This is a genomic window from Pseudomonas sp. A125 (assembly GCF_055409485.1).
On sequence record NZ_JBUZVP010000012.1, the window covers coordinates 114,611 to 172,281 of the forward strand.

Sequence of the window (57,671 nt, forward strand, 5' to 3'; positions counted from 1 at the left end):
CAACGTCCCCGGGGGGCTGTGCAGGGTTTCCCATACCATGAGTTCCAGCCCCATGGCATTGAACAACTCGGGGATGGCTTCAACGCGATTGGCAATCTCAAACAGCCGGTCACGCAACACAGGGTCCTCTTCCATCGCCTGCAACATCCGCCAGACCTTGCCTGTAAGGTCGGGTTTAACCGCCGGCGTAGCGTCAAAGTCATCGAGGTGCTCGGACATCCCGCGGATGACGTCGAAGAACGGTTCAGCATCTGCCGACACTTCCAGCGCGTCCCAGGTGGGCTGCCTGGCGACCCATTGCGCGTCAGTCAGGCCCGTTTTCCAGGCCCAGTTGTCGTTTACCCCCCGGGGCGCAAATGCACGATCGGGGTCCATGCCCACTGACTCGATATAGAGCTTAAGGCGGCGCAGGTGCTCGCTATTGAGTCGGTGACGGGTAACGCGAGTACGCGACAGGATCTGCGCCCGGTGCGAGCCCGGCGCAACCTCGGGTACCAGCAGATCGTTATCTGCCAGGTCCAGGTTGAACCACCGTGGTCGAGGCTTGGAGAAGACACCGATGGGCCAGCCCGTTTGCCCGGTGTTTACCAGCGACAACTGATACAAGTGGCTCATATCGCTGATGTTGGGCGCCATCCCCAGCGGGTTGTTGTTAAGTTCGAGGCGGCGCAACCGGGTCAACTGCTTCAACCGGTAACTTCCCGACGGGTCCAGGGCGATCTGGTTATCCGAGAGCGCCAGGTCTCTAAGCGTTGGCATCTGTTCAAGCGCGAGGGGCACGCGAGTGAGGGCATTCCTTTCCAGGTAAAGGCTGCGCAAACCACGAAAGTGTGTGAGGAACGAATCGACACCATCGGTCAGCGCCGAGTCGGTCATTGCAAGGTACGTAACGTGATCGAAGTTGGCAGCCAGGGTCGGCAGGCTTGCCAGTTGCGGCCCAACCGCCTCGCCGGTCAGGTCGATCTTCTGGCCCTGGTAGTCGCTCAGGCTATCGGTATCCAGCTCTCCGATCTTGCACCAAGCGCGCAGTAGCGTCCCCGTCAGCTCTTTGCGGATTTCCAGCTGTTGCTGGTACGCGGGGCTTTGCTCGTTGCCAAAGCCCACGATCGGCTCACTCCTCCATCGACCCAATCTGGCCTCAAGCGTGTCGAATTCCTGCTCCTGAGCCCTTAGCCAAGCCTCATGATGGGGAAAGTGAGTGGCGCGAACTGCCTCGATTTCCAGGGCGTCGGCAGTGGGATAGAGCTCACGAAAACGCAGGCTGAAACCAGGAAACCTTACCAGCATGCCGCCGCTGCTACTTAACGGATAACCCAGCCGCCCCCCGCGATGGCGACGCGGTGGCTTGAAGAAAGGGGCGCTGCGCGGGCGCATGTTCAGCACCCACCGCAGCCGCTCACGAGGCAAGGCATGCTGCCAAATCAGGGCACGCAACTGCTGGCCCTGGCCTATATGGGGCAGCCTGATGGATGCGCGATGAGCGTCCGTGAGCGCGTGTTGCAACGTGCCGTACAGGTCATCTACCCCGTGCAATTGATTGCCGCCGGAGTCAAACACCTCATACCGCCCCGCCTCCACACGCAACAGTACTTTGCGCTCGGCGGCAGCGGGCTCTCCATAGCTGGCACGCAACGGGCCCGTGAGTGACTCCTCGCGCACCTCAAGGCGCAAACCATCTTTCCAGCCCGGCAGCCTCTCCAGGCTATTGAGCACCAGGGCTTCGGTATCGGCATTGGCCAGCGCGTCCAGATACAAGCCTTCATATGCCCGCGCCAGGCGCAGTTGGCCCTGCGCCAGGCGTGCTTGCTGCGCCAACGCCTGGGGGATCTTTTGGTTGTCGACCAGCGACGCCCGCTGCTTCGCGCCAGCACCGTCCAGCAGCTCCTGGGCAATGCCCGCCGGCAGGCTTTTGAAGTCACGTTCCATGACCAACTGCTCCGCGCTTCGGGGCAACTGGCGGCCCTGATAGACGCTTTCGAATACCCGCAATTGGTTGCTTTTTGCATGGCTTGCCAAGCGAGCCTGTAACTGCTCGCTGCGCAGCACGTTGCCGTCAGGCAGGTGTTGCCCCAGCAGGCCCTTGAGCTGCTCCTCGGTAAGTGTCGCCACCACCCGCTCCGCCAGCCGCCCGTTGACCAGGTCACTGCGATTGATACTGAGCACGTGCGTGTCGGGCCTGCTCAGGTCGCCATAGTGAATGGTCGTTCTGGTTGGGCCCGTGCCTTCGAACACTTCGATCACCTGGTTGCCCGGCCAGCCAGGCAGCTCGACCATCAGCAAGGCCGAGTAACCGGCCAGTTCGGGTGGCACAGGCCCGGCGAGGATCTGCCCGCTCAAGCCCTGGGCGCTATCGTAAGCCCGGAATCGCTGCGCCGTATCGAGCACAATCGCCGGGGTCGGCTCGCTCTCCACATGCACCCTGCGCAACACACTCTCGTCCACGTCACTGACCCGCCGCACCTGCTCCAGCTGAGTATCGCTGAGGCCGTCCATGGCATGCCCAAGGCGGCGCATCAGCGGTGTACCTTCCCACGTCAGCGGCTGATCGGCTTCGTGAAGCCAGGCGCCGGAGCCATTATTGGCGATGTGCGGCTCATACGCGTCGGCCCGCAACGGATGCTGAATGCGGTAAGTGCCGGGCTCAGGCGCCGGCGCCAGGCTGTATTCACGGCCTTCGAGCGGGAGTACCTGGCGCCCGTCAACCGTGTGCAAACCCTCCGCATCGGGGAGCGAGCCGGCAGGCAACCCAATGTCCTGGGCATAAGGCGCCAGGTCAGGCTTCCACAGGCGCGTCTTGCCGGTGGGCAACTTGACGGCTTTCAAGCCTTCAATGAACGGCGACAGGGTCACGTGAAGCACAGCCCCGCCCACCGCCAACTGCGCGACGTTTTCAAGCACATCGCCAATGTGTATCCAGCCGGCTTCCCTGTCGCCTTGGCTGAGTTCCGTCACCCCCTCCAACACCTCAAACAACAATTGCCCAGCCGTGACCACCGCCATGACCGCACCTAACGGTGGGATGACCATCGAGACCATATTCAGGGCGAACAGCCCCATGTTCATCAAATGGGCCAAGCGCCGGTCGCGGCTCGCGGCGTCGGTCCGGGCGGTGGGTACGGCCATGCTCAGGGCGTCGTCGAAGGCGCGTTTGCGCATGCCGTCATAAAGCTCATCCCACAGGTGCAGGTCGAGCCACATGCCTTTGGTCCAGAAGGCGTCGATATTCAGGTTCGGGTCTTGCTGCGCGACCCGGCTAGTGTGCACCGGGTGCTTGATCACCGATGCAATAGCCTTCAGCTCCGACAATGATTTGCGCGCATAGTACGCGCGCCATTCAGGATCAGGCCCCAGCGCCACGACCCGCTCCGGTTCATCCAACCGCTTCTCGGTAAAACGCTGGTAATAGTAAGCCAGGTCTTTTTTGGCGATGAACCCTGCGAAAAACCGCTGCAGGGGCGTCACCGAAACGCCTCTGCCGTCCTGCTGGCCCCCGGGTTTGTAGGTGGTCAACGCGTCGGTCATTTCCCGACTGAAGTCATCGAAGGTTTCATAGCGCTTGATCGGGTGGTCGGGGTGGTCAGGGATATACGCGATAAACCAGGTGCCGTAGCGATGCTCCTCACTCGGATCAAAAATGACGCAGCCATGCAATGCCAGGCCCATCATCGACGGCCAGCGATACCACACCTGCTTGCTGCCCACCTTGATCCGCCGTTCATCTTGCGCCACGCGCATCAGTAACAGGTGGTCGTCTGCGCTGATATCGCCCTTGAGCAAGGCCATATAGGCTGCGGCCGTGAACGCATCTTTGTGGTGAGTGATGAAGCGCGCGCGTAGCAGGTTTTTGGAAACCGTGCCCAGCGGGCGCAGGTACGCGGCGAGGTGGTCCTGGTATTGCTGGCCCAGGTCGAGGTCGCGGCACAGCCGGGCGAAGGTCTCGATGTTCAGGGTGGTGGTGTAGCGCTCAAAATGCCCACGTGCATCGGGCGCGGTAATGAACCCCGACACGTTGTCGAAAAAACCGGCTTGCGCCTCTTCGGCTTCGAAGTTATTCAACGCTGCCTGCATCAAAGACAGTGTCTTGACCCTGTGCCCCGTTTTAACCCCGAACGACTCCTCGATGGGCACGTAGAGTCGCACCCACACCTGATGCACATCCACCTCGTACCCGGCGCTTTTCAATGCGGCTTCCAGCAGGGGCTGGCCGAACGTGTCGGCGTCCTGCACCTTGTGCATGGTCTTCTCAAATTCGGCACGGGACTTGAGACTGGCATCGACGTACGTCTGGAGCTGATCCTTCTGCGCCTGAGTCGCCGCCGCGTACCAGGCTGGAATATCCGGTTTGGTTTGCCGTAATGCCGTTCGAAAAGAGGCGGTGGCGGTGGCCAGCACAGGCGTAATTGCAGCCCTGATCAGTTCATAGTGCAAGCCTTGCTCTGCAGCTTCTGACGAGACAGGGGCGGTTTGAGACGCTGTCATAAGCGAATACCTTGATGAAAAAAAGAACCTGACGTTAATCCGTTCCGCCACGGCATAACGGTATCTATTTAGATAAATAGTTGCACAACAGACGAAGCGCCCCGGGTGTACTAAATAGGTATTAAATGCATCGTACATCCGCGTTGTTTGCACTAACTATTGCAGCCTTCCCATGCGGCTTTCGATTTATTAATAAACGCCAACTTTAGGTACTCTTTTTGCCTTGAACAGCCAAAGGAGTGACTCATGTTCGATGTACCTACTGCCACCGCCGGAACATTGATCGAAGACAACAGCGACTTTATCCAACAGGCCATACCTGAGTGGCTGAAGCAGGCAACACGCCAGCGCATCGATGGTATAAAACAGGTAAACCTTAAAAAGCATACCTGGCTTGACCGCTTGCCCGCCGATCAACGCCACACATTAAATGCATTGAACGAGGCCAGTTTCAGCGCTCAACTGGCCGTCGATAATTACCTGGCTCCCCTGGAAAAACTCGACGTATTTGCCGCACGCCTGCTCAATGCCGAGCTGAAAAAACAGTTCAACATAAGCCTGGATATCGGCGGTACTTACCTGCGCCTCTACAAACCGTTAAAACTTGGCTCCGTGGGAATAAAGGCGGGAACTTTCACTGTCATGGAAGTTTCGATAGTCCAGGCGGCCCTGCATAACTTTGAAGCCAGTGAAGCCGAGCCCGAAGCGTTTGACAGCACCTCGGGGTTTACCCAAAACCTCGACGTCAGCGGCTGCGCACCCGCTATCAGTCGCACGCTGACTGTGCCCGTCTTTATCGCCATGTGCCGCTCCATGGACATCGGCGGCGCCTATCAGAAGCACCTCAACCAGATTTTGTTGCCTGCCGAGGAGGGCACCGCGACACGCTTTCGCGAGGCCGTCATCACCAGCCAAAAAGCCGCCCTCAAGGCCGCGGCCTACATGGCCTTGCTCAAAAACGACATCCTTGCCGACGACCACGCGATGATCCTTGAAGTGATCGATGGCGAACGCAACCCGATGCTGGGGGGCAAGCCCGTATGGTTTTTCAACCTGAGCATGGTTAACCGGTCACTCCACGGGTGCCAGGTATTCCAGCCCTGCGAGAAGTATCGCTATGGCGTCGACTGTCTCGTCTATGTACCCCATGACCGTGACCATCCGCTCAAGCGCTACAACAGCAATGATGAGCTGAGAGCCGAACTCACTCGCCAACTATTGGCTCAGGACACCGACCACGCGTCCGCCGTCGAAGGCGACACCCCGGCGCCCAGCGTTAATCAACGGTTTTTCAGCCAGTTTTTTGCCGAGGCCGACAAGCCGCGCTTCCTCAGTCGCTTCACCGAGCTTGCGCCCGGCACTCACCCGATTGGCGATGCAATCGTGCGCTCACCCATCACCAACAACTTACTCGGAGCCGTTTTACCGGCGTTGGGGGCGGTCGCGATCCCGCAGGAGTTGCCCCCGCCAAAACCCGACAAGCGGGTACGCGCAGACAAACCCAAGTTGAATATCAGCGTGGTTTCCAAAGGCGGCTTGTGGGCAGCCAACGTCGACCTGTGGGCGGACGGGTTCGAAAAAAGCCGCGACAAGATGCTCAACGACGCGCGCCACCGGGCAACCCCCACCGCCGACGTGGATGCACGGGTACGTGCCGAAAAAATCGCGCAATGGCTGGAAGGTGGCCTGGCCGTTTTTGGCATGGTTTCAATGTTTGTCCCAGTGCTGGGCGAGTTGATGATGGCCGCGATGGCGGGCCAGTTACTGTACGAAACCTTTGAAGGGGTGATCGAGTGGAGTGACGGCGACAAGGAGGCGGCCAGGCAACATCTGTTGGACGTGGCCGAGAACCTGGCTCTCATGGCACTGATGGCCGGCGCGGGCAAAGGCCTGCAACGCCTGGCCACGCCGCCACTGATCCAGGAACTCAAGCCGGTGACACTGCCGAACGGCACGCAACGCCTGTGGAAGCCGGACCTGACCGTGTATGGCAGCGAAACCACCCTGCCCGACAATGCGCCCCTGGATGAACTGGGCCTGCACACCGATGACCAAACTTCCCTGCTGCCGCTGAATGGCCAAGTGTTTACCGTCAAGCCTGAGGCCGACGGCCAGTCGTACCGTATCCAACACCCCTGGCGCCAGGACGCCTACACCCCGCACGTGGAACACGACGGTGCCGGCGCCTGGATTCACGAAGGCGAAGAGCCCCTGACCTGGCAAGGCCCGCCGCTGATGCGCCGCCTGGGTTATCGCACTGAGGGGCTCACCGATGCTCAACTGGAACAGGTGCGCGTGAGCAGCGGCGTCACGCCCGAACAATTGCGCCAATTACACGTGAATCATGAGCCGCCTCCGCCTGTGTTGGCCGATAGCCTGGAACGCTTTCAAATCAGTCAACGTATCGACACGTTTATCCAGCGCATCGCCAGCGAAAACGACTACGTACGCGCAGACATCCAACTGGCGAAGCGGGTGGTCGCGCACAAAAACCTGAATTTCGAACTCGTCTATGGCACCACGGTGAAACCTATGGCCGAGCAGGCCGCCCAGTGGCGCCAGCAGATTGCCCGGGCCGCCGTGGACTCACGCACCACGTTGTTCGACGATGATTATCGCGCCCACGACGCGACCCAGGACCCGCAGGTGCAGCGCATCAAGGACCAGACGCCCGGCCTGCCGAGCACTTCGGCCAGGCAGGTACTGGAAAACGCCACTGACGAGGAAGCCAGCGCCTTGCGCGAGCACGACAGCCTGTCGCCCAGGCTGAAAGCGCTGGCACGTGATTATCGCCAGGAAACCCGCCTGAGCCGCGCCTACGAGGGCTTGTTTATCGACGCTCTGCAAAATCAGGACAGCCAGCGCCTGGCGCTGCACACCCTGGAAACGTTGCCCGGCTGGGAGCCCGGCTTGCGTGTGGAACTGCGCCTGGGCAGCGAGCAGGGGCCACTGCTTGACGCGATTGGTACGCCCGGTCCCACACCGCCCGTCATACTGGCGGCTGGCGAAGATGGCACATTCGGCGAAACCGACCTGTACGGTGCAGTGTTGCAGCGTCTTAACCAGGCACAACGACGGGCACTGGGCGACGCCGCATTGGATTCCAACGCATTGAAACAGCGGGTTCGACAAACCCCACTGGCGCGCGAGCGCCTGCGCCCGGTGCTGGTGCAATACCCTGCACTCAACCAACCCCTGGCCTCAGGCGCCATTTTGCGCGGTGGCGCACCCCTGTTGAGTCTCAACCAGCTGCGCACCACAGGTGCGCGGGTGCGCAGGCTGTACCCTGGTTTCAACGAGGAACAGGTTAGTACCTTTATTGCCAGCCATGGCGAACGGGTGCGCGACGAACTGCTGCACCTGGAATCCCAATACGCCACCCTCAAACAGGAACTCAACGAATGGGTGCTGCGAGGCGAGCAAGACGAGCGCGCGCGCAATCCGCTGGAGCGCAACCCGGGCTTCAGGGAGCGCGACACGGCCAAGAAGCTCAAAAGCTGCTGGCGACGCCAGCTCGCGGACCGTGCTGATGAACATACCGGCCGCCTGCTGAAAATCCACAGCGGGGTAAAGCTACCGAAGTTGAGCGCCGACTTTGCGCATGTCGAGGAGTTGCTGCTCGACACTGTGAGCTTCACCGAGAGCCCCCAGACTTTTCTCGGCCGGTTTCCCAACCTCAAGCGCTTGACCCTTCAACATATCGGTGGGGGCGTACAGCGCACGCTGACCGAACTGCCCGAAGTGGTCACTACCATGAAGGATCTGACCCATTTGGATGTGGGCGAGAACGCCATCGTCCTCGACCAAAGCAGCGCGAGCAGCCTGGCCGGCTTGACGAAGCTTGAAGAGTTGAGCCTGAGCGACAACCCTCTGGGCCACCTGCCCGACTTCAGCGCCATGCCAGGCTTGCGCAAGCTCAAGCTGAAGAAGACCCAGACTAGCCAATGGCCCACAGGGTTACTCGGTTTGCAAAAGCTACGCCTGGTCGACCTGTCCTCCAACCTACTCAGCGAGGTTCCCGAGGCCCTGCTTAACCCCACTCCCGAGGCGGAGCTTGCCACGCTTCGACTGAACCGCGTCACACGGCTACAGCACAACCCCTTCACACTGCAGGCCTGCCAGGATATGCGCGCAAGCCTTGATCGCCTGGCGCAAACCCGGCCCGATTGGCGCGAAGGCGGCATACCGGGCGGCTTCGAGGTGCCACCCAGCGCGGACCCGCAAGTAGCGCGGTTACGCGAGCTGTTCCCCATGTACAGCGAGGCGCAGAAGGAGCGTTTCATCATAGAAGCCGGCGCAAGGGCAGACGCCGAATTGACGCGCCTGGAAGCCGAATGGCAAACCCTGGAAGCAACCCTGGAACACTGGGTGTCGGAACCCTTCATGGTCGAAGCCGGCCCGGACCATATTCTCGCCGGTTCTTGGGACCATCGCTGGCAATTTGCTATGAAGCTGCAGGAATGCTGGCAGCGCATGACCGGCGAACTCAATGCCCGCGATGGCACACCGATTGGCCATAGCCTGGAAGTGCAAAATTTACAGGTGGGCGAGTTACCCGTTCTGGACGCTGACTTCAGCCACGTCGGCCAACTGAAGTTGAGCGCCATGACGTCACTTTACGGCCTCGACGGGTTCCTGGGACGCTTCAGCAAACTGCGCTGGCTTGAGCTGACGTATTCCAACCTGAGCTCGATACCGCCTAACCTCGCCCGCCTGCAACGGCTCACCCGCCTGAACCTTAGCGGCAACCGCATCACAATGACCCAAGCCGATGCGGCAACAATGGAAGGGCTTTCCAGCCTCAAGGAAATCAACCTGTCGTACAACCCTCTGTTGCGCACCCCCGACTTCAGCGCCATGACCGACTTGCGCGCCCTGTATCTGAACAACACCGGGATCACCGAATGGCCAACGGGCCTCGGCGCCCAACTGACGCCGGAGCATATCAATCTGAGCGACAACCAGATCGCCAGCTTGCCGCAAGCACAGGTCAACCCCACGCCCGAGCAGGCGCCGATGGCGATCAGGATCAATAACGTGACCTATATCGGGGGCAACCCGCTGACAGAAGAAGCCCAGCTGCAACTGGACGAATACCGGCTGAACGTCGCACCGAACTACGCCGAAGCGGCAGAGCGGCGCCCGAACACCATGCGCTATCGAGCGCCCAGAGCCCAACCGGCAGCCGCCGCACAACCCTTGGAGGTACCGGCACCCGCCGCGCCGGAACCGGCGTTCGAACACTGGATGAGAGACAGGCTCCCGCAAGAGGTAGCCGAGGGGCAACAGCAGTGGGAATTGATCGCCGCAAAGCCTGGCTCGCAGGCCTTCCTGGGTATCCTCAGAAACCTCAAGGACTCGGCGGAGTACTCCATGGCCTACCCCGAGCTGCAAGCTCGGGTGTGGGACATGATCGAGGCCGCCCAGGACCGGGGTTTGTGCGAGGACTTGTTCGCCACGGCAGGCGACCCCCGTTGCGGCGACCGCGCGGCGTTGGTGTTCAGTGACATGGAGGTCAGGGTACTGATTTGGCGTGCCACACGGTGGGCAAGCGATGCGGAAAAAGGGCCCGCATTGCTGGAACTGGCCAAAGGCTTGTTCCGCCTGGACGAAGTGGAAAAAATTGCCACTCAGGAAATTCAAAGGCGCGAGCGCACGATTCGTGGCTCGCGCATCAGCGAACAGCAAAAAATCGAGGCCCTCAGACGGGTGGAAGATATCGAGATACGCCTGGCCTACCGCATGGGCCTGCAAAAGCCTCTGAAGCTGCCCGGCCAGCCAAAAGAGGCCCGTTACCTGGCGACGGCGAATCTGCCACAGACCGTATTGGGGAATGCAGCGGTCACGGTCGAAAGGCTGGATAACAGCCCGCAGGCGTTGCACTCGCTGCTGGGCCGGGAATTCTGGCAAACCTTCGTTCGAAACCAATACACCGAAGCGTTCGAAACACTCAACCAGCCGTTCGAATTACGCCTGCAGATGCTGGACGACAGTCAGGCAGCCGGCACCTTGAGCGCCGCCGACTACGACGCTCAGGCGCAGGACCTGCAACTGCAGCGCGCCATCGAAGAGGCGCAGTTGATCGAACGGCTGACGCTCCAGGACTGGTTCACATGCCGCAAAGGCTGCGTTATAGCCTGACCGACCCAGGGAAGCGTCAGTTGCTCCACGCTTCCCTTGGATCAAACGCCGCCTTTTGCGCCAACTCCTGCCACAAGGCCTTGACCTCATCGTCGGTGTTTTTCGGCATCACGGCCTTGAGCTGCACAAACAGGTAACCGCGCTGCCCGGCCTTGTTCAGCAACCCATGGCCCTTGGCGCGCATGCGCTGGCCGTTCTGGCTGCCGGCCGGCACCTTGAGGTTGATCTTGCCGGTGAGGGTCGGCACTGCCACTTCGGCGCCCAGCGCCAACTCCCACGGTGCCAGGGGCAAGTTGATGATCAGGTTTTCACCGTCCACTTCAAACGTTGAGTGCGGCGCAAACTTGATGATCAGGTACAGGTCGCCGTTCGGGCCGCCACCGATGCCCGGCGCGCCCTGGCCCTTGAGACGGATGCGTTCGCCATCCGCCACACCGGCCGGGATCTTCACGTTCAGGCTTTTAGTGGTGTTGCTGACGTGACGACCCATGGCGTCGTATTGCGGCACCTGGAAGCTGATCTGCTTGGACTCGGTAGACAGCGTCTCTTCAAGCAACACCGACAGCTGCATCTCGACGTCCTGGCCTTTGCGCCCGGCAGGACGGCGCTGGCCGCCCCCAAAGGCATCGCCGCGCGAGCCGAAGATCGAGCTGAAGAAGTCCGAGAAGTCGCCCGTGTCCTGGCCGCCGCCACCAAAGCCGCCACGGCTCTGCCAGCCCGGTGGCCCCTGGAACGGCTGGCCATGCTGGCCGTATTTGCGCAGTTCGTCGTATTCCGCGCGCTTGTCGGCGCTTTTAAGCGCCTCATAGGCTTCGGACGCGTCCTTGAATTTCTCTTCGGCGTCTTTTTCCTTGCTCACATCGGGGTGATATTTGCGCGCGAGCTTGCGATAGGCGGCCTTGATTGCCTTGTCATCGGCGCTCGGCTCGACACCCAATATCTTGTAGTAATCTTTGAAATCCATCGCAGGTTCACCATCCTTAATCGAGATCGCACAGCCCGGGGCACAACGTGCGCTGCTTTGCACCTGTTGAGTCTTGTGGCCTGGGGGGCGCGTCAAAGTGTTATCGGCACTTGCCGTATGCAGCAGATGTGGGGGCAAATCCCCAGGTTTCAAGCTCGATTTAACGGATGGTTGGCCTACGCATCCGCCCTCGACTGGCATACACTGCGCGGCCGTTTTTCAACCGGAACCCGATTGACATGAAAAACCCATCCCCAGCCCGTGCCTGCGGCATCGACTTCGGCACGTCCAACTCCACCGTCGGCTGGATTCGTCCCGGCATGGAAACGCTTATCGCGCTGGAGGACGACAAGATCACGCTGCCGTCAGTGGTGTTCTTCAACTTTGAGGAGCGCCGCCCGGTGTACGGCCGCCTGGCCCTGCACGAGTACCTGGAAAACTACGAAGGCCGGCTGATGCGCTCGCTCAAGAGCCTGCTGGGTTCCAAGCTGATCAAGCATGACACCAGCGTTTTAGGCACAGCGATGCCATTCACCGACTTGCTGGCGCTGTTTATCGGCCAACTCAAGAGCCGCGCCGAGGCCACCGCCGGGCGTGAGTTCGACGAAGTGGTGCTGGGCCGCCCGGTGTTCTTCGTCGACGACGACCCGATGGCCGACCAGGAAGCCGAGAACACCCTGGTGGACGTGGCCCGCAAGATCGGGTTCAAGGACATCTCGTTCCAGTACGAACCGATTGCCGCGGCCTTCGACTACGAGTCCACCATTGAGAAAGAAGAGCTGGTGCTGATCGTCGACATCGGCGGTGGTACGTCCGACTTCTCGCTGGTGCGCCTGTCGCCCGAGCGGCGCCAGATCGACAACCGCCACGACGACATCCTCGCCACCGGCGGCGTACACATCGGCGGTACCGACTTCGACAAGCAACTGTCGCTGGCCGGCATGATGCCGCTGTTCGGCTACGGCAGCCGCATGAAGAGCGGCGCCTACATGCCCACCAGCCACCACATGAACCTGGCGACCTGGCACACGATCAACTCGGTGTACTCGCAAAAATCCAAGCTGGCGTTGGGCAGCATGCGCTACGACATCGAGGACACTGGCGGCATCGACCGCCTGTTCAACCTGATCGAACAGCGCGCCGGGCACTGGCTGGCGATGGAAGTGGAAGAAACCAAGATCCAGCTGACCCAGCAGGACAGCCGCCATGTGCTGCTGGACCGGGTTGAGCCGGGGTTGAGCGTGGAGTTGAGCCGGGCGTTGTTCGAGTCGGCCATCGACGGCTTGCTGGAGCGGGTGCGTAACAGCGTGACCCGGTTGCTCACCGATGCATCGGTGGACGTGGCCCAGGTGGACACCGTGTTCTTTACCGGGGGTTCCAGCGGGATTCCGGCGCTGCGCCACAGCATTTCGGCGATGCTGCCGAATGCGCGGCACGTGGAAGGCAACATTTTTGGCAGTATTGGCAGTGGCCTGGCGATTGAGGCCAGCAAGCGGTACGGCTATTGAGTGAAACACCCTGATCCCATCTGCTGAAGGATGGCGAGGAGGCTTGCTTTGGCTTGTAGTGAGGGGGCTTGTCCCCCGCTGGGCTGCGCAGCAGCCCCATCAAGGCAAACGCATTTTTTCAGATTAAACGCGTTGCCTGGTTTGGGGCTGCTGCGCAGCCCAGCGGGGGACAAGCCCCCTCACTACAACAGCCTTAAAGCCCCACAGCCAAAGGTTCCGCGCAGGTTAAACCATCCCCGCCAGCTTCAACTCACTCTTCAAGTACGCGTAATAAATCGGCCCCGCCACCACCCCTGGCAGGCCGAACGCGGCTTCGAACACCAGCATCGCCAACAACAGTTCCCACGACTTGGCACTGATCTGCCCGCCGACGATGCGCGCATTGAGGAAGTACTCGACCTTGTGGATCACGATCAGGTAGCCCAACGCCGCCACCGCGACCCAGATCGACAGCGACAACGCCACAATCGTAATCAGGGTGTTGGACATCAGGTTGCCGATTACCGGCAGCAGGCCCAGCAGGAACGTCAGCACGATCAGGGTCTTGGTCAGCGGCAGGTGAATCCCGCACAGCGGCAGCACCACCGCGAGGAAGATCGCGGTGAACGCGGTGTTCAGCGCGGCGATCTTGATCTGGGCGAAGACAATGTTGCGAAAGGCCTGGACCAGCAGGTGCAGGCGATCAAACAGCGCAGCCGCCAGGGGTTTGCGCTTGGTGAGGTCGGGTACGCGCTGCAGCGCGATGATCGCGCCCAGCACCATGCCGATCAGCAAGGTCACGAACATGTGCGCGGCGTCTTTGCCCACCAGTTGCAGTTCGCTGAGGTGTTTGCTCAACCATTCGCCGATGGCCACGCGGAACTCGGCAGCGCTGGCTGGCAAATAGGCGTCGAGGAACGGCGGCAACTGGCCGCGGGCACGGTCGACCACGCCCATGAATTTATCGAGGGAAGCTCCCGGGTTTTCCGCTTCATGCAGCAGGAAGCTGATGGCCCCGGCAAAAATCAGGGTCAGGATGCTGACGATCAAGGTCCCCAGCAACGCCACCGCCAACCAGCGTGCACGCCGGCCTTCGATCAACCGCTGCAATTGCGGGGTGAGCATGTTGACCAGCTCATACACCAGCAGCCCGGCCAGCAGGCTCGGCAGCAACTTCAATGGCAAAACCAGCAGCAGCCCGCCAAAAATAAGCACGCAACTGACCAACAACAACACGTGACGCTGAGAAAACGTTGGCATACAGCCTCAAAACGAACGGCGTTAAAGGATGGGCAGTCTGCCAGCCTTGGGTGAATCAAGCGAGAAGTCTAAACGCGGCCCAGTGAGGGAGCTGGCTTGCCTGCGATGGCGGTGGGTCAGTCACCACAGGCTTGCCTGCCAGATCGCTATCGCAGGCAAGCCCAGCTCCCACAGGGTCCTGCATCATTATTTCTTCAGGCAGGTGCTCATAAAGGTTTTACGCGCGTCCCCGGTCAGCGCCTGGGTTTTCGCCGTGGCGTTGCAATCTTTCATTTTTTGCTGCTGTGGGGTCAGGGTCTTGGCGTCATTGGCCGCCGGGGCTGCCTTGAGGCAGGTGCTCATGAATGCCTTGCGATCATCACCGGTTTTGCCACTGGTCTTGGCTTCGGCGTTGCACGTGGTCATTTTTTGTTGCTGGGCCGTCTGTGCAGCTGTGGCGGCAAAGCCCTGGGAACACAGCAGCAGGCCCATCATCAACAACGGAATACGCAGCATCTTCATGGAGTTTTCTCCCTGTTACCGCACCGAGGGGCACGGCCTCCCCTGCAGTGTAGTCAAACCCTGTTACACCTTCCTGCCGCGTATATTTGTCCGGCGGTACTGCTCCGGGGTGCAGCCGGCCTGGCGCTGGAACATCGCGATAAAGGCCGAGGCGGTGCTGTAGCCCAGGTCAAACGCGACCTCCTGGACACTGCGGGTGCTGTCCAACGCTTCGATGGCCGCCAGGAAACGCAGGCGCTGGCGCCATTCACCGAAGCTCATTCCCAGGTCGCGCACAAATTGCCGGGCCAGGGTGCGCTCGCTGACATGCACCTGTTGCGCCCACTGGGCCAGCGGCCGGTTATCCCCGGGCGCGGCCTGCATGCCTTCCAGCACGCTGGAAACCCCGGGGCTGCTGGCATAGGGCAGGAAACAATCGTGGACCGGCGCCTGTTTGAGCTGGTCCACCAGCACCTGGGCCAGCCGCACGTCGGCCTCGTTTTCGGGAATGTTGACGTCACGCTCGGCGAAATCGCTGAGGATCGCCTTGAGAATCTCACTGATAGCCAACGTGCACGGCTGCTTGGGCAACTGCTCGCACAGGTGCGGCGCCAGGTACACCGAGCGATACACGATGGCCTCGGCGATGTCCGCACTGTGTTCGGTGCGTGGCGGGATCCAGATAGCGTAGAGCGGCGGTGACATGAAGCGGCTGCCGGCCACCTCCATGCGCATCACGCCACGGGACGAATAGTCCAGGGAGCCCCACTCATGCTGATGCGCTGAGGCCTGGGTATGGGCTTCGAACTCCGAATAACGGAAGTACACCGGGGACGGCAAGTTGTCGAAGTCGGGAAGTTTGATGTCTTTCTTGAGCATGTTGTCTGGATACACACGCGGGATGGCTGGATCGAAGTATAAGCTTCGATCCAGACAAGGGATAATCGTCCCTCATAGACGCAACTGGTTCCTCTCGATGCAATACGCTTATCCGTTACTGGCCATTTTTATCTGGGCCGGCAATACCGTGGTTAACAAGCTGGCGGTGGGGACGATTTTCCCCGCCGAGATCGGCTTCTATCGCTGGCTGCTGGCCGGCTTGCTGTTTACCCCGTTCATGCTCAAGCCGGTGATTGCCAACTGGCCGCTGATTCGCCCGAACCTGGGCAAGATCTTTATCCTCGGCGTACTTGGCATGGCGGTGTATCAGAGCCTGGCGTATTACGCCGCCACACTGACCTCGGCCACCAACATGGGCATCATCCTTTCGCTGATGCCGCTGATGGCTCTTACTGCCGCAATCATCAGCCTTGGCCAACGCCTGACCTTCGGGGCCCTTACCGGTGCCGTGCTGTCGTTCGCCGGCGTAGTGGTAGTGGTTTCCGCCGGCAGCCTCGGCGCCCTGCTGCAACACGGGCTGAACCTCGGTGACGGGATGATGCTGGTGGCCACCCTCGCCTACGCGGTCTACAGCACCCTGCTGAAAAAGTGGCAGCTGCGGTTGCCGCCGCTGGTGTTGCTGTATTTACAGATACTGGTGGCGGTGGTGGTGCTGTTTCCGCTGTTTGTGTTCTCCGACAAGGCGGGCCTGGGCTGGTCGAACATTCCGCTGGTGCTGTACGCCTGCCTGCTGGCCTCCATGCTCGCGCCGTTGGCCTGGATGCACTCGGTGAAAACCCTGGGCCCGAGCCGCACCACGCTGTTTTTCAACCTGCTGCCGCTGATCACCGCGTTGATCGCGGCGGTGGTGTTGAAGGAACAGTTGGCGACTTATCACCTGGTGGGCGGCTTGTTGACCCTGGGCGGGGTGATTTTGTCGGAGCGCTGGACGACGCCGGTTAACCGTAAAGCGTCTTAACCCTTAGAAGCCAGTTGCCAGATCGCGCAACTGGCCCTCCACCGCGTCACACGAACGACGAAATATCGCCGGGTCAAACTCCTCGCCCTCTGCCGCAATCACCGTGACGTCCTCAATACCGATAAACCCCAACGCGGTGCGCAGATGCGGATCGGCGTGGTTCATCGCCTCGTTTTCACCGCCCGGGCCAAAGCCGCTGCCGCCGCGGCTGGTGATGATCAGCGCCTTTTTGCCCAACAACAAAGGCTGATACTGGGCAATGCCCTGGCTGTCCTGGGTGATGTCTACGGTGTGGCCCATGCGTACGATCTGGTCGATCCAGGCCTTGAGCCCGCTGGGAATCGCGAAGTTGTACATCGGGACGGAAATCACCAGCAGTTCGTGCTCGACCAACTCACCCACCAGTTCATTGCTCAACTGTAAATCAGCGTGCATGGACAAAGGCATGGACTGGGGCTCGGGGTGGAAGCTGGCGGCAATGAATGCTTCGCTGACATGGGGAATCGACGCACGGCCGACTTCGCGGCGGGTCAGTTGCGCGCCCGGGTTGGCGCTTTGCCACGCGGCGAGAAACACCTCGGCCAGGCGCCGGGAATGGGAGCGTTCGCCACGCGGGCTGGAATGAATCACAAGCATTTTTTTCATCTGTAAGGCCTTCACACGCTAGACTCCGGCAACCTGAATAGCTGCCACTCTTGCCCACAAATCTAGAGATGAGCGGCCTACCTCACAAATGAGCAATAGTTGTTTGGGATGAGAAAAACTCATCCATGGAGCCTGCATGTTCGCCTCGCTGCCCCTGACCGCCCTGCGCGCCTTTGAATCGGCATCGCGCCTGCTGAGTTTCAAGGCTGCCGCCCACGAGCTGTCGGTGACGCCGACGGCGGTGTCCCACCAGATTCGCGCCCTGGAAACCTGGCTCGGCGTGCCGCTGTTCGAGCGGCTGCCGCGCCAGGTGCGCCTGACGGAGCGCGGCGAGCGCTTGTTCCACAGCCTGCATGGCGCGCTGCTGGACGTGGCACAAAGCGTCGACACCCTGCGCCCGCAACGCAGCGCCGGCCATCTCACGCTGTCCACCACGCCCGCGTTTGCCGCTTTATGGCTGGTGCCGCGACTGGGACGCTTCTACGCTGCCCATCCGGATATCAGCCTGCGCCTGGACACCAACTGCGCCGTCGTGGATTTACAGCAGGACGCCAGTGTCGACCTGGCGATTCGCTACAGCATCGACGACTACACCAACCTGTACGGCTTGTGCCTGTTCGATGAGTGTTTCGCGGTCTATGGCTCCCCCGAACAGGTCGCCCTGGCACGCGAGCGCCCGCCGACCTTGATCAGCGTGCGCTGGCATAACTCCCAGCTCTACGCCCTGGGCTGGCAAGCCTGGTGCGAAAAGGCCGGGGAAGACTGGTTGCAATCCGCCTCGCCACTGCGCGAATACGACGAAGAACACTACGCCCTGCAAGCAGCGATCGCCGGCCAGGGCTTGGTGCTGGCAAGCAATATCCTGGTCTCGGAAAGCATCAACAGCGGCTTGCTGGTGCCTTACCGGCCCCAGGTCAGCGTGGACGGCGCCGGCTACAGCGCCCTGTGCGTACCGGGACGTGAACGGCACCCGCCAGTGCGAGCATTTTTTGAATGGCTAAGGGACGAAGCGCGGCTGTCAGGCCACGCCCCTCAAATCCGATAAAACTTTTTGCACTGCCTGGGACTCACAACTTAGTGCGATCACGCCGACAGAGCGTGGCGTAAAACCGGATTAGCCCCAGGAGAATCAAGATGACTGACTCACATTTGTCTGACGTAGCCACATTGCGTGACCGCGCCCGCAAGAACGTCGAAAACGGTGCCGTGACTGAAGGCTATGACGCCGACCGCCAGGAGATCCTGCGCCTGCTCAACGAATCGCTGGCCACCGAACTGGTGTGCGTGCTGCGCTACAAGCGCCACTATTTCATGGCCAATGGCGTCAAGGCGCATGTCGCTGCCGAGGAATTCCTTGAGCACGCCACCCAGGAAGCCGAACACGCCGACAAGCTGGCCGAGCGCATCGTGCAGCTGGGCGGCGAGCCGGAGTTCAACCCCGACCTGCTGTCGAAGAACTCTCACGCACAATATGTAGCCGGTAACACGCTCAAGGAAATGGTCTACGAAGACTTGGTGGCCGAGCGCATCGCGGTGGACAGCTATCGCGAGATCATCCAGTACATCGGTGACAAAGACCCGACCACACGCCGGATCTTCGAAGACATTCTGGCCCAGGAAGAAGAGCACGCCGATGACATGGCAGACATTCTGAAAGACCTCTAACTAACCGCAACCCCATGTGGGAGCGGGCTTGCCCGCGAAGGCGGTGGATCAGTCGGCACATTCCTGACTGAACCACCGCCTTCGCGAGCAAGCCCGCTCCTACATTTGCTTCCCGGTTTTGCCAGCTAGCCCTTCACTGTTTTAGGCGCCTTGCCTTCCTTCATCTGTTGCAGCAACGGCGCACACTGGTTCGGCTCATCGCCGCTCGGTGCCACCAGCGCCAGCAAGCCCGCCGCCGGGCCGGCAATTACACCCAGCGCCACCATGCCCGCGCCACGCAACATCAACGGCACGGCTTTCACCCCGGCATTGGGCTTGATGAACGGCCCATTGACGTACAACGGCGAACGCAGGGAAAACAGACGGAAGCCCTTGGACTCCGGCGTAATCGTCAGGTCCAGCTGCTCGCTGGCCATGTTCGCCGTGCCATCGATATAGATGATGGCGTTCTCGGTATCGAACACAAACAGGCGAGTCGTCGCCAGGCCGGACTTGATGCCGAAGTCTGCCGCCGCGCAGTTGATCTTCACTTCCTTGTCGCCAAACAGGCGGCCAACCACGTAGTTGCCCACGTTAAGCCCGGCGATTTCCATCAGGCCACGGCTGATGGCACCGTCATTGATCAACATCTTCAGATCGCCATTCGAGGTGCCCAACAGCGCCGCCACCGAGTTGCCGCGCCCGGAGATATCCGCATCCCCATTGAGCTCACCGAAGCTGGTTTTCATCGGCTCGAAAGTCGGGAACAGCTGCTTGAGCTTGAAGTTGCGTGCGGTGAGTTTCGCCTGGCCTTCCATCGGCGTGGTGCGCCCGTTGAGGCGAATCTGCGCGTCGAGCTTGCCGCCCGCCACGCCGAAACGCAGGGGTTCGAGGCTCAATTGGCCATCGTTTAACACCAGGTGAGTGTAAAGGTCGGTAAACGGCAATTCGGCGCTGTGCACGATGCGCTTGCCGGTGAATTCAACGTCGGCATCCATATCGCGCCAGCGCTCAGTGCGGAACTCTTCCACCGGCAACACCTTGGTTGCCGGCTGCTTGCTTTCACCACCACGGGCTTTTTGCTTGGCGTTGGAGTCGGCGCCAATCAGCGGCGCGAGGTCAGTCATCAACAGTTGGTTGGAGACCAGCGCACCCTTGAGTTTGGGCCGTGGCTGGCTGGCGACGTAGCCGAGGTTGCCGTGGATGTCGCTGTCGCCGATCTTGCCGTTGAAGTTCTCGTACTGGAACGACGCGCCGTTGGCCTCATGCAGCTTGGCGATGAGGTGACCATCGGTGGAATAGGCTGGCGAATCCGGCAGTGTCACGCCGGTCAGCGGGTAGAGGTTGCCCAGGCTGCTGCCGGAGAGCTTGAGGCGCAGGTCGAGTGCGCCGAGGTTCATCGGGTCGGTCAGGGTGCCGGCCAGCGCGATGCTGGTGTCGCCGATCCTGGCCTGGGCTTGCAGCGGGAACGGTTTGGCAGCGTCCTGCAGCGCCAGCAGGCCACCGATCTTGCCGGTGCCGTCGAGTTTCTGGCCGTGGTACTGGCCTTTGACCTTGAGACCGAACGCGTAATCCTGCGGCGCCGCGCCTTTTTCCAGGGCCTTCCTGGCGTCGGCGTCGCCGACGATCTCGCCGAAAGGGATCGGCTTGCCGAGTAAATCGATGACCACGTCGAGCTGGGTCTTGAGGGTTTGGTCGTCGAGGGTCACGTGGCCCTTGTCGAAACCGATGGCGCCGATGTCTACCACCCAGTTGGACGGTTCGGCGTTCGGGTCCTTGGGGTCGAACTTGAAGGTCCAGTTGGCGCGGCCATCGGCCAGGCGCTGCAACTGCGCACTCGGTTCGGTGAGGTCGATACGCGGGATCACCACGCGCTGGGCCAGCAACGCCAGGGGCGAGATGCGCAATTCAACACGCTTGAGAGTGACCATTTGCGGGGTTTTCGACCAGTCGGGGTTGCCCAGGGTCAGGTCTTCGGCAATCACATGAGGCCACGGAACCCAGGCGCGCCAGCCGCCTTCATCGGGTTCGCGGCGCCACACCACCGCCAGGTTGCCATTGATGGCAAAGGCGCGGTGCAGCTCTTCGGAGACTTTGGCATTGATCGGCGGCTTGACCCGGTTCCAGTCAAAGAACACCAGGACCAACACCACAATGGCGACTAACAAAACGAAGCTGGCGCAGCTCCAGGCGAGAATTTTACGAGTGCGCGTCATTGCACAGGACTCCAGGTTACGACTGAGCGGGCGCGTTACGGCGCACGTTATGACTACAGCTTATATGGCTACGACTGACAAACCGCGCGGGGGTTTAACCCCATCGATGAATTACCGGCAAAAACCATCGTTTCTGACCAACCAGACCGCTCCAATCATCAACGACGCACCGTTGTTACCCACGATCGTGTCGAAAATACCCACTACGGTGCAAAAGCGCGGGCTTGAGACCTGCGAGATAGAGCCTTCGCAGGGAACAATCAATTCTGTTGATTATTACCATTGTGTTTATGAACTTTTATATCGACTTATCAAGAGTAGCATTAGCCCTGTACCCAATTTATCGCACTCCCTAGGAGCAACCCTCATGAAACGCCAATTACTCGCAAGCTTTGTACTCTCCGTCCTGGCCACCAGCGCATTTGCCCTGCCAGCTGCTGAACAGGCCACCCCGCAAGTGAAAGCCGATGCTTCCCACGCAAGCCAAACCCTGGCCCGCAGCGGTGCTTCGGACAAGAACAACACCGACTACAACGGCAGCATCACTGAAAACGGTTCGGACAACGCCAACAAACGCGCTTACACCGAAGGTGTTGTAGAAAACGGCCGTAACCGCCTGGAACAAAAAGGTCTGGTTGAAGGTGGCGCTGATCGCCTGATGGAACGCAACGCTGTTGCCGAAGGTGGCCGTGATCGCCTGGAACAGAAAGGTCTGGTTGAAGGCGGTGCTGAACAAGCCAACGAACGCGCTTATGCCGGTGCTGTCGCTGAAGGTGGTTCTGACCGTGTGAACGAACTGCATCAAGCCGCGAGCTAAGCCCGTGCTGGCCCTGGAAAAAAGCCCGATCACCCGATCGGGCTTTGACTTTGTGTGAACCGCAACGCCCTTCTCCCTTTTGAAGTTCGACGCTGGCAAAGCTGATTTGCTAGAGTGCGTCGCTGTCCTTATCCACAAAGCCCGCCTGCCAATGCTGCCCCGCGCCGAACAGAAGCAACAGACCCGACTCGCCCTGATGGACGCAGCCCGCCATCTGATGGAGTGTGGCCGTGGGTTCGGCAGCCTGAGCCTGCGTGAAGTGGCCAAGACCGCCGGCATCGTGCCCACCGGTTTCTACCGTCACTTTGCCGATATGGATCAGTTGGGCCTGGTTTTGGTCAGTGAAGTCGGCCAGACCTTTCGGGCAACGATTCGCCTGGTGCGCCACAATGAATTTGTGATGGGCGGCATCATTGACGCCTCGGTACGCATTTTCCTCGACGTGGTCGCCGCCAACCGCTCGCAATTCCTGTTTCTGGCCCGTGAGCAATACGGTGGCAGCCTGGCGGTTCGCCAAGCGATTGGCGCCCTGCGTGAAGACATCGCCAGCGACCTGGCCGCCGACCTGACCCTGATGCCCAAGCTCCAGCACCTGGATGCCGACGGCTTGCACGTGATGGCCGACCTGATCGTCAAGAGCGTGTTTGCCACCCTGCCCGACATCATCGACCCGCCCGCCGCAGCGTTGCCTGCGCACCTCACACCTCAAGCGAAAATCACCCAGCAACTGCGCTTTATCTTTATCGGCCTCAAGCACTGGCAAGGCCTGGGCAGCACCGAATAACTCAGCGCACGCTATGGAAACGCTTGGCGGTGGTGTAGTTGCGGTTCCAGTAGCTGTTCGCCAGTGAGTCGATGCGCACGTTTTTGCCGGTGCGCGGCGAGTGTATGAATTTGCCCTCACCGATATAGAGACCGACGTGGCTGACCTGGCCGCGCCCATTGCCCCTGAAAAACACCGCATCACCGGGCTGTAATGCCTCGCGCCGGACCGTGGCGGCTGTCGAGCGGTGCATCGCGCTCGTGGTACGGGGCAGATTAATGTTGGCTTCGGTCTTGAATAAGTACACCAGGAAGCTGCTGCAATCGAAGCCTTGGGCTACCGATGTCCCACCCATTCTGTAAGGCGTGCCCAACAGTGCGTGGGCGCGGTCGATCACGCTGTCGATCGACGATGAGGTGTGGAACGCGACCGGCGGCTGGAAATTGGCGGATGCGGATGAAATAGCCAGCGAAAGGCTGACAATCAATAAACAGAAAAATGACTTGTACATGCTCGAAACCGCTGAAGATTAATGACGGAGCGGAATCCTAATGAAACAGCGCGTAACCTGATGAGCGGCGAATCCTGTTACAGCGTGGGAAAAATCCGAAACAACCCGACCTCCCAAAAGATGAAAGAAATTTCATGCAGCACGCAGCGCAATTCAACGCCGGACGCTCGAAACCGGTGCTATAAATTCACTGACGCACCAAAATGAAACATTTTGGAATAATTTCCTGCGCCATCAGGTGGCACATGCCGCCTGCCTACAGGGAAATCCTACTCCCCGCGTGGTTGGCAAGACCCTTGCTCTAGCTTGCTTATCGCTCATAGCTGGAAGCTTTCCTGATGCTGGTGATCCACCGCCGAATCGCCCCCGAACCCGTCTGGGCCGCCGAGTTGCTGCTCAATTTCGACGCGCGCAGCAAAAGCCGCCTGCGTTGTTTCAGTGCCGAGGGAGAAGACGTCGGCCTGTTTCTGGAACGCGGCCAGCCGCCGCTGCACGATGGTGAATGCCTACAGGCCGAAGACGGACGTGTCGTACGCGTGCGGGCGCGCCCTGAACAACTGCTGCACGTCACCTGCCCCAATGCCTTTGAGCTGACCCGCGCCGCCTATCACCTGGGCAACCGCCACGTGGCCTTGCAAGTGGGCGACGGTTGGTTGCGCTTGCTTGATGACTACGTGCTCAAGGCCATGCTTGATCAGTTGGGCGCGACCACTGAAACGATCGAAGCGCCGTTCCAGCCCGAACATGGCGCGTATGGCGGTGGGCATCATCACTCGCGCCACGGCGACGAAGACTTCAACTACCCGCCCAAGCTGCACCAGTTCGGCGTACGCCTGTGAACCCCGCCTGGGCGCTGTTGCGCCTGGCCAGCCCGCAATTGCCGATTGGTGGCTACAGCTATTCCCAAGGCCTGGAAATGGCCGTGGAGCAAGCCCGCGTGAACGACCCGACAAGTGCCGGACGCTGGATCAGCGATCAACTGTTGCTCAACCTGGCGCGTTTCGAGGCGCCGCTGTTGCTCGCCCACTGCAAGGCCGCCGCTGAACAAGACTGGCCAAGCCTTGCGCAGTTGTGTGAAGAGCACCGCGCCAGCCGCGAAACCCGCGAGCTGTATCAGGAAAGCCGCCAGATGGGTTATTCCCTGCACCAACTGCTCAATGGTTTGCCAGAACTGGATGAGACCGCGCGGGCATTTCTGTCGACCCAACCTGAACCGCACCTGGCCCTGGGCTGGGCGCTGGCCGCCCGCGCCTGGCAGATCAGCCCCGACGACGCCCTGGCTGCCTGGCTATGGAGTTGGCTGGAAAACCAACTGGCGGTGCTGATGAAGACCCTGCCCCTGGGCCAGCAAGCCGCCCAACGCCTGACCAGTGAACTGCTGCCGCTGCTGCAAAAAGCCCAGCAGAGCGCCAGCCAACTCGGGCCCCATCACTGCGGCAGCGCCGCCTTTGGCCTGTCCCTGGCGTGCATGGCCCATGAGCGCCAGTACAGCCGCCTGTTCCGTTCCTAGGAGAAGCATATGAACACACAACCCCTGCGCGTCGGCATCGGTGGCCCAGTCGGCTCCGGCAAGACCGCCCTGACCCTCGCCCTGTGCCTGGCCCTGCGCGACCGCTACAACCTGGCGGTGGTCACCAACGATATCTACACCCGCGAAGATGCCGACTTTTTGGTGCGCAACCAGGCCCTGGCGCCCGAGCGCATCATCGGCGTGGAAACCGGCGGCTGCCCGCACACCGCGATTCGCGAAGACGCCTCGATCAACCTCGAAGCCGTGGACCAACTGAACCGGCGCTTTCCCGGCCTGGACCTGATCATCGTGGAGTCCGGCGGCGACAACCTCTCGGCGACCTTCAGCCCGGAGCTGTCAGACCTGACCATCTACGTGATCGATGTGTCGGCCGGCGACAAGCTGCCGCGCAAAGGTGGGCCAGGGATTTGCAAGTCCGACCTGCTGGTGATCAACAAGATCGACCTGGCGCCGCTGGTGGGCGCATCCCTGGAGCTGATGAACAGCGACACCCAGCGCATGCGCGGCGGCAAACCCTTCGTCTTCAGTAATCAGAAAACCGGCGTCGGCCTGGAAGAAATCGTCGCCTTCATCGAACGCCAGGGCTTGCTGACCGCAGCCTGATCAACCTCTACAAGGAGCCTGTCCATGCGCCTCAATACACTTCTCGCCGCCGCAGCGTTGCTGCTCACCCCCGCCCTCGCCTTCGCCCACCCCGGCCATGGCGACAACGGCCTGGTGGCTGGTATCAGTCACCCGTTGGGTGGCATCGACCACTTGCTGGCGATGGTTGCCGTGGGCCTGTGGGCCGCACAACAAAAAGGCGCGGCGCGCTGGGCGCTGCCGTGCACGTTTGTCGGCACCATGCTGATCGGCGGGATGCTGGGCTTTGAAGGGCTGGAACTGCCGGCGCTGGAAAGCGCGATTGCCGCGTCGGTGCTGGCGCTGGGCCTGGCGGTAGCGCTGGCGGTGCGCCCGCCGTTGTTCGTGGCGGTAGCGGCGACGGCGCTGTTTGCGCTGTTCCATGGCGTGGCGCATGGTTTGGAGCTGCCGGACATGTCCAGCCCTTGGGCGTATGCCGCAGGGTTTGTGGGTGCGACGGCGGTTTTGCATGCGGCCGGGTATGCCGTGGTGCGCTTCCTGCCGGCGGCGGCTGCGCCGTTGGTGCGGGTTGCTGGCGCGGCCTCGGCGGCGACCGGGGTTTGGTTGCTCGCTGCCTGAGATTTGCGGCGTTTCCAATGGCCTCATCGCGGGCAAGCCCGGCTCCCACAGGAGTACTTGGTCAACTGTGGGAGCCGGGCTCGCCCGCGATGACGGACTCACAGCCACCACCTACCTCAAGCCTGATACCATGTCGCGCAAACACCCCTGCCGTGACGACGCCAGCCGATGCCCATCGCTCCAAGCTCTGCCCTCAAGCCCCAATTGACCGCCGTGTTGACGCACTTCAACGACCTGATCGTGCCACTCTGGCAAGGCCCGGGCTGGAATGCCGACCTGGCGCTGCCCTATGAGGCACTGGACGCAGACCACCGCCCATTGCCCCCGCAACGCTACCGCGCCATGGCCTGCGCACGGCAGTTGTACCTGTTCGCCAGCCTGATCGGCGAGCCCGGAGCCGCCTTTGCCGAAGAGCGCGCAGCCGCGCTGTTCCGCTCCCTGCAACGGCACTTCCACGACGCCGAGCACGGCGGCTGGTTCTACAGCATCGACGCCCACGGCAAGCCGCTGGATAAACGCAAAGACCTCTACACCCACGCCTTCATCATCTTCGCCTGCGCCCACTATTGGGCCAAAGTGCGCGAGCCGCTGGTGGAGTCGGTGCTCGATGCCGCCCTGGAAGTGGTCGCCGATCGCTTCGCCACCGGCGACGGCCTGTACGAAGCGGTGCTGGAGCGTAGCTGGTCATCCCTCAAGTCCGGCCCTTTGCAGAACCCGTTGATGCACCTGGCCGAGGGCTTCCTCGCCACGCTGGCCGTGCGTGAAGACGCCGTGACGCAAGACGCGCTGCTGGATTTGGCCAATGCCATGCAGAAGCGCTTCATCGACCGCCAGCACGGCGTCATGATGGAAAAGCCGCTGGGCGCTGTGGATAACTGGTTTGAGCCGGGGCACCAGTTCGAATGGTTCTTCCTGCTGGAATCTTCAGACTTGCTGCGCGGCACGCCGCTGCACACATCGCTGAACAAAGCGTTCACCTATGCCGAGCAACAGGGTGTGGATAACGTGACAGGGGCAGTCAGCGGCATGCTGGCCCTGGACGGCACCGTGCGCGATGGCACCCAACGTATCTGGGCCCAGGCCGAATACCTGCGGGCGCTGACCTTGCGGCCCGCCAGTGCAGCCGTGCTGCAACGCCAATTGCTGGCGCTGCAACAGCGCTTCCTGCATGACAAAGGTTGGAACGAATGCCTGGATGCCAAGGGGCAAGTGAGCCGTCGGGACATGCCGTCGACCACCCCTTACCACTTGGCCACGTGCTACCTGGGGTTAGTCGAGTATCTCGGCTGATTTTCAGGGCGCTATCGCCGGCAAGCCGGCTCCTACGGATGAATGGGTTCAAACATCAAATGTAGGAGCCGGCTTGCCGGCGATAGCTGTCTAATTGCCCCTCAAGCAATCCATTTTCGATCCCCGGTAAAACTGATCGTCAGCCAGCGCGCCGCGTCCGGCCTGCCCAGCCCTGTGGATATCTCTTCGCGCAACCTGTCCAGGGTGGCGACGTTATCCACCGGGTAATCCGCCGGCAGCACCACATGAATCTCGATAAACCGCGCCCGCCCGTGCTTCTGCACGTAGGACACGTAGTCGTCAAAACCATGCCTGGCCTGGGCCGCGTCCATCACTTCGCGCACCTTGCCGTCCAGTTGGTCCGGCACAATCCCCAGCACGTCGCGTAGCGCCGGGCGCAGGATCTTGAAGGCCGGCGCCAGCATGCTCAACGCCAGCAAAATCAATATCAGCGGGTCGACGTACACCGCCCATTGCCCATAGCCCTGGGACTTGAGCAACAAGGCGGCCAGGAAGCTCACCAGCAGCCCCACCGACAGCATCGCGTCCACCAGCCAACTGATGTTGTCGAACTGGATCAGCGACGATTTGAGCGTGCGATTGCGGTAACGCACATAGAAGAAGTAGGCGAACTCGACGACGGTAAACACCGCCGCATAGATGATCACCAGGCCCAACTCGATATCGCGCCCGCCGTTGATAATGCCGAACACACCGTTGAGAAACGCATAGATGGCGATCAACAGCAAAAAGCTGCCTTCGATCAGCAACACCATCGGCTCCAGGTGCCAGTAGCCGAACTGGAAACGCTCGTTGCTTTTCTTGGCGATCAGCTTGGCCGTGATCAGCATCAGCACCTTGATGGCGGTGGCGATCAGCGAGAAAAAGCCGTCGAATAAAATCGATTGGGCGCCCGACACCACACCCGTGACAATCCCGGCGATCGCTACCGCGAACATCAGAATCGTCGATTGTTTGAGCAGCGACTGCTCACCTCGGTTACTCACATATCCTCCTGTCAAAACCTTTGAACCGCACAGCGCGGCGGGGTTTTCAGGGGTGGAGTGTACCTTATGTCCTGTTTTGGCCGATTTGCCGCATATTTAAGGCTGACAAAAACCTGTGGCGAGGGAGCTTGCTCCCGCTGGGCTGCGAAGCCGCCCCAAAAAAGCCAGGGCCGCTTCGCGCCCCAGCGGGAGCAAGCTCCCTCGCCACAACAGCTCGACGAACTTAAGCCTTGGCACCGCGCTCAATCGCAAACCCGGCCCAGGTCTGGCTCACTGGCATCAGCTCCAGGCGGTTGATGTTCACATGGGCCGGTGTGTTGAGCACCCAGAAGATCGTGTCTGCGATGTCTTGCGGCTGGATCGGCTCGGCACCGGCATAAGTCGCGTCATAACGCGCCTGGTCACCGGCAAACCGTACCAGCGAGAACTCGCTTTCACACAGCCCCGGCTCGATGTTGGTCACCCGTACGCCAGTGCCCTGCAAATCACACCGCAGGTTCAGCGAGAACTGTTTGACGAAGGCCTTGGTGCCGCCATACACGTGGCTGCCCGGGTACGGGTAGCTGCCGGCGATGGAGCCGAGGTTGATGATGCCGGCACCACGGCCATGGGCGATCAGGCGCGGCAACAGCAGGCTGGTGGTGGTCAGCAGGCCCTTGATGTTGGTGTCGACCATGGTTTCCCAATCGTCGAGGCTGCACTTGGGCGCCGGGTCGGTGCCCACCGCCAGGCCGGCGTTGTTGATCAGCCCGCGCAGCGTGGCGAAGGACGGCGGCAAGTTGGCAATCGCCTCCTCCATGGCCTTGCGGTCACGCACGTCCACCACCAGGCCGTGCACTTCGGTCTGCTTGGAAAGCTCGGCGCACAGGGCGTTCAGACGCTCTGCGCGGCGGCCGGTGAGCACCAGTTTCCAGCCGGCTTCGGCAAAAAGCCGGGCACAGGCTTCGCCAAAACCCGAGGTCGCGCCAGTAATAAACAGCGTATTGGACATGGTGTTCTCCTTGCAGGGCTACGAGGTAAAAAATCAGCCAGCAGAATGCCCGGCTGCCGGGCTGGCGGCAACTGATACAGGCTGTGGACACAGGTGAACGCTGCTCATACTGTACGAAATTCAACCAATCACTCAAAGCCCATACCCACCGTGGCGTGCAGCGATGTGCGCGCACCTTATCCACAGCCCCGTCCACAGTCTTTGGGGGCAACTGCAAAAGCTGAGAGCCGCGGTATACAAGGCTTTCAGCGCGATTCAAAAAGTTTTTTGCTTGACCTTGGCCAAGCCGTATGTAGCCCGGTGCAAAACGGTGCAATCAGGACGATGGCTCCAGGCCAGTCATTCCGGCCTCTGCGGCACTCTTTCCAGAGTTTAGTCACAGACTTATCCACAGGCTGGCGTGACATATTCCAGTCATATACCTGTGTCTTTAAACAGGTTGACAAAACCCTCGGGCGGTCGCGAAAAAGTCACTGGTCAATAAACAACCACCGCGCTGCAAGCCACGAAAACAAAGGCCTCCAGCCAGCTACTCCCACGTTACCCACAGCCGGTTCCACAGCGGTTGGGGACAAGTCAAAACTGTGACAAAACAGGGATTTGCGGCGGCTATATGTCGCGCTTTGGCAGGTGCCTGGATTTGTTGTCCACAATTTCAGGAAAGCGCTGCGGGTAGCCCAAAAACAAATGTGGGAGCCGAAGCTCCCACACAGGTATTACCGCTGAATCAGCAATCAATGCCCACCCAGATAAGCGTTACGCACCTCTTCATTCACCAGCAACTCCTTGCCGGTGCCTGTGAGGCGAATCTCGCCATTGACCATCACGTACGCCCGGTCAGACAAACGCAACGCGTGGTTGGCGTTCTGCTCCACCAGGAAGATGGTCATGCCGGTAGACGCCAGCTCCCGCAGCGTGGCGAAGATCTGCTTCACCACGATCGGCGCCAGCCCCAGGCTCGGCTCGTCCAGCAGCAACAGCTTGGGCCGGCTCATCAGCGCGCGGGCGATGGCGAGCATTTGCTGCTCGCCGCCCGACATGGTCATCGCCCGCTGGTTACGCCGCTCCTTGAGCCGCGGGAACAGCTCGAACATGCGCTGCATGTCCTCGGTGGCGAACTTGTCACCAATCGGGATGGTGCCCATCAGCAGGTTTTCCTCGACGGTCATGTCGGGGAACACCCGCCGGCCTTCCGGCGACTGTGCAATGCCGTTGGAGGCGATGTAGTGGGACGACTTGTGGGTAATGTCGACACCGCGGTAGATGATCTGCCCGGACTCGGCCCGTGGCTGGCCGAAGATCGACATCAGCAGCGTGGACTTACCCGCGCCGTTGGAGCCAATCAGGCTCACGGTTTCACCTTCGTTGATGTGCAACGAGACTTTCTTCAAGGCCTGGATCGGGCCGTAGAATACGTCCAGGTCTTTCAGTTCGAGGATTGGCTCACTCATACCAGCTCCTCTTCATCAGCGCCCAGGTAAGCCGCGATCACTTTAGGATCGTTGCGGATCGCTTCCGGGCCGCCTTCGGCAATCACGTTGCCGTGGTCCAGCACCACAATGTGGTCGGAAATACTCATCACCATGCCCATGTCGTGTTCGATCAGCACCACCGTCAGGTCGTGTTCGTCGCGCAGCAGGCGAATCATCGCGCTGAGGGCTTCGGTTTCCTGGGGGTTGAGGCCGGCAGCCGGCTCATCCAGGCAGATGATCTGCGGCCGAGTGCACATGGCGCGGGCGATTTCCAGGCGGCGTTGCTGGCCGTAGGACAGCTCGCCGGCCAGGCGGTTGGCGCAGTCCACCAGGTCTACCACTTCCAGCCAGTAGAACGCATGGTCGAGGGCATCGCTTTCAGCCTTGCGGTAGCCCTTGGTGTTGAGGATGCCCGCGAGCATGTTGCGGTTGACCCACATGTGCTGGGCCACCAGCAGGTTTTCCACCACCGACATTTCCTTGAACAGGCGAATGTTCTGGAACGTGCGCGCCAGGCCCGCACGGTTCACCAGGTGGGTGCCGCCGAACATTTTGTAGAACACCCGGCTGAAGAAACTTTTCGGTGAGACAAAGTCGGTGACCTTGAAGCGCTCGCCCAGCAGTTGGATCACGTTGGTCTGTTTGCCGCGCACATTGAGTTCGATCTTGCCGCCGGAGGCTTTGTAGAAACCGGTCAAGCAGTTGAACACTGTGGTCTTGCCGGCGCCATTGGGGCCGATCAGGGCGAAGATCGAGTTGCGTTTGACCTGCAGGCTCACATCGCTCAAGGCCTTGATGCCACCGAAGTGCATCATCAGGTGTTCCACAGAGAGGACGACTTCCTTGCTCATGGCGCCACTCCTTTGCGTGGGACTACACCGGTACGGCTGATGCGAATCAGGCCTCGTGGTCGCCAGATCATCATCACCACCATCAACACGCCAAACAGCAACACGCGGTATTCAGAGAAGCTGCGCAGCAACTCCGGCGCCACGGTCAGCACGAATGCGGCGATCACCACGCCGACGGTCGAACCCATGCCGCCCAACACCACGATGGCCAGGATCAGCGCCGACTCGAAGAAGGTAAACGACGACGGGTTGACGAAGCCCTGGTAGCTGGCAAAAAACACCCCGGCCAAACCGGCAGTCGAAGCGCCAATGGTGAACGCCGAGAGTTTCACCAATACGTGGTTGAGGCCCATGGAACGGCAGGCGATTTCATCTTCGCGCAAGGCTTCCCAGGCGCGGCCCACCGGCATGCGGGTCAGGCGGTGCTTGATGTACAGCACCAGCAGCACCACCAGGAACAGCACGATATAGATAAACAGGAATTTGAAGTTGGGGTTGTAGTCGATGCCGAAGAACTCGTGGAACGGCACCCCGCCATCCTTCGCCTTGCGCACGAATTCCAGGCCGAAAAACGTTGGCGACGGCACAGGCATGCCGTTCGGGCCACCGGTAAACGACAGCCAGTTGTTCAGCACCAGGCGGATGATTTCACCGAAGCCCAGGGTCACGATCGCCAGGTAATCACCGTGCATTCGCAGCACCGGGAACCCGAGTATGCACCCCGCCAACGCCGCGCAAATGGCCGCCAGTGGCAGCACTGACCAGAAGCCCAAACCCAGGTACTGATAACCCAGCGCCAGGCCATAGGCACCGATGGCGTAGAACGCCACGTAACCCAGGTCGAGCAGCCCGGCCAGGCCCACCACGATGTTCAGGCCCAGGCCCAACAACACGTAGATCAGGCCGAGGATCACCACGGTCAACAGGTATTTATTGGCGAAGAACGGGAACACGATGGCAATCACGATCAACGCCGGGATGATCCAGCGCAGGCGCGACTTGTAGTCTGGCTTGAGTACATGCACACCGGAGCCGGTGCTTTCAAACCCCTGCAGAATCCGCAGGCCCTTGGGGGTTTGCAGGAACAGGCTCATGGCAAACCGGCCGACCATCACAATGGCCACCAGGATGCCGACACGCGCCGGTTGCAGGTTGAAGCTGTAGCCGTCGAGGACCACGCCGACGATCGGACCGAACACGATCAGCGAAATCAGCCCGGCGAGTACCGCATCGACGACACTTTTCTTGATATCGATAGAGTAGGCAGCAGACATAGTTATACCTTCGCCACGAGTGGGCGACCGAGCAGGCCCTGGGGACGGAAAATCAGGATCACCACCAGCAGGGAGAAACTGAACACGTCTTTGTAGTCAGAGTTGATCAACCCCGAGAACAGCGACTCGGAAATACCCAGGATGATCCCGCCCAGCATGGCCCCAGGCAGGGAACCGATGCCGCCGAGTACCGCAGCGGTAAATGCCTTGATGCCGATGATGAAGCCGGCATAGAAGTCGAACGTGCCGTAGTTCAAGGTGATCAGCACACCGGCCAGCGCGGCCATGGCGGCACCAATCACGAATACGTAGGAGATGACCCGGTCGGTGTTGATACCGAGGATCGACGCCATCTTGCGGTCTTGCTGGGTGGCGCGGCACATGCGGCCGAGCTTGGTGTACTTGATGATATAGGTCAGCAGGCCCATGCCGACGAACGCGGCCACCAGGATGAACACCTTGGTGTAGGTCAACTGCACGAAGCCGGTGCCGATGTCGACTCTCCAGGCGCCGGCCAGCAGCGTCGGGATGCCTTGTTGCTTGGCGCCCTGGGCGATCTGCGCGTAGTTCTGCAGGATCAGCGAGATACCGATGGCGCTGATCAGCGGTGCCAGTCGGGTGGAGTTGCGCAACGGTTTGTAGGCGACACGCTCGATGACCCAGCCGTAAACGCCTGTGACAACGACGGTAAAGATCAGGGTGCCAAGAATGAGCAGCGGGAAGGATTCGATGCCGAAGTAAGCCAGCAGTGCCAGACTGATCGCCGCGAGGTAAGCGGAAATCATATAAACCTCGCCGTGGGCGAAGTTGATCATGCCAATGATGCCATAGACCATTGTGTAGCCGATGGCGATCAGGCCATAGACCGACCCGAGGGTCAGCCCATTGACCAGTTGCTGCAGGAAAATACCATCCATAACGCAATCTCACGCAGTGAGAGCCTGCACACCTGTGGGTGTGCGGATCTTCTAGGAGGAAAAGACAGACACAAAAGGGGCTGGCAACCAAGTCCCCGTGTGGAAGCTGGCTTGTGTGGGAGCCGGGCTTGCCCGCGATGCAGACACCTCGAAATGTCAGTCAAACCGAGGTGACGCTATCGCAGGCAAGCCAGCTCCCACAAAAGCCCGGCTCCCACAGGGTCAAGTGGCGTCTAACCGATCGCGCTCACGTTACTTCTGCTTTTCCAGCTGGTGATATTTGCCGTCCTTGTCCCACTGGTAAACCACGTAGTCGGAGATTTTCAGGTCACCCTTGGTGTCCCAGTTCTTCTCGCCCATGACGGTTTTGACCGGGTGGGCTTTCAGCCATTTGGCTGCGTCTTCGCCCTTGTCGGACTTGGCGCCGTTGAAGCCAGCCGCCAGGGCCTGGACCGACGCGTAGGCGTACAGGGTGTAGCCTTCAGGCTCGGTGCCATTTTTGCGGAACTCTTCCACGACGGTCTTGCTGTCTGGCAGCAGGCGCGGGTCGGCGCCGAAGGTCATGTACACGCCATTCACGTACTGCGCACCACCTGCGGTAGCGACCAGTTCGTCGGTGACCACGCCATCATCGGACATGAACTTGACGTCTTTGAGGCCGGCTTCACGAATCTGGCGAACCAGTGGACCAGCTTCCGGGTGCAGGCCGCCGAAGTACACGACGTCAGCCCCGGTGGAGCGGATCTTGGTGACCAGCGCGCTGAAGTCTTTCTCGCCACGGGTCAGGCCTTCTTCCAGCACCGGCTTCACGCCGCGCTTGGTCAACTGCGCCGCGGTGGCGTCAGCCAGGCCTTTGCCGTAAGTGTCCTTGTCATTGATAACTGCGACTTTCTTGCCCTTGAGCACGTCGACGATGTAGTCGCCGGCCACGATGCCTTGCTGGTCGTCACGACCACACATGCGGAACACCGCCGACAGGCCGCGCTCGGTGACCTGCGGGTTGGTGGAGCCCGGGGTGATCATGATCACGCCCGCATCGGCATACACCTCGGAGGCTGGAATGGTGTTCGACGAGCAGAAGTGCCCGACCACGCCAATCACTTTGTCCTGGTCAACCAGGCGGTTGGCCACGGCCACGGCCTGCTTGGGTTCGCAGGCGTCGTCGCCGGCCACCAGCTTGATCTGCTCGCCGTTGATACCGCCGGCCTTGTTGATGACGTCGGCCGCCGCCTGGGCACCTTTCATGTACTGCTCACCAAATGCCGCGTTGGCGCCGGTCATCGGCCCCGCTACGCCAATCTTCACATCAGCTTGAGCAAACGCAGAAACACCCAGCGCCGCAGCAACGGCGAGGGCTAGAAAACCTTTCTTGTAAAACGTCTGGGACATGAGTGGTGCTCCGAGGTTTTTGTTGAATTGGCATTCTTTTGATAACAGCCGGCTTCACTTCAAAAGCTTTCGGAAAGCCCAGAGCAAGCGGCGTGCCATCACGTTTTTATTATTCAAAAAGACACGGTGTCATTGTTATTACAGGTTTTTGGGCGCCTTTTGATTGGACGTGCAACCGTCTAACTCAACCGGGTGCAACCATTGGATCCATAAAGTGCAACCCGACGGATCAAGCACTGCAACCCGGCCATTAAACGGCCACCCTTGAACCTGTAACAGCGTGCGTAACGGAAGTGCACATTTACAGTGCGTTACTGCTACGACTCGCACCAATACAGATTAGTAGCCGGCTAAGAAAATGCAGGCTTCTGAGCGGTATTTCGTTGATCAGATCACGATCCGCAGGCATTGCCCCGCGTGATACAGCGAGAATCCCGCCTCGTATAAACAGCTGCGCAGGCCCACCCCGGCCAACGGCTGCATCGGCGCGAACGGAATCGGCAACGCCTGGGGATCCTGGTGACACAGGTAGTCTGCAAAGGCTTTGCCCACGACGCTGCCGGTGGTCACGCCACGCCCGTTGTACCCGGTGACCGCCACCAGCCCGGGCGCCGGCTCGAACAGACGCATCAGGTGGTCCGGGGTGAAGGCGATGCAGCCGGTCCAGGTGCATTCCCACTGCACCGGCTTGAGGTACGGGAAGTAGTGTTGCTGCACCCGATCGGCCCAGGCTTTGAGAAACCAGGCAGGTTTCTGGTTGCCGTTACCCAGGCTGCCGAGCAATAGCCGGCCTTCGGCATCGCGGCGGATGCTGCTGAGTACCTGGCGCGTGTCCCAGGAGCCTTGGCCGCCGGGCAGGATGTGTTGCGCGGCTTCGTCAGTCAGTGGGGCCGACGCCACCTGATAGTAAAAGCCGGGGAAAAAGTTGCGGCGCAGTTCGGTCCAGTCACCTTCGGTGTAGGCGTTGGAGGCGATCACCACATGTTCGGCCTGCACCGAGCCTTGGGCAGTTTGCACAGACCAGTGCTGGCCCTGGCGCTCCAGTTGAGTGACCGGGGAATGATCGAACAACTGCCCGCCGAGCCCCGCGGCGGCGTTCGCCAAACCGCTGGTGTAAGCCATCGGGTTCAAGGTGCCGGCACGCCGGTCCAGCAAGGCGGCGGCAATCTTCCTGGTGCCCGTGGCCTGTTCGCACGCAGCGCCGGTCAACAGCTCCACCGGTGCGCCGCGCCGCTTCCACTGTTCTTCACGGCTGCGCAAATCCGCCTCGCCACGGGCGTTGTGCGCCATGTGCAAGGTGCCCTCGCGGCGCAATTGGCAGTCGATGTTGTATTTGTCGATCAGGCTGAACACCAGAGACGGTGCCGCGCCAAGCATACGGTTGAGCTGGCTGCCCACTTCAGTACCAAAACCGGCCTCGATCTCGTCCGGCGGGATCCACATCCCGGCGTTGACCAGGCCCACGTTGCGCCCCGAACCACCCTGGCCGGTGCGATGGGCTTCGAGTACGGCAACGCTTTTACCCTGTTCCAGCAAGTGAATGGCCGCCGACAAACCGGTGATACCGGCGCCGATCACGCACACATCCACATTGACCTCGCCCTTGAGCGCGGCACGATCCGGCCGGCCAGGGGTGAGTTGTTCCCACAAACACGCTTCGCGCAATGCCATTGCCAGACTCCGATGAGACCTAACAAACCACTATTGTTGATGTGCGAACCCGATCAAATGTAGGAGCTGGCTTGCTGTGGCGAGCGGGCTTGCCCCGCGCTGGGCTGCGAAGCAGCCCCATCAATCTGTGGTGAACCCGACGGGGGACAAGCCCCCTCACCACAGCAAGCCAGCTCCTACATTGACCGCACTTTGAGCAGAGATTTAGTCGAAGGTGATGCCCTGGGCCAGCGGCAATTCCAGCGAGTAGTTCACGGTATTGGTCTGGCGACGCATGTACCCGCGCCATGCATCCGAACCCGACTCACGCCCGCCACCGGTCTCTTTCTCACCGCCAAACGCGCCACCAATCTCCGCGCCGCTCGGCCCGATGTTGACGTTGGCGATCCCGCAGTCACTGCCCACGGCCGACATGAACTGCTCGGCTTCACGCACGTCAGTGGTAAAGATGCACGAAGACAAACCCTGTGGCACCGCATTGTTCAGGCGCAGCGCTTCAGCGAAATCGGTATAGCCGACCACGTACAGGATCGGGGCGAAGGTTTCGGTGCACACCACATCACTCTGCTCCGGCATTTCCACAATCGCCGGCGACACGTAGTAAGCGTTGGGGAATTTGTCTTCCAACTGCCGCTTGCCACCAAACACCCGGCCGCCTTCGCTCAAGGCCTGCTCCAGGGCGTCCTGCATGTTTTCGAAGCTGTGTTTGTCGATCAGCGGGCCGATCAGGTTGCCTTCCAGCGGATGGCCGATGCGTACTTTGGAATACGCAGCCTTGAGGCGGGTGACGATTTCTTCTTTCACCGACTCATGGGCAATCAACCGGCGCAGGCTGGTGCAGCGTTGGCCGGCGGTTCCGACGGCGCTGAACAGGATGGCGCGTACAGCCATGTCCAGGTCGGCGCTTGGGCCAAGGATCATTGCGTTATTGCCGCCCAGCTCGAGAATGCTGCGAGCAAAACGTGCGGCGACTTTCGGCGCCACTTCGCGGCCCATGCGGGTACTGCCGGTGGCGCTGATCAACGCGACGCGCGGGTCATCCACCAGCGCGGCGCCGGCATCGCGGCCACCGATGATCACCTGGCTGAGGTACGGCGGCGCATCGCTGAAGTTCTTGAGTACGCGTTCGAACAGCGCCTGGCAGGCCAGGGCTGTGAGCGGGGTCTTTTCCGAGGGTTTCCAGATCACCGCGTTGCCGCAGACCAGCGCCAGCGCGGTGTTCCACGCCCACACGGCCACCGGGAAGTTGAAGGCGCTGATCACGCCGACTACGCCCAGCGGGTGCCAGGTTTCACGCATGTGGTGGCCCGGGCGCTCGGAGGCGATGGTCAAGCCGTACAGTTGACGCGAAAGGCCCACGGCGAAGTCGCAGATATCGATCATTTCCTGCACTTCACCCAAACCTTCCTGGGTGATCTTGCCGGCTTCCCACGACACCAGCTCACCGAGGTCGGCCTTGTATTCGCGCAACACGTCGCCGAACTGGCGCACCAGCTCACCACGACGGGGTGCCGGCACCTTGCGCCAGGCGTCGAATGCATGCTCGGCGCGACTGACCTGCTGCTCCACCTCGGCGGCGCCTTCCCAGTGCACACTGGCAATCCGGCTGCCATCGATGGGCGAATGCACGGGTTGTTTACCCGCCTGGTACAGCGCCGGGTTTACCCCGAGACGATCAAGCAATGCGGCAACCATGGGTCACTCCTTCAATCTTCAAACAGAAATGTGCGCCGCCAGTTCCCGCGACGATCCAGACCTTATTTGTAGCTGGCCCAAGACTTGCCAACAAACGACGATTAGGCGAGATATCATTCCGTTTATTCATGCTAAGAACAAAAAGAGGCGTGCCGTGCTGAATAAAAGACATTTGCCTTCGATCACCGCCTTGCAGTGTTTCGAAGCGGTCACCCGCCACCTGAGTTTCACCCGCGCCGCCGAGGAGCTGAACCTCACCCAGAGCGCCGTCAGCAAACAGGTCGCGCAGCTCGAAGAACTGCTGCAGCACCTGCTGTTTCGCCGGGTGCGCCGCCGTTTGCAGATGACCCCGGCGGGCGATCTGTACCTGGTAGAGGTGCGCAAGATCCTCACGCAGGTGGAGATGTCCACCCACTACCTGCGCTCCTACGGCGGCGAGACCGAAGTATTGCGAGTGTCCACGCCCTACACCTTCGGCGCGCGCTGGCTGGTGCCACGCCTCAAGGGCTGGCGGCTGCGGCATCCGCAGATTCACCTGGACCTGTGCAACGAACAGGAGCCGGACGAGCTGCTGCAAGGCAAGGCGGACCTGGCCTTCTACTTCGGCCAGGGCTCACGGCCCGGCACCGAAAGCTTGAAACTGTTCAGCGAAGAACTGGTGCCCGTGTGCGCGCCCGACAGCCTGCCCGCCCAGCCGTTTACCGACCCCACGCAACTCAGTGAACTGGTGCTGCTGCAAAATGCTTCGCGCCCGCAAGGCTGGCACGACTGGTTCGCCGCCCAGGGTTATCACACCGAGCACAGCTACCACGGGCCGCGTTTTGAGACCTTTTACATGTGCATCCGCGCCGCACAAGTGGGCTGCGGCGTGGCGTTATTGCCAAGGTTCCTGGTGGAAGAGGAATTGGCCGAAGGCAAGCTGGTGATCCCCTGGCAGCACGCGATGCCGAGCCAGGATGCGTATTACCTGGCCTACCCCGAGCACTCGGCGGAGGTGCCCAAAGTGCGCGATTTTGTGAAGTGGATGATGGAGCAAGTCGAGTCAGTTTGATTTTTTTGGCCTGCAATACCGCTATCGCGGGCAAGCCAGCTCCCACCTTTTGGAATGCATTCACCTGTGGGAGCTGGCTTGCCTGCGATGGCGTCAGTGGTCCCACCGAAAAAACTGCTGGCAAAACAGCACAGGTCTATGCGCCACTAGCGCCATTCCTTATCAATTGTGCGTAAAGGTTGGCGCCCATCGCCGACCCGTCTGGAGATTCCCGTTATGAGCGAGAGTGTGTTTGCCGATCGCATCGTGCAGAACCTGCTCGACACCGACTTCTACAAGCTGACCATGATGCAGGCGGTGCTGCACAACTACCCGAACGTGGAAGTTGAATGGGAGTTTCGCTGCCGTAACAGTGAAGACCTGCGCCCGTACCTGGCGGAAATCCGCTACCAGATCGAGCGCCTGGCCGAGTTGAGCCTGAGCCCCGACCAACTGGGCTTCCTGGAACGCATCAGCTTCATGAAGCCGGACTTTCTGCGCTTCCTCGGGCTGTTCCGCTTCAACCTGCGCTATGTGCACACCGGTATCGAAAACGGTGAGCTGTTTATCCGCCTGCGCGGGCCGTGGCTGCATGTGATCCTGTTTGAAGTGCCGATGCTGGCCATCGTCAGCGAAGTGCGTAACCGCTATCGCTACCAAAGCGTCATCCTCGAACAGGCCCGCGAGCAGCTGTACCGCAAGTTCGACTGGTTGACCGCGAATGCCAGCGTCGAAGAATTGTCCGAACTGCAGGTGGCCGATTTCGGCACGCGCCGACGCTTCTCCTACCGCGTGCAGGAAGAAGTGGTGAACGTGCTCAAGCATGACTTCCCCGGGCGTTTTGTCGGCACCAGCAACGTGCACCTGGCCCGCGAGCTGGACATGAAGCCACTGGGCACCATGGCCCACGAGTGGATCATGGCGCACCAGCAACTCGGCCCGCGCTTGATCGACAGCCAGATCGCCGCCCTCGACTGCTGGGTGCGTGAATACCGTGGCCTGCTGGGCATCGCCCTGACCGACTGCATCACTACCGATGCGTTCCTCGGCGATTTCGACCTGTACTTCGCCAAGCTGTTCGACGGCCTGCGCCACGACTCCGGTGACCCGGTGCAGTGGGCCGAAAAGGCCATCGCCCACTACCACAAGCTGGGGATCGAGCCGATGAGCAAGACCCTGGTGTTCTCCGACAGCCTGTCGCTGCCCAAGGCGTTGGAGATTTTCCGCGCGCTGCGTGGTCGGATCAATGTGAGCTTCGGCATCGGCACCAACCTGACCTGTGATATTCCAGGTGTGGAACCGATGAGCATCGTGCTTAAAATGACCGCCTGCAATGGCCAGCCCGTCGCGAAGATTTCCGATGAAGCGGGCAAGACCCACTGCACCGATCCGAACTTTGTCGCCTATTTGCGCCACGTTTTCAAAGTACCTGCCCTACCCAGCAAGGAGTGAATCATGCAAGCCGTACAGCGCGAGATTGCTGAACAGCTCAAGGTCCAGCCGCCGTTCAAGGACCAGGCCGCCCTGGAGGCGGAGGTCGCCCGGCGCGTTACCTTTATCCAGGATTGCCTGCTCAATTCAGGCCTCAAGACGTTGGTGCTGGGCATCAGCGGCGGCGTCGACTCCCTGACCGCCGGGCTTTTGGCCCAACGCGCCATGGAAGAGTTGCGGGCCGCCAAGGGTGACGAGGCCTACCGCTTTATCGCGGTGCGCCTGCCCTACGAAACCCAGTTCGACGAACACGACGCCCAGGCGTCCGTGGACTTTATCGAACCCGATGAACGCCACACGGTGAACATCGGCCCGGCGGTCAAATCCCTGGCCAATGAAGTGGCGGCGTTTGAAGGCAAGGCGGCGGTCTCCCGGGACTTCGTGCTGGGCAACACCAAGGCGCGCATGCGCATGGTGGCGCAGTACACCATCGCCGGCGCGGCCAGTGGTTTGGTGATTGGTACCGACCATGCGGCGGAAGCGGTGATGGGCTTTTTCACCAAGTTCGGTGACGGCGCCTGCGACCTGGCACCGCTGAGCGGGCTGGTAAAAAACCAGGTGCGCGCGATTGCCCGGCACTTTGGTGCACCGGAATCGTTGGTGGAGAAAATCCCGACTGCCGACCTCGAAGACCTGTCGCCGGGCAAGCCGGACGAAGCCTCCCACGGCGTGACCTATGCCGAGATCGATGCGTTCCTGCACGGCGAACCGGTTCGCGAGGAAGCGTTCCGGATCATTTGCGAGACCTATCGCAAGACCGAGCACAAGCGGGTAATGCCGTTTGCACCCTGAGCACTGTAGGAGCGAGCTTGCTCGCGAAGATCGTCAACGAAAACGCGCCCATCCTGGATGAGCGCGGTGCCCTTGAGGTTTTCGCGAGCAAGCTCGCTCCTACAAGGGTGATTACTTCAGGGTCACAGTGCCTTTCATCATCGAGATGTGGCCTGGGAACGAGCAGAAAAACGCGTAGTCAGTGCCTGCCGCCAGCTTCGACACATCGAAGGTCACGGAGTCTTTTTCGCCGGCACCAATGATCTTGGTGTGGGCGATGATGCGGGTGTCACCGTCTTTCAGGTAGTTCTTGTCGATGCCGGCAGCCATGCCGTCGCTGGCGATGCCAGGCATGTCGGCGGCGGAACTCAGCACCCAGTTATGGCCCATGACGTTCTTCGGCAAGCTGCCGGAGTGGGTCAACTCAACGGTGAACGTCTTGCAGCTCTTGTCGATTTCGACGGCCTTGGTGTTGAAGGACATCTGGTCAGTGGAGTCGACAGTGACCTTGCACTCTGCAGCAAGCAACTGGCCGCTAGCCAGAGTCAGCAGGGAAACAGCAACGAGTTTGGCAAACATGTGAATCTCCAGGGCAGGGTTTAAAAAACGCATATTGCGACAAGGGTGCCTGAACCAGGCAGGGTTTCATATGATCTGTATCAACAGATTGTATACAACTTTAGGCTATCAGACTCATCGACACAATCTACCGGCCAAAGTATGAATGCCGGCCTATGATCGGCTCATCACCCTTGCGCAGTCCTGACCATGCACCTCAATAGCCTGTTTCGCAGCCTGCTTGCCGCCTATGCCTGTGGTGCCAGCGGCACGTATGAAACACCTCGACGCGAGGTTTAATCCTTTGAGAGACGCAGCCCAGCCTTTACTCTTTAGCCACAACTGAGTGGAGTCCGGTATGTCCTTGAAGTCTGTCTGTGTGTTTTGCGGTGCCAGCAGCGGCGCCGACCCGGCCTACCGCGAAGCCGCCGTCGCCCTTGGGCGCGCGTTGGCCGAGCGCAAGCTCACCTTGGTGTACGGCGGCGGTGCCGTGGGCCTGATGGGGATCGTCGCCGATGCAGCGCTGCAAGCCGGTGGCGAGGTAATCGGGATTATTCCCGAAAGCCTCAAAGTCCTGGAAATCGGCCACAAGGGCCTCACCCGCCTGGAAGTGGTCGACGGTATGCACGCCCGCAAAGCGCGCATGGCCGAGTTGAGTGACGCGTTCATTGCGTTGCCGGGCGGCCTGGGCACCCTGGAAGAACTGTTCGAAGTCTGGACCTGGGGCCAGCTTGGCTACCACGGCAAACCGCTGGGCTTGCTTGAAGTGAACAGTTTTTACCGCAAATTGACCGATTTTCTTGATCATATCGTCGGCGAAGGTTTCGTCCGCGCACCGCATCGTGCCATGCTGCAAATGAGCGAATCGCCGGCTGAGCTGCTTGACGTACTGGATGCCTGGCAACCGCTGGTCCTGCCCAAATGGGTGGACCAAAAACCCGATTAACCCTTGGGACGCGATTAAAGGCAGAATACGCGCCGCTCAACCTCACCTTCGACCCCAGAGGATCGCCCATGGCAAAACCTAATTACTCCTTCGCCAAACGTCAGAGAGACTTGGCCAAAGAGCAGAAGAAAGAGGAAAAGCTGCAGCGCAAGAAAACTGCAGCCGACGAAGAAGCCGGTGCACTGGACCCGGATGCTGAAGGTACTGTGGCTACAGACGAAACCGAAGCACCGAAAGATCAGGCGCCCGACGCCTGAGAACCACTGGATTTATGTAGGAGCCGGCTTGCCGGCGATCGGGCCGGATGATCATCAGAGATCTCAAGGTCGCCATCGCCGGCAAGCCGGCTCCTACGGTGGTTCTGTCATTCCAGCGGCATTACCGTCACCCGCACTTCCGGGTCATGGCTCCCTCCTCCCAGAATCACCCCCCGCAACGGCGAGACATCGGAAAAATCCCGGCCCCAGGCCAGGGTGATGTGTTCCAGTGCCGGCTGCACATTGTTGGTCGGGTCAAAATCCACCCACCCCGACACCGGGCAAAATACCGACACCCACGCGTGGGACGCATCTGCGCCGATCAATCGTGGCTGGCCGGGCGGTGGCTGAGTCAACAGGTAACCACTGATATACCGCGCCGCCAGGCCCCGGGAGCGCAGGCACGCGAGCATCAGGTGGGCGAAGTCCTGGCACACGCCGCGACGGCGCTCCAGCACTTCCACCAGCGGCGTGGCGACCTGGGTGGCTTCGGCATCGAAGGTGAATTCGCTGAAGATTTTCTCCATCAACGCCTGCACACCCAACAACAACGGGCGACCTGCCGGGAAACAGTCCTCGGAGAACTCGACGAAGCTTTTCTTCAAATGCACGTAGGGCGATTCGAACCGATAGCGGCACGCTTCGATCACCTCAGCCGAAAGAGGTTGGCTGCTGTAGGTCAGGCCGTTACGGATCTGGTCCCAGGCCGGCGACAGGCTGAAATCCAGCACCGGGCGCGCCAGCACTTCCACCGTCAGCCCGGCGTTCACCAACAGCTCATCGTGGGGCCGCTCGAATGCCAGCCGGGTGATCGGGTTGCCAAACACGTCCAGCTCATCCCGGCGCGAGGTCGGTTCGGGGCTGATTTCCAGTTGCTGCGAGCTGCAGCGCTGCCAGGCGCAAGGCCGCGGCCACAAATGCGCCAGTTGCTGCGCCAGGGACACCGGGCTGTCGTAGTGGTAATGGGTATCGTGGAAAATCTGGTAGCGGGCACTCATCACACAGACACCGTTTGCTGGCTGACATCATCCACATGGGCAAAATGGCGCAAGGCCAGGCGGTCGGAGACTTGCCCGCTTTCATCGGCCACCGCTTGCAAAAGGTCCGCCAGGCCGTCCAGCGCGGCACGCACGCTGGCCTCGCCGAACAGCGGGTTTTCCAGGCAGCCCAGGTCAAACCGCGCCAGGCGCTCCACCAACGGCGCGAGCCCGGTTTCGCGGGGCACGCCGAAATCATCATTAAGGCGACGCAGGGTGCGGCTCACCAGTTTGAGCTGGAACAGCACCGCATGGGGGTTCTGCTCGTCCAGCAGCAACAGGTCCAGCACCGGGATCAATTGCGGCACCGCAAGGTAACGCGAGCGGTAGGTGATGCTGCTGTTGCCCAACTCCAGCAACCACTCCAGCCCGGCCTGATCAAACACTGCAACGCCGCGCAGGAAGGCCGCGAGGCTGCTGCTGAGAAACTGCAGACGCTCGATGCGCCGGCCCATCATCAGGAAGCGCCAGCCTTCGTCGCGGGTCATGTCGTCGAGGGCAAAGCCCGACAGCGCGGCCAGGGACATCACCAGGCGGTTGAGGAAGTCGAGCAGTTCGCCAAAATCCGGCTCTTCGCTTTCCAGCTCCATGGCTTCGCGCTGCAACTCCACCAGCGCTTGCCAGTTTTCCCGGGACAGCTTGCCGCGCACCTGGGACGCCGCCCACTGCAAGCGCTGCAAGTTGGCGCGCAGGCTCGATGGCCAGTCATCACCGAGCAACGCTGCCTGGAGCCGCTCAGGCAGTTCGCCCTCTTCGGGCAACAGTCGCAGGTTCTCGCCCAGCTCGACCGCCGCCTGCAGCGCCAGCGGGTCGTCTCCATCGACATAGCGGGCGAGGACGATCCGCAGCCAGCGCGCATTGTCATCACAGCGCTCGCAATAGCGGCCAAACCAGAACAGGTTTTCCACCACCCGCGAGGGCAGGTACGGATCACGTCGCACCAGGTCGTGGGCGCCAATCGCCCGCTGGGCGCGCCAATGTTCGGTGCCGTGGGCGCGCTCGCCCAGCACCCAGGTGTCTTTGCTCGCACCGCCGCGCTGCATCGACACCACTTCGGCATCGGCCTCGGCGGCCACGCGGGTCAGGCCGCCGGGCAGTACCCGATAACCGTCGGCGCTGGCGACGGCGTACACGCGCATGCCGATGGCACGGTGTTGCAGGTGATCATCGACTGTGTGCCAGACCGGCGCCTGGGACAACTGCGCCAGTTCCTGGGCGACGTAGGCGTAAGGTCGCGCCTGCATGCGCTCGGCCAGGGCCTGGCGTTGATCCTCATTCAGGTCGCGGCCAAACACCGGGGTAAAGCTTTGCGACGGGAAAGCTGGTTTGATCAGCAGCTCCGGGAGCTTTTCCAGGGCTTCGGCCAGCACCGGCGGCTCACCGCACCACCAGGTGGCGATGGACGGCAGGATCAGGTCTTCGCCAAACAGGAACTGATTGATCTTCGGCAAAAAGCCCAGCAGGCCGGGCGACTCCAGCACACCACTGCCCAGCGCGTTGGCCACCAGCACATTGCCCTGGCGCACGGCATCCAGCAGGCCGGGCACGCCGAGGGCCGAGTCGGTGCGCAGCTCCAGCGGGTCGCAGAAGTCGTCGTCCAGGCGACGCATGATCGCGTGCACCCGGCGCAGGCCGCTGAGGGTTTTCAGGTAGACGGTGGCGTCGCGCACGGTCAGGTCGCCGCCTTCCACCAGCGGGTAGCCGAGTTGGCGGGCAAGGTACAGATGCTCGAAATAACTTTCGTTGAAACGGCCCGGGGTCAGCAGCACGATCAGCGGTGACTGGTCGTCGCTCGGTGCCTGGCGGGCCAGGGTTTCCTGCAAGGTGCGGAAGAACCCGGTGAGGTGCTGCACCTGCAAGTCACGGTACAGGTCCGGGAATGCGCGGGACACGATGGTGCGATTTTCCAGGGCATAACCGGCGCCGGAAGGAGCCTGGGTACGGTCTGCGGTGACCCACCAGCGGCCGTCGGGCGTGCGCGCCAGGTCCACGGCGTACAGGTGCAGGTAGGCGCCGTCGGGCGGCTGGATGCCCTGGCAGGGCCACAGGAAATTGTTATGGCCAAACACCAGTTCGGCCGGCAGCAAACCTTCGGCGATCAAGCGTTGCGGGCCGTAGAGGTCGGCCAGTACCGCATTGAGCAGGCGTGCACGCTGGGCAATTCCGGCCGAGAGTTGCTTCCACTCATCGGCGGCCAGCACGTGGGGCAACAGGTCCAGCTCCCACGGGCGATCGGCGCCCTTGGGGTCGGCGTAGACGTTGTAGGTCACGCCGTTTTCCTGGATCTGCCGGGTCAGCAACGCCTGGCGCTGGGCCAACTGCGCCGGGGTGCTGCGTTGCAGGTGATCGAGCAGGCGCTGCCAATGGGCGCGAACCGCGCCGCTGTCGTCCAGCAGTTCGTGATAGGTGCCCGCGGTCAGCGGGTAACGGTCGAGCAAGTCGGGCATGGAACGCTCGGCAGGGGCAAGGGAAGTCAGTATGTGGGCGCCGGGCTTGCCCGCGATGCAGGCACCTCGGTGTATCTGGTGTACCGAGGTGATGCTATCGCAGGCAAGCCAGCTCCCACATTAGAGATTTGTCGCTTTCGGGATTATGTAGATTCAATCCTCTGTCTTTTTTGCAAAGCGCCGCAAATCCAGGGTCATCGGCAATTCGTCATTGATCACCACGCTCGGCACCGGCAATTTACCGGGGCTGTGGCCCAGGCGGAAAAACCGCGCCATGCGCCGGCTTTCAGCTTCATTGGCGTTCACCGGCAGGCTGTCGTAGTTGCGCCCGCCCGGATGGGCGACATGGTACTGGCAACCACCCAGCGAGCGCTGCATCCACGTGTCCAAAAGATCAAATACCAGCGGCGCATGCACCGCAATCGTCGGCTGCAAACAGTTGGCCGGTTGCCAGGCGCGATACCGCACGCCAGCGACAAACTCGCCGATTCGCCCGGTCGGTTGCAGCGGCACCGGGATGCCGTTGCAGGTCAGCAGGTAGCGCTGGGGCGGCAGGCCGCTCAACTTGACCTGCAGGCGCTCAAGCGACGAATCCACGTAACGCACCGTGCCGCCCACCGCACCCTCTTCGCCCAGCACATGCCAGGGCTCCAGAGCCTGGCGCAGTTCCAGTTCGATACCGCTGACGGCATAGTCGCCGACCTTGGGAAAGCGGAATTCCAGGTGCGCGGCAAACCATTCGGCCCGCAGCGGGTAACCGGCGGCGTTAAGCTCGACGATCACGTCGGCAAAATCCTGCTCGATAAAATGCGGCAGCAGGAAACGGTCGTGCAACTCCGTACCCCAGCGCGCCAGCTTCGGCGGCGCATAGGGTTCACGCCAGAAGCGCGCCACCAGCGCCCGCAGCAGCAGTTGCTGGGTCAGGCTCATGCGCGCATGGGGCGGCATTTCAAAGGCGCGCAGTTCCAGCAGGCCCAGGCGGCCGGTGGCACCGTCCGGCGAGTAGAGCTTGTCGATGCAAAATTCGGCGCGGTGGGTGTTGCCCGTGACGTCGATCAGCAGGTTACGCAGCAAGCGGTCGACCAGCCACGGCGGGCATTCTTCGCCCACTTCGGGCATCTGGGCGAAAGCGATTTCCAGCTCGTACAACGCATCGTTACGCGCTTCGTCGACCCGCGGCGCCTGGGAAGTCGGGCCGATGAACAAGCCCGAAAACAGGTAGGACAATGACGGGTGGTTATGCCAGTAGCTGATCAAACTGCGCAGCAGATCCGGACGGCGCAGGAAGGGCGAATCTTTCGGCGTGGCACCACCGAGCACAAAGTGGTTACCGCCGCCGGTGCCGGTGTGACGTCCGTCGATCATGAACTTTTCAGTGGTGAGGCGGGTTTGCCGAGCCTCCTCATAGAGAAACTCGGTGCGCTCCACCAACTCGTCCCAGGTGGCGGACGGCTGCACGTTGACCTCGATTACGCCCGGGTCCGGCGTAACCCGGAAGTTGCTCAGGCGCGGGTCGCTCGGCGGCTCGTAGCCTTCCAGCAGCACCGGGCAATGCAGTTCTTCGGCGGTGGCTTCGATGGCCGCCACCAGTTCCAGATAATCCTCGACCCGCTCCAGCGGCGGCATGAACAGGTAGAGCCGGCCTTCCCGCGCTTCGGCGCACAGGGCCGTGCGGGTCAGCCAGTCAGCGGATTCGTCGATCTTCGGAATCCGGTCTGTACTCGCCGCCGCCTCGCCATGGCTTTGCAGTTGCGAGGTGGTCGGCAGCTCGGCCAAATCCTGATTGGGATCGGTGGGGTGCACAAATGGGTAGTCGGCGGCCGTCACCCAGGGCTGCGAGGCCAGTGGCAGGCGATAACCCAGCGGCGAATCACCCGGCACCAGGCGGCAATGGTTATCGCGCAGATACCAGCGGCCGCTCTGCCAGCGGTCGTTGGCCGCCGTGCGCGCCAGCGGCAGCACTTGGCCGATGACTTTATCCAGGCCCTGGCTGAAGACTTTGCGCAGGCGATCACGCTCAAGCTTGTCTTCCAGGCGCGGGTCTTCGGCGCTGACGTTTTGCGGCAAGGCGCCTTCACGCCATAGGTAATAGAAATTGTCTTCGTAGGCCGGGAATACAAAGTGCGTCGGCAGTTTCAGGCGTTCGGCGACACTCGCCAGAAAACGCCCGGCCATCAGCCCATCGGCGCCGTAGCTCTCCTGCTCATCGGCAATCAGCGCGCTGTTGTGCCAGATCGGCACCCCGTCGCGGCGCCAGTAGCAGTTCAGAGACCAGCGCGGCAGTTGCTCGCCGGGGTACCACTTGCCCTGGCCGAAATGCACCAGGCCCTTGGGCGCGTAGTGCTTGCGCATGCGCTGGAACAACTCGGCAGACAGCCGGCGTTTGTCCGGGCCCAGGGCGGCGGTGTTCCATTCGGCGCCGTCGGGGTCGTCGATAGAGACGAAGGTCGGTTCGCCCCCCATGGTCAGGCGTACGTCGTCCTTGAGCAGGTCGCCGTCAATTTGCCGGCCCAGGGCCTGAATCGCCAGCCACTGCTCTTCGGTGTAGGGCTTGGTAACCCGTGGGGCTTCCCAAATTCGCTCTACGGACATCTCGTGGGTAAATTCGCACTCGCACGGTTCCACCAGACCACTGATTGGCGCTGCCGATGAAGGATCAGGGCTACAGGCCAACGGGATATGCCCTTCACCAGCGAACAAGCCGGAAGTGGCGTCGAGGCCGATCCAGCCAGCGCCGGGCAAATACACTTCGCACCAGGCATGCAGGTCGGTGAAGTCCACTTCGGTGCCGGATGGGCCATCGAGGGCTTTGACGTCGGCGGTCAGCTGGATCAGATAACCGGACACGAACCGCGCCGCCAACCCGAGGTTGCGCAGCAGTTGCACCAGCAGCCACGCCGAGTCGCGGCAGGAGCCGGAGGCGTTTTCCAGGGTGAATTCCGGGGTTTGTACGCCCGGCTCCATGCGAATCAGGTAGCCGATATCCGCCGCCAGGCGTTGATTGAGGCCCACCAGGAAATCCACCGCCGGCAGCGGTGTGCGGTCGATACCCGCCAGATACGCGGCGAATCTTGGGGTGAGCGGCAACGTTTCCAGGTACGGCGCCAGCTCGCGCTGCTCATCGGCGGCGTAGCTGAACGGGATTTTTTCGGCGTAAGGCTCAAGGAAAAAGTCGAACGGGTTGAATACCGCCATCTCGGCGACCAGGTCGACTTCGATGCGCAACTCGTCGGTCTTTTCCGGGAACACCAGGCGTGCCAGGTAATTGCCCTGGGGGTCCTGTTGCCAATTGATGAAGTGCTGTTGCGGCAGCACCTTCAGCGCGTAGGACAAAATCCGCGTGCGGCTATGGGCCGCCGGACGCAGACGAACAATCTGTGGGCCGAGTTCGACCGCGCGGTCGTAGCGGTAATGCGTAACGTGGTGCAACGCGACATGAATCGACACGGCGGCCTCCTGCGAGCCAGGGCATGAAAACAAAGCGCGCAAGACTTATGCCAGAGCAGTGGTCATTGCACTTTATCGTGGGACCCGGTGCAGTACAGCACCAAAACGGCGCGATGGCTGTGGTCGTGGTGCGAGGGTTGCACATATTTGTGGCGGGAGTGTGAGGGTGGGTGGTGAATCTACCCAAATGACGATGGTGAGCGCACCGCCCTCATCGCAGGCAAGCCAGCTCCCACAGTAGAGCGCGCTCTACCTGCCGAACGCGATCAACTGTTGATGATCGTTCCCACGCAGAGCGTGGGAACGATCATTCAGGCTGCGATCAGCGCGGTACGACCGGCTTGCGGGCTGGCTTCTTGCCTTTACCTTTGGCCGCGTCGGTGCGCTCTTTGGCGGCCTGCTTGTTGCGCACCATGGCCGCGGCCTTGGCTTGCTCACGCTTGTCCCACGGGTTGCTGCCGTCACTGCCACGCGGCGGCAAGCCGGTGTGCTGGGTGAGGATCTTGGTGGTGGTTTCCTTGGCGACCTTGTGGCTGCCAGCCGGCGTCGAGTTCTTGCGACGGGCACTCTGGTAGCTGTCGGTGGCCGGCTGGTGCAACGGGATCAGTTGCTCCTTGCCCGGCCCGATCAGGTCGCCACGGCCCATGCGGGTCAATGCTTCGCGCAGCATCGGCCAGCCTTTCGGGTCGTGATAGCGCAGGAAGGCCTTGTGCAAACGGCGCTGCTCTTCGCTCTTGACGATGGTCACCGCGTCGCTCTTGTAGGTGACCTTGCGCAGCGGGTTCTTGCCCGAGTGGTACATCGCCGTGGCGGTGGCCATGGGCGAAGGGTAGAACGCCTGCACCTGGTCAGCGCGAAAGCCGTTGCCCTTGAGCCACAGGGCCAGGTTCATCATGTCTTCATCGGTGGTGCCCGGGTGGGCGGCGATGAAGTAAGGAATCAGGTACTGCTCCTTGCCCGCTTCCTTGGTGTACTTCTCGAACATGCGCTTGAACTTGTCATAGCTGCCGATGCCCGGTTTCATCATCTGGTTGAGCGGACCTTCCTCGGTGTGTTCCGGGGCGATCTTCAGGTAACCACCGACGTGGTGGGTCACCAGTTCCTTAACGTATTCCGGCGACTCGACCGCGAGGTCGTAGCGCAGGCCGGAAGCGATCAGGATCTTCTTCACACCCGGCAACGCACGGGCGCTACGATACAGTTGGATCAACGACGAGTGGTCGGTGTTCAAGTTAGGGCAGATACCCGGGAACACGCAGGACGGCTTGCGGCACGCGGACTCGATTTCCGGGCTCTTGCAGGCAATGCGGTACATGTTCGCGGTTGGGCCGCCGAGGTCGGAGATGACGCCGGTGAAGCCTGGCACCTTGTCGCGGATCTCTTCGATTTCGCGAATGATCGACTCTTCGGAACGGTTCTGGATGATCCGGCCTTCGTGCTCGGTGATCGAGCAGAAGGTGCAGCCGCCGAAGCAGCCACGCATGATGTTCACCGAGAAGCGAATCATGTCGTAGGCCGGGATTTTTTCCTTGCCGTACGCCGGGTGTGGAATACGGGCGTAAGGCATGCCAAACACGTAGTCCATTTCTTCGGTGGTCATGGGAATCGGCGGCGGGTTGAACCACACGTCGACTTCGCCATGCTTCTGCACCAAGGCACGGGCGTTGCCCGGGTTGGTTTCCAGGTGGAGTACGCGGTTGGCGTGGGCATACAGCACTGAGTCACCACGGACTTTTTCCACGGACGGCAGACGAATCACGGTCTTGTCGCGGGTCATGCGCGGGCTGGCCAGGATCTGTACGACCTTGGCTTCTTCCGGGTCATCCGTCGGGCCCTTCTCCTGCTCGATGGCGCAGGCCTGGGTGTCCTGGGTATTCACGTACGGGTTGATGATCTTGTCGATCTTGCCCGGACGGTCGATACGGGTGGAGTCCACCTCATACCAGCCTTCAGGCGTGTCACGGCGAATGAACGCGGTGCCGCGCACGTCGGTAATGTCTTCGATCTTGTGGCCCCACGACAGGCGCTGGGCGACTTCGACAATCGCCCGCTCGGCGTTGCCGTACAGCAGGATATCGGCGCAGGCGTCGATCAGGATCGAGTTACGTACGCGGTCCTGCCAGTAGTCGTAGTGGGCGATGCGGCGCAGGGACGCTTCGATGCCGCCGAGTACGATCGGCACGTTCTTGTAGGCTTCCTTGCAGCGCTGGCTGTAGACCAGGCTGGCGCGGTCCGGACGTTTGCCTGCCATGCCACCGGGGGTGTAGGCGTCATCGGAACGGATTTTCTTGTCGGCGGTGTAGCGGTTGATCATCGAGTCCATGTTGCCGGCCGCGACGCCGAAGAACAGGTTCGGCTCGCCGAGCTTCATGAAGTCGTCTTTGGACTGCCAGTTGGGCTGGGCAATGATCCCGACGCGAAAGCCCTGGGACTCCAGCAGCCGGCCGATGATTGCCATGCCGAACGACGGATGGTCGACGTACGCGTCACCCGTGACAATGATGATGTCGCATGAATCCCAGCCAAGCTGATCCATCTCCTCCCTGCTCATCGGCAGGAATGGCGCAGGACCGAAACATTCGGCCCAGTACTTGGGATAGTCAAATAACGGCTTGGCTGTTTGCATGACGGTGACCGGTGTTGAGATGAAAAATCGCGGGCGCGGAATATAGCACAAAATTTGACCAATTCCGACCTTTGCAGTCGGAATTGGCAGGACAGCTTTTTACTCGTCGTCGAAGTTGTAGCTACCCGGCGCCAGGTTTTCGAAACGTGTGTATTTACCGATAAACGCCAGGCGCGTGGTGCCGATTGGCCCGTTACGCTGTTTACCGATAATGATTTCGGCGATGCCTTTATGCTCGGTTTCCGGGTGATACACCTCGTCCCGGTATACGAACATGATCACGTCAGCATCCTGCTCGATCGCTCCGGATTCGCGCAAGTCGGAGTTGATCGGGCGCTTGTTCGGGCGTTGCTCCAGGGACCGGTTGAGCTGCGACAGGGCAACCACCGGGCAGTTGAATTCCTTGGCCAGGGCTTTCAACGAGCGGGAAATTTCGGAAATCTCGTTGGTCCGGCTGTCACCGCTGGAACCCGGGATCTGCATCAGCTGCAGGTAGTCGATCATGATCAGGGCGATGTCGCCGTGCTCACGCACCAGGCGCCGGGTACGCGCGCGCATTTCCGAGGGGCTGATGCCCGCAGTGTCATCGATAAACAGCTTGCGGTCGTTGAGCAGGTTGACCGCCGAGGTCAGGCGCGGCCAATCGTCGTCTTCCAGGCGACCGGCACGCACTTTGGTCTGGTCGATGCGGCCCAGGGACGACAACATACGCATGATCAGCGATTCACCTGGCATCTCCAGGGAGTAAACCAGTACGGCCTTGTCGCTGCGCAACACGGCGTTTTCCACCAGGTTCATGGCGAACGTGGTTTTACCCATGGACGGACGGCCGGCGACGATGATCAGGTCAGAGGGCTGCAGGCCGCTGGTCATGCCGTCGAGGTCGGTGTAGCCGGTGGACAGGCCAGTGATCGCGTTGTCGGTGTTGAACAGGGTATCGATACGGTCGATGGCCTTGGTCAGCAGGTCGTTGACGCTCACCGGGCCGCCGGTTTTAGGCCGGGCCTCGGCGATCTGGAAGATCTGCCGTTCGGCTTCGTCGAGAATCTCTTCAGCGGTGCGGCCTTCGGGGTTGAAGGCGCTGTCAGCGATCTCGGTGGCAATGCCGATCAGCTGGCGCAACGTGGCCCGCGCACGGACGATCTGCGCATAGGCCTTGATGTTGGCAACCGACGGGGTGTTTTTCGCCAGTTCGCCCAGGTAACCCAGGCCGCCCACTTGGGACGTCTGGCCTTCCTTGTCCAATTGCTCGGCCAGGGTCACCACGTCGATCGGCGAGTTCTGGTCGGCAAGCTTGGCAATGGCGCGGAAGATCAGGCGGTGGTCATGACGGTAGAAATCGCCGTCCGAGACTTGATCCAGCACACGCTCCCAGGCGTTGTTGTCCAGCATCAAACCACCGAGCACGGCCTGTTCGGCCTCGATGGAATGCGGCGGCACCTTCAGGGCAGCGGTTTGCAGATCATATTGCTCAGGAGCGGAGATATCGTTCATGGCCACTTGGAATAGTTGGAAAATCAGGAGCTACAGAAAAACAAAAGGCACGACCTGTAAACAGGATCGTGCCCGATGTTAACCGCCTGGCACGCGAGGTGCCAGTCAGTTAGGTGCTGCTTAAGCTGCTACCACAACAACGCGTACGGTTGCTTCGACTTCAGCGTGCAGGTGCACGGCTACATCGAATTCGCCAACGTTGCGGATGGTGCCGTTCGGCAGACGAACTTCGCTCTTCTGCACTTCAACGCCGGAGGCGGTCAGTGCATCAGCGATGTCGTGGGTGCCGATCGAACCGAACAGCTTGCCTTCGTCACCGGCGGTGGCAGTGATAGTCACTTCCAGCTCAGCCAGTTGGGCAGCGCGAGTTTCGGCCGAAGCTTTTTTGTCTGCTGCTGCTTTTTCAAGCTCGGCACGACGCTCTTCAAACGCAGCCAGGTTGGCAGCGGTTGCAGCGGTGGCTTTGCCGTATGGCAGCAGGTAGTTACGACCGTAGCCGGCCTTAACGTTCACTTTGTCGCCCAGGTTGCCCAGGTTGGCGACTTTTTCCAGAAGGATCAGTTGCATGTGAAAATCCTCTAACTTTTAACCTTCACCGTTCGCGTTATCGGCGTCTTTCGGCGCCAGACGACCGCGAAAATCAATCAGGCCGTCGACAATGGCCAAGACCACGAGTAACGGATAGATCAGCTGCATGAACAGCAACAGCGTCACGTACAACCCCACCAGCCAGAATCTGCCCAGTCGCTTTTGCGCCACCAGCCCATGAATCAGGGACAGCCCGGCGAATACCAGCGGTACGCTGCACAACGGCACCAACAGCGCCAGGCCAAAAGTCGGCCCGACTACCATGAACGCCAGCAGCAACATCGCCGGTCCAGCGGGGATTCTGATACTGCGAAACTCGCGACCAAAACCACCCGGGTTATACAACAACGCCTGCCAGTAACGCCCAAGAATCAGACTTAGCACGCTGACGATCTGCAACAAGGCCGCTATCAGGCCGGTAAGCATCGGTGCAACCACTGACGCGAAGCGCGCTCGCTCCTCTACCGATAACTGCTGGTAGAGATCCCCGAGAGCCAGCGGCAGGATCTTTATGATCTCCTGCGCCAGCGCCTCGATTTGCGGGCGGAAAGCCGCGCCAAGCGCCAGTGAATACACCAACCCCAATGCCACGCTGACCAGCAGCGTACGGACCCAGGACTCACTTGCGCGTAAAACCAACGCAAGGGTCGATGAACCGAGCAGTACCAGAAGTACCCGTGGATCATCGAATTTCAACCACCAGACCAAGGCCGGCAGCATTCCCAGGGCAAGAACGCCAAGGGCGTCCTTCAAACCGCGCCGCAGGAGCACAAGGCAACCTGCAGCAGCACCCAACCAATACAACAACGGCAACGCTGCACATCCAGCCACTACCAGAGTGGCCTGCACACGACCGCGCATGATGAACTCAGCTAAGGCGCGCATGCATTCAATCCCTTACTACTTGTCGACTGCCCGGTCTCAGCGGCCGTGGCTGTCGGTGTAGGCCAGCAGGGCCAGGAAGCGGGCGCGCTTGATAGCGGTGGCCAGCTGACGCTGATAACGAGCTTTGGTACCGGTGATGCGGCTTGGAACAATTTTGCCGGTCTCGGATACGTAGGCTTTCAGAGTGTTGAGATCTTTGTAATCGATCTCCTTCACGTCTTCAGCGGTGAAGCGGCAGAATTTACGACGACGGAAGAAACGTGCCATTTGATAGGCTCCTTAAAAGGTCCGTGGATTACTCGTCAGCGTTATCGCTGTTGTCGCTGTCATCACTGTCAGCGCTTTCAGCGCCTTCGTGCTCAGGACGGTCGCGACGCTCACGGCGCTCACTGCGGTTTTCTTCAGCCTTGAGCATCTCGGATTGGCCGGTAACGGCTTCTTCGCGACGGATGACCAGGTTACGGATCACTGCATCGTTGTAGCGGAAGTTGTCTTCCAGCTCGGCCAGGGCCTTGCCAGTGCACTCAACGTTCAGCATCACGTAGTGAGCCTTGTGAACATTGTTGATTGCGTAGGCCAGTTGACGACGGCCCCAATCTTCCAGACGGTGGATTTTGCCGCCGTCTTCTTCGATCAGCTTGGTGTAACGCTCTACCATGCCGCCGACTTGCTCGCTTTGATCCGGGTGGACCAAAAAGATGATTTCGTAATGACGCATGAATGCTCCTTACGGGTTGTAGCCTGCCGCTCAAAAACGGTCAGACAAGGAGTGAATGACACTTATGGATCTTGCCGCAGGGGAGGCACATGCGTGCCTGCCAGGTAGGCAAGGGGCGCAATTGTAGAGAAGGGGGAGAAAGGGCGCAAGGTGATTGGTGATTATTTGAACAACCTCCCCTACACCACAAAAACAAATGTGGGAGGGGGGCTTGTGTGGGAGTCGGGCTTGCCCGCGATGCAGGCGCCTCGATTTTTCAGTTAAACCGAGGTGATGCTATCGCAGGCAAGCCAGCTCCCACACAAGCCCGGCTCCCACAGGGTCTTGCGTCGCACTCAAGCCTTATTTCTTGGCTTTGGCCTTGACGCCACGCTGGCGCCGGGCTTCGAACAGGCAGACGCCCGTTGCGACTGACACGTTGAGGCTGCTGACGCTACCGGCCATCGGCAAGTGCACCAGGTAGTCGCAATGCTCACGGGTCAGGCGGCGCATGCCCTTGCCTTCGGCCCCCATGATCAGGATGGTCGGGCCGGTAAGGTCTTGGTCATAAATGCTGACCTCCGCCTCCCCCGCCGTGCCCACGACCCACAGGCCGCGCTGCTGGAGTTTCTCCAGGGTGCGCGCCAGGTTGGTCACGGCCACCAGCGGAATCACTTCCGCCGCACCGCAGGCAACTTTACGCACCACCGGCGTCAAGGTTGCCGACTTGTCTTTAGGCACGATCACCGCCAGCGCGCCGGCAGCATCCGCCGAACGCAGGCAAGCGCCCAGGTTGTGCGGGTCGGTCACGCCGTCGAGCACCAGCAACAGCGGTGCGCCTTCG

45 protein-coding genes (2 of these 45 running past the window's edge) are annotated in these 57,671 nt (G+C 60.9%); 17 read left to right on the plus strand and 28 right to left on the minus strand.

The features are described from left to right. Nucleotides 1-4,479, minus strand: partial view of a dermonecrotic toxin domain-containing protein gene (locus ACZRN6_RS17995; protein ID WP_464008427.1) — the 5' portion only. 675 nt of this gene lie to the left of the window's left edge; the window shows 4,479 of its 5,154 coding nt (coding positions 1-4,479); it begins with the start codon at nt 4,477-4,479; the stop codon falls past the left edge of the window. Between the two features lie 246 nt (nt 4,480-4,725). On the opposite strand from ACZRN6_RS17995, the gene ACZRN6_RS18000 reads away from it, so the two are divergent. After that, nucleotides 4,726-10,620 carry an NEL-type E3 ubiquitin ligase domain-containing protein gene (locus ACZRN6_RS18000; protein WP_464008428.1) on the plus strand — a complete coding sequence of 1,965 codons (5,895 nt, stop codon included), beginning with the start codon at nt 4,726-4,728 and terminating at the stop codon, nt 10,618-10,620. A 16-nt stretch (nt 10,621-10,636) separates the two neighbouring features. Here the strand turns inward: ACZRN6_RS18000 and ACZRN6_RS18005 are convergent, their stop codons facing one another. Then, on the minus strand, nt 10,637-11,584 hold the full coding sequence (locus ACZRN6_RS18005; RefSeq protein ID WP_464008429.1) for a DnaJ C-terminal domain-containing protein: 948 nt from the start codon (nt 11,582-11,584) through the stop codon (nt 10,637-10,639). Between the two features lie 239 nt (nt 11,585-11,823). Between ACZRN6_RS18005 and ACZRN6_RS18010 the strand changes: the two genes are divergently transcribed. Further along, nucleotides 11,824-13,092 (plus strand): Hsp70 family protein, encoded by a 1,269-nt coding sequence (locus ACZRN6_RS18010; protein WP_322143027.1) that lies wholly within the window; start codon nt 11,824-11,826, stop codon nt 13,090-13,092. A 225-nt stretch (nt 13,093-13,317) separates the two neighbouring features. On the opposite strand, the gene ACZRN6_RS18015 is transcribed toward ACZRN6_RS18010, so the two are convergent. The 3 genes from ACZRN6_RS18015 to ACZRN6_RS18025 form a co-directional block, all read right to left on the minus strand. Further along, a complete protein-coding gene (locus ACZRN6_RS18015; RefSeq protein ID WP_003217402.1) occupies nt 13,318-14,331 on the minus strand; it encodes an AI-2E family transporter in 1,014 nt (337 codons plus the stop codon). A 186-nt stretch (nt 14,332-14,517) separates the two neighbouring features. Next, nucleotides 14,518-14,832 carry a PsiF family protein gene (locus ACZRN6_RS18020; RefSeq protein ID WP_017478381.1) on the minus strand — a complete coding sequence of 105 codons (315 nt, stop codon included), beginning with the start codon at nt 14,830-14,832 and terminating at the stop codon, nt 14,518-14,520. A 63-nt stretch (nt 14,833-14,895) separates the two neighbouring features. After that, nucleotides 14,896-15,690 carry an AraC family transcriptional regulator gene (locus ACZRN6_RS18025; protein ID WP_322143026.1) on the minus strand — a complete coding sequence of 265 codons (795 nt, stop codon included), beginning with the start codon at nt 15,688-15,690 and terminating at the stop codon, nt 14,896-14,898. 97 nt (nt 15,691-15,787) lie between these two features. Between ACZRN6_RS18025 and ACZRN6_RS18030 the strand changes: the two genes are divergently transcribed. Continuing rightward, nucleotides 15,788-16,669, plus strand: coding sequence for a DMT family transporter (locus ACZRN6_RS18030; RefSeq protein WP_322143025.1), 882 nt, complete (start codon nt 15,788-15,790; stop codon nt 16,667-16,669). A gap of 3 nt (nt 16,670-16,672) precedes the next feature. On the opposite strand, the gene ACZRN6_RS18035 is transcribed toward ACZRN6_RS18030, so the two are convergent. Continuing rightward, nucleotides 16,673-17,314, minus strand: a complete 642-nt coding sequence (locus tag ACZRN6_RS18035; protein WP_464008430.1) for an FMN-dependent NADH-azoreductase — start codon at nt 17,312-17,314, stop codon at nt 16,673-16,675. 136 nt (nt 17,315-17,450) lie between these two features. Between ACZRN6_RS18035 and ACZRN6_RS18040 the strand changes: the two genes are divergently transcribed. Together ACZRN6_RS18040 and ACZRN6_RS18045 are read left to right on the plus strand one after the other, a co-directional pair. After that, the gene (locus ACZRN6_RS18040; protein WP_464008431.1) at nt 17,451-18,359 is read left to right on the plus strand and encodes a LysR substrate-binding domain-containing protein; all 909 of its coding nucleotides are present in this window, start codon (nt 17,451-17,453) and stop codon (nt 18,357-18,359) included. A gap of 89 nt (nt 18,360-18,448) precedes the next feature. Next, nucleotides 18,449-18,979, plus strand: a complete 531-nt coding sequence (locus ACZRN6_RS18045) for a ferritin-like domain-containing protein (RefSeq protein ID WP_003217418.1) — start codon at nt 18,449-18,451, stop codon at nt 18,977-18,979. 125 nt (nt 18,980-19,104) lie between these two features. Here ACZRN6_RS18045 and ACZRN6_RS18050 read toward each other — a convergent pair whose 3' ends face one another. Next, nucleotides 19,105-21,174 carry an AsmA family protein gene (locus ACZRN6_RS18050; RefSeq protein WP_464008432.1) on the minus strand — a complete coding sequence of 690 codons (2,070 nt, stop codon included), beginning with the start codon at nt 21,172-21,174 and terminating at the stop codon, nt 19,105-19,107. Between the two features lie 367 nt (nt 21,175-21,541). Here ACZRN6_RS18050 and ACZRN6_RS18055 point away from each other — a divergent pair, with 367 nt between their 5' ends. Together ACZRN6_RS18055 and ACZRN6_RS18060 are read left to right on the plus strand one after the other, a co-directional pair. Continuing rightward, on the plus strand, nt 21,542-21,991 hold the full coding sequence (locus ACZRN6_RS18055; protein ID WP_322143021.1) for a hypothetical protein: 450 nt from the start codon (nt 21,542-21,544) through the stop codon (nt 21,989-21,991). A gap of 151 nt (nt 21,992-22,142) precedes the next feature. After that, nucleotides 22,143-22,775: a TetR family transcriptional regulator gene (locus ACZRN6_RS18060; protein WP_322143020.1), complete on the plus strand. Its 633-nt coding sequence runs from the start codon at nt 22,143-22,145 to the stop codon at nt 22,773-22,775. Between the two features lies 1 nt (nt 22,776). On the opposite strand, the gene ACZRN6_RS18065 is transcribed toward ACZRN6_RS18060, so the two are convergent. Continuing rightward, nucleotides 22,777-23,265, minus strand: coding sequence for a C40 family peptidase (locus ACZRN6_RS18065; protein ID WP_322143019.1), 489 nt, complete (start codon nt 23,263-23,265; stop codon nt 22,777-22,779). 338 nt (nt 23,266-23,603) lie between these two features. Here ACZRN6_RS18065 and ureE point away from each other — a divergent pair, with 338 nt between their 5' ends. The 5 genes from ureE to ACZRN6_RS18090 all read left to right on the plus strand — a co-directional run bounded on the left by ureE (nt 23,604) and on the right by ACZRN6_RS18090 (nt 27,286). Then, complete coding sequence (gene ureE / locus ACZRN6_RS18070) at nt 23,604-24,104, plus strand: urease accessory protein UreE (protein WP_322143018.1); 501 nt, start codon at nt 23,604-23,606, stop codon at nt 24,102-24,104. Continuing rightward, nucleotides 24,101-24,775 carry an urease accessory protein UreF gene (locus ACZRN6_RS18075; RefSeq protein ID WP_322143017.1) on the plus strand — a complete coding sequence of 225 codons (675 nt, stop codon included), beginning with the start codon at nt 24,101-24,103 and terminating at the stop codon, nt 24,773-24,775. Before ureE ends, ACZRN6_RS18075 begins: the two co-directional genes overlap by 4 nt. A 9-nt stretch (nt 24,776-24,784) precedes the next feature. Next, nucleotides 24,785-25,399 carry an urease accessory protein UreG gene (gene ureG, locus ACZRN6_RS18080; protein WP_322143016.1) on the plus strand — a complete coding sequence of 205 codons (615 nt, stop codon included), beginning with the start codon at nt 24,785-24,787 and terminating at the stop codon, nt 25,397-25,399. A 24-nt stretch (nt 25,400-25,423) separates the two neighbouring features. Further along, nucleotides 25,424-25,996, plus strand: coding sequence for a HupE/UreJ family protein (locus ACZRN6_RS18085; protein WP_464008433.1), 573 nt, complete (start codon nt 25,424-25,426; stop codon nt 25,994-25,996). Between the two features lie 168 nt (nt 25,997-26,164). Next, nucleotides 26,165-27,286, plus strand: coding sequence for an AGE family epimerase/isomerase (locus ACZRN6_RS18090; protein ID WP_464008434.1), 1,122 nt, complete (start codon nt 26,165-26,167; stop codon nt 27,284-27,286). Nucleotides 27,287-27,387: 101 nt separating this feature from the next. Here the strand turns inward: ACZRN6_RS18090 and ACZRN6_RS18095 are convergent, their stop codons facing one another. From ACZRN6_RS18095 to amaB, 9 genes are all read right to left on the minus strand, one after another. Next, nucleotides 27,388-28,293, minus strand: coding sequence for a cation diffusion facilitator family transporter (locus ACZRN6_RS18095; protein ID WP_464008435.1), 906 nt, complete (start codon nt 28,291-28,293; stop codon nt 27,388-27,390). Between the two features lie 223 nt (nt 28,294-28,516). After that, nucleotides 28,517-29,284, minus strand: a complete 768-nt coding sequence (locus tag ACZRN6_RS18100) for an SDR family oxidoreductase (RefSeq protein WP_177083147.1) — start codon at nt 29,282-29,284, stop codon at nt 28,517-28,519. A 734-nt stretch (nt 29,285-30,018) separates the two neighbouring features. After that, nucleotides 30,019-30,735 (minus strand): ABC transporter ATP-binding protein, encoded by a 717-nt coding sequence (locus ACZRN6_RS18105; RefSeq protein WP_010173912.1) that lies wholly within the window; start codon nt 30,733-30,735, stop codon nt 30,019-30,021. Further along, nucleotides 30,732-31,607 (minus strand): ABC transporter ATP-binding protein, encoded by an 876-nt coding sequence (locus tag ACZRN6_RS18110; protein WP_076018031.1) that lies wholly within the window; start codon nt 31,605-31,607, stop codon nt 30,732-30,734. Before ACZRN6_RS18110 ends, ACZRN6_RS18105 begins: the two co-directional genes overlap by 4 nt. After that, nucleotides 31,604-32,881 carry a high-affinity branched-chain amino acid ABC transporter permease LivM gene (gene livM, locus ACZRN6_RS18115; protein WP_464008436.1) on the minus strand — a complete coding sequence of 426 codons (1,278 nt, stop codon included), beginning with the start codon at nt 32,879-32,881 and terminating at the stop codon, nt 31,604-31,606. The genes ACZRN6_RS18110 and livM overlap by 4 nt, the downstream gene beginning before the upstream one ends. Nucleotides 32,882-32,883: 2 nt before the next feature. Beyond that, nucleotides 32,884-33,798, minus strand: a complete 915-nt coding sequence (locus ACZRN6_RS18120) for an ABC transporter permease subunit (RefSeq protein WP_003217447.1) — start codon at nt 33,796-33,798, stop codon at nt 32,884-32,886. A gap of 252 nt (nt 33,799-34,050) precedes the next feature. Then, on the minus strand, nt 34,051-35,187 hold the full coding sequence (locus ACZRN6_RS18125) for a branched-chain amino acid ABC transporter substrate-binding protein (RefSeq protein ID WP_464008437.1): 1,137 nt from the start codon (nt 35,185-35,187) through the stop codon (nt 34,051-34,053). Between the two features lie 387 nt (nt 35,188-35,574). Continuing rightward, nucleotides 35,575-36,858, minus strand: coding sequence for an L-pipecolate oxidase (gene amaA, locus ACZRN6_RS18130; protein WP_464008438.1), 1,284 nt, complete (start codon nt 36,856-36,858; stop codon nt 35,575-35,577). Nucleotides 36,859-37,062: 204 nt separating this feature from the next. After that, nucleotides 37,063-38,553 (minus strand): L-piperidine-6-carboxylate dehydrogenase, encoded by a 1,491-nt coding sequence (gene amaB, locus ACZRN6_RS18135; protein ID WP_322143009.1) that lies wholly within the window; start codon nt 38,551-38,553, stop codon nt 37,063-37,065. A 154-nt stretch (nt 38,554-38,707) separates the two neighbouring features. Here amaB and ACZRN6_RS18140 point away from each other — a divergent pair, with 154 nt between their 5' ends. The 3 genes from ACZRN6_RS18140 to nadE all read left to right on the plus strand — a co-directional run bounded on the left by ACZRN6_RS18140 (nt 38,708) and on the right by nadE (nt 41,866). After that, nucleotides 38,708-39,604, plus strand: a complete 897-nt coding sequence (locus ACZRN6_RS18140; RefSeq protein ID WP_322143008.1) for a LysR family transcriptional regulator — start codon at nt 38,708-38,710, stop codon at nt 39,602-39,604. A 216-nt stretch (nt 39,605-39,820) separates the two neighbouring features. Next, on the plus strand, nt 39,821-41,035 hold the full coding sequence (gene pncB, locus ACZRN6_RS18145) for a nicotinate phosphoribosyltransferase (protein ID WP_177041311.1): 1,215 nt from the start codon (nt 39,821-39,823) through the stop codon (nt 41,033-41,035). A gap of 3 nt (nt 41,036-41,038) precedes the next feature. Next, nucleotides 41,039-41,866, plus strand: a complete 828-nt coding sequence (gene nadE, locus ACZRN6_RS18150; RefSeq protein WP_464008439.1) for an ammonia-dependent NAD(+) synthetase — start codon at nt 41,039-41,041, stop codon at nt 41,864-41,866. Nucleotides 41,867-41,977: 111 nt separating this feature from the next. On the opposite strand, the gene azu is transcribed toward nadE, so the two are convergent. Next, nucleotides 41,978-42,424 carry an azurin gene (gene azu / locus ACZRN6_RS18155; RefSeq protein WP_322143006.1) on the minus strand — a complete coding sequence of 149 codons (447 nt, stop codon included), beginning with the start codon at nt 42,422-42,424 and terminating at the stop codon, nt 41,978-41,980. A gap of 337 nt (nt 42,425-42,761) precedes the next feature. Between azu and ACZRN6_RS18160 the strand changes: the two genes are divergently transcribed. After that, nucleotides 42,762-43,349 (plus strand): LOG family protein, encoded by a 588-nt coding sequence (locus tag ACZRN6_RS18160; RefSeq protein ID WP_322143005.1) that lies wholly within the window; start codon nt 42,762-42,764, stop codon nt 43,347-43,349. A gap of 68 nt (nt 43,350-43,417) precedes the next feature. Then, nucleotides 43,418-43,606: a hypothetical protein gene (locus ACZRN6_RS18165; protein WP_322143004.1), complete on the plus strand. Its 189-nt coding sequence runs from the start codon at nt 43,418-43,420 to the stop codon at nt 43,604-43,606. Nucleotides 43,607-43,713: 107 nt separating this feature from the next. Here ACZRN6_RS18165 and ACZRN6_RS18170 read toward each other — a convergent pair whose 3' ends face one another. The 10 genes from ACZRN6_RS18170 to rlmB form a co-directional block, all read right to left on the minus strand. Next, a complete protein-coding gene (locus ACZRN6_RS18170; RefSeq protein ID WP_464008440.1) occupies nt 43,714-44,604 on the minus strand; it encodes a transglutaminase family protein in 891 nt (296 codons plus the stop codon). Further along, entirely contained in the window at nt 44,604-47,090 is a 2,487-nt protein-coding gene (locus tag ACZRN6_RS18175) for a circularly permuted type 2 ATP-grasp protein (protein WP_464008441.1), read from the minus strand. The genes ACZRN6_RS18170 and ACZRN6_RS18175 overlap by 1 nt, the downstream gene beginning before the upstream one ends. A gap of 153 nt (nt 47,091-47,243) precedes the next feature. Further along, a complete protein-coding gene (locus ACZRN6_RS18180) occupies nt 47,244-50,537 on the minus strand; it encodes a transglutaminase family protein (RefSeq protein WP_464008442.1) in 3,294 nt (1,097 codons plus the stop codon). Nucleotides 50,538-50,859: 322 nt separating this feature from the next. After that, nucleotides 50,860-53,163, minus strand: a complete 2,304-nt coding sequence (locus ACZRN6_RS18185; protein WP_322143000.1) for a YgiQ family radical SAM protein — start codon at nt 53,161-53,163, stop codon at nt 50,860-50,862. 99 nt (nt 53,164-53,262) lie between these two features. After that, nucleotides 53,263-54,657, minus strand: a complete 1,395-nt coding sequence (dnaB, locus tag ACZRN6_RS18190; protein WP_064450415.1) for a replicative DNA helicase — start codon at nt 54,655-54,657, stop codon at nt 53,263-53,265. A 120-nt stretch (nt 54,658-54,777) separates the two neighbouring features. Continuing rightward, on the minus strand, nt 54,778-55,224 hold the full coding sequence (gene rplI / locus ACZRN6_RS18195) for a 50S ribosomal protein L9 (protein ID WP_003171376.1): 447 nt from the start codon (nt 55,222-55,224) through the stop codon (nt 54,778-54,780). A gap of 18 nt (nt 55,225-55,242) precedes the next feature. Beyond that, nucleotides 55,243-56,130 carry a YybS family protein gene (locus ACZRN6_RS18200; RefSeq protein WP_177083114.1) on the minus strand — a complete coding sequence of 296 codons (888 nt, stop codon included), beginning with the start codon at nt 56,128-56,130 and terminating at the stop codon, nt 55,243-55,245. A gap of 36 nt (nt 56,131-56,166) precedes the next feature. Next, entirely contained in the window at nt 56,167-56,397 is a 231-nt protein-coding gene (gene rpsR, locus ACZRN6_RS18205; RefSeq protein WP_002551829.1) for a 30S ribosomal protein S18, read from the minus strand. A gap of 28 nt (nt 56,398-56,425) precedes the next feature. Further along, the gene (rpsF, locus tag ACZRN6_RS18210) at nt 56,426-56,848 is read right to left on the minus strand and encodes a 30S ribosomal protein S6 (protein ID WP_003217491.1); all 423 of its coding nucleotides are present in this window, start codon (nt 56,846-56,848) and stop codon (nt 56,426-56,428) included. A gap of 342 nt (nt 56,849-57,190) precedes the next feature. Continuing rightward, a protein-coding gene (gene rlmB, locus ACZRN6_RS18215) for a 23S rRNA (guanosine(2251)-2'-O)-methyltransferase RlmB (protein WP_322142999.1) crosses the window boundary here: on the minus strand, nt 57,191-57,671 show its 3' portion. The gene runs 275 nt beyond the window's last position; 481 of the gene's 756 nt are visible here — the last part of the coding sequence; its start codon lies beyond the right edge, outside the window — the gene reads right to left on this strand; the stop codon is at nt 57,191-57,193.

Coding starts and splice junctions, on each gene's coding strand:
- ACZRN6_RS18000 (WP_464008428.1), top strand. CDS start 4,726: ATGTTCGATGTACCTACTGCCACCGCCGGAACATTGATCGAAGACAAC.
- ACZRN6_RS18005 (WP_464008429.1), bottom strand. CDS start 11,584: ATGGATTTCAAAGATTACTACAAGATATTGGGTGTCGAGCCGAGCGCC.
- ACZRN6_RS18010 (WP_322143027.1), top strand. CDS start 11,824: ATGAAAAACCCATCCCCAGCCCGTGCCTGCGGCATCGACTTCGGCACG.
- ACZRN6_RS18015 (WP_003217402.1), bottom strand. CDS start 14,331: ATGCCAACGTTTTCTCAGCGTCACGTGTTGTTGTTGGTCAGTTGCGTG.
- ACZRN6_RS18020 (WP_017478381.1), bottom strand. CDS start 14,832: ATGAAGATGCTGCGTATTCCGTTGTTGATGATGGGCCTGCTGCTGTGT.
- ACZRN6_RS18025 (WP_322143026.1), bottom strand. CDS start 15,690: ATGCTCAAGAAAGACATCAAACTTCCCGACTTCGACAACTTGCCGTCC.
- ACZRN6_RS18030 (WP_322143025.1), top strand. CDS start 15,788: ATGCAATACGCTTATCCGTTACTGGCCATTTTTATCTGGGCCGGCAAT.
- ACZRN6_RS18035 (WP_464008430.1), bottom strand. CDS start 17,314: ATGAAAAAAATGCTTGTGATTCATTCCAGCCCGCGTGGCGAACGCTCC.
- ACZRN6_RS18040 (WP_464008431.1), top strand. CDS start 17,451: ATGTTCGCCTCGCTGCCCCTGACCGCCCTGCGCGCCTTTGAATCGGCA.
- ACZRN6_RS18045 (WP_003217418.1), top strand. CDS start 18,449: ATGACTGACTCACATTTGTCTGACGTAGCCACATTGCGTGACCGCGCC.
- ACZRN6_RS18050 (WP_464008432.1), bottom strand. CDS start 21,174: ATGACGCGCACTCGTAAAATTCTCGCCTGGAGCTGCGCCAGCTTCGTT.
- ACZRN6_RS18055 (WP_322143021.1), top strand. CDS start 21,542: ATGAAACGCCAATTACTCGCAAGCTTTGTACTCTCCGTCCTGGCCACC.
- ACZRN6_RS18060 (WP_322143020.1), top strand. CDS start 22,143: ATGCTGCCCCGCGCCGAACAGAAGCAACAGACCCGACTCGCCCTGATG.
- ACZRN6_RS18065 (WP_322143019.1), bottom strand. CDS start 23,265: ATGTACAAGTCATTTTTCTGTTTATTGATTGTCAGCCTTTCGCTGGCT.
- ureE (WP_322143018.1), top strand. CDS start 23,604: ATGCTGGTGATCCACCGCCGAATCGCCCCCGAACCCGTCTGGGCCGCC.
- ureG (WP_322143016.1), top strand. CDS start 24,785: ATGAACACACAACCCCTGCGCGTCGGCATCGGTGGCCCAGTCGGCTCC.
- ACZRN6_RS18085 (WP_464008433.1), top strand. CDS start 25,424: ATGCGCCTCAATACACTTCTCGCCGCCGCAGCGTTGCTGCTCACCCCC.
- ACZRN6_RS18090 (WP_464008434.1), top strand. CDS start 26,165: ATGCCCATCGCTCCAAGCTCTGCCCTCAAGCCCCAATTGACCGCCGTG.
- ACZRN6_RS18100 (WP_177083147.1), bottom strand. CDS start 29,284: ATGTCCAATACGCTGTTTATTACTGGCGCGACCTCGGGTTTTGGCGAA.
- ACZRN6_RS18105 (WP_010173912.1), bottom strand. CDS start 30,735: ATGAGTGAGCCAATCCTCGAACTGAAAGACCTGGACGTATTCTACGGC.
- ACZRN6_RS18110 (WP_076018031.1), bottom strand. CDS start 31,607: ATGAGCAAGGAAGTCGTCCTCTCTGTGGAACACCTGATGATGCACTTC.
- livM (WP_464008436.1), bottom strand. CDS start 32,881: ATGTCTGCTGCCTACTCTATCGATATCAAGAAAAGTGTCGTCGATGCG.
- ACZRN6_RS18120 (WP_003217447.1), bottom strand. CDS start 33,798: ATGGATGGTATTTTCCTGCAGCAACTGGTCAATGGGCTGACCCTCGGG.
- ACZRN6_RS18125 (WP_464008437.1), bottom strand. CDS start 35,187: ATGTCCCAGACGTTTTACAAGAAAGGTTTTCTAGCCCTCGCCGTTGCT.
- amaA (WP_464008438.1), bottom strand. CDS start 36,858: ATGGCATTGCGCGAAGCGTGTTTGTGGGAACAACTCACCCCTGGCCGG.
- amaB (WP_322143009.1), bottom strand. CDS start 38,553: ATGGTTGCCGCATTGCTTGATCGTCTCGGGGTAAACCCGGCGCTGTAC.
- pncB (WP_177041311.1), top strand. CDS start 39,821: ATGAGCGAGAGTGTGTTTGCCGATCGCATCGTGCAGAACCTGCTCGAC.
- nadE (WP_464008439.1), top strand. CDS start 41,039: ATGCAAGCCGTACAGCGCGAGATTGCTGAACAGCTCAAGGTCCAGCCG.
- azu (WP_322143006.1), bottom strand. CDS start 42,424: ATGTTTGCCAAACTCGTTGCTGTTTCCCTGCTGACTCTGGCTAGCGGC.
- ACZRN6_RS18160 (WP_322143005.1), top strand. CDS start 42,762: ATGTCCTTGAAGTCTGTCTGTGTGTTTTGCGGTGCCAGCAGCGGCGCC.
- ACZRN6_RS18165 (WP_322143004.1), top strand. CDS start 43,418: ATGGCAAAACCTAATTACTCCTTCGCCAAACGTCAGAGAGACTTGGCC.
- ACZRN6_RS18170 (WP_464008440.1), bottom strand. CDS start 44,604: ATGAGTGCCCGCTACCAGATTTTCCACGATACCCATTACCACTACGAC.
- ACZRN6_RS18175 (WP_464008441.1), bottom strand. CDS start 47,090: ATGCCCGACTTGCTCGACCGTTACCCGCTGACCGCGGGCACCTATCAC.
- ACZRN6_RS18185 (WP_322143000.1), bottom strand. CDS start 53,163: ATGCAAACAGCCAAGCCGTTATTTGACTATCCCAAGTACTGGGCCGAA.
- dnaB (WP_064450415.1), bottom strand. CDS start 54,657: ATGAACGATATCTCCGCTCCTGAGCAATATGATCTGCAAACCGCTGCC.
- rplI (WP_003171376.1), bottom strand. CDS start 55,224: ATGCAACTGATCCTTCTGGAAAAAGTCGCCAACCTGGGCAACCTGGGC.
- ACZRN6_RS18200 (WP_177083114.1), bottom strand. CDS start 56,130: ATGCGCGCCTTAGCTGAGTTCATCATGCGCGGTCGTGTGCAGGCCACT.
- rpsR (WP_002551829.1), bottom strand. CDS start 56,397: ATGGCACGTTTCTTCCGTCGTCGTAAATTCTGCCGCTTCACCGCTGAA.
- rpsF (WP_003217491.1), bottom strand. CDS start 56,848: ATGCGTCATTACGAAATCATCTTTTTGGTCCACCCGGATCAAAGCGAG.